This window comes from Amylibacter sp. IMCC11727, from assembly GCF_029854195.1.
Classification (GTDB): domain Bacteria; phylum Pseudomonadota; class Alphaproteobacteria; order Rhodobacterales; family Rhodobacteraceae; genus Amylibacter.
The window spans coordinates 3,153,606-3,210,681 of the sequence record NZ_CP122960.1; the positions used below are offsets into that span (position 1 = coordinate 3,153,606).

The 57,076-nt window shown below is 53.2% G+C and carries 60 protein-coding genes (2 of these 60 only partly in view); 29 read left to right on the forward strand and 31 right to left on the reverse strand.

The window, feature by feature from the left end:
* From ybeY to QBD29_RS15785, 6 genes are all read right to left on the reverse strand, one after another.
* Positions 1-135, reverse strand: the beginning of a protein-coding gene (ybeY, locus tag QBD29_RS15760; protein WP_280099036.1) for an rRNA maturation RNase YbeY. It extends 372 nt beyond the left edge of the window; the window shows 135 of its 507 coding nt (coding positions 1-135); its start codon is at positions 133-135; its stop codon lies beyond the left edge, outside the window.
* Positions 135-1,145 carry a PhoH family protein gene (locus QBD29_RS15765; protein ID WP_280099037.1) on the reverse strand — a complete coding sequence of 337 codons (1,011 nt, stop codon included), beginning with the start codon at positions 1,143-1,145 and terminating at the stop codon, positions 135-137. Before QBD29_RS15765 ends, ybeY begins: the two co-directional genes overlap by 1 nt.
* A 149-nt stretch (positions 1,146-1,294) precedes the next feature.
* Complete coding sequence (locus QBD29_RS15770) at positions 1,295-1,588, reverse strand: hypothetical protein (protein ID WP_280099038.1); 294 nt, start codon at positions 1,586-1,588, stop codon at positions 1,295-1,297.
* Positions 1,589-1,599: 11 nt separating this feature from the next.
* Complete coding sequence (locus QBD29_RS15775; protein WP_280100984.1) at positions 1,600-2,100, reverse strand: OmpA family protein; 501 nt, start codon at positions 2,098-2,100, stop codon at positions 1,600-1,602.
* 261 nt (positions 2,101-2,361) lie between these two features.
* Positions 2,362-3,696, reverse strand: a complete 1,335-nt coding sequence (gene miaB, locus QBD29_RS15780; RefSeq protein WP_280099039.1) for a tRNA (N6-isopentenyl adenosine(37)-C2)-methylthiotransferase MiaB — start codon at positions 3,694-3,696, stop codon at positions 2,362-2,364.
* 91 nt (positions 3,697-3,787) lie between these two features.
* Positions 3,788-4,192: a MucR family transcriptional regulator gene (locus QBD29_RS15785; RefSeq protein ID WP_280099040.1), complete on the reverse strand. Its 405-nt coding sequence runs from the start codon at positions 4,190-4,192 to the stop codon at positions 3,788-3,790.
* A 242-nt stretch (positions 4,193-4,434) separates the two neighbouring features.
* Here QBD29_RS15785 and QBD29_RS15790 point away from each other — a divergent pair, with 242 nt between their 5' ends.
* Positions 4,435-5,295: a hypothetical protein gene (locus QBD29_RS15790; RefSeq protein WP_280099041.1), complete on the forward strand. Its 861-nt coding sequence runs from the start codon at positions 4,435-4,437 to the stop codon at positions 5,293-5,295.
* A 48-nt stretch (positions 5,296-5,343) separates the two neighbouring features.
* Here the strand turns inward: QBD29_RS15790 and QBD29_RS15795 are convergent, their stop codons facing one another.
* Complete coding sequence (locus tag QBD29_RS15795) at positions 5,344-6,924, reverse strand: TadE/TadG family type IV pilus assembly protein (RefSeq protein ID WP_280099042.1); 1,581 nt, start codon at positions 6,922-6,924, stop codon at positions 5,344-5,346.
* Positions 6,925-7,311: 387 nt separating this feature from the next.
* A complete protein-coding gene (gene irr, locus QBD29_RS15800) occupies positions 7,312-7,752 on the reverse strand; it encodes a Fur family transcriptional regulator Irr (RefSeq protein ID WP_280099043.1) in 441 nt (146 codons plus the stop codon).
* A gap of 264 nt (positions 7,753-8,016) precedes the next feature.
* On the opposite strand from irr, the gene fabA reads away from it, so the two are divergent.
* Genes fabA through QBD29_RS15815 form a run of 3 tightly spaced genes read left to right on the forward strand, consistent with a single transcriptional unit; the run spans position 8,017 to position 10,595 of the window.
* Positions 8,017-8,523: a bifunctional 3-hydroxydecanoyl-ACP dehydratase/trans-2-decenoyl-ACP isomerase gene (gene fabA, locus QBD29_RS15805; RefSeq protein WP_280099044.1), complete on the forward strand. Its 507-nt coding sequence runs from the start codon at positions 8,017-8,019 to the stop codon at positions 8,521-8,523.
* Between the two features lie 34 nt (positions 8,524-8,557).
* Positions 8,558-9,787, forward strand: a complete 1,230-nt coding sequence (fabB, locus tag QBD29_RS15810) for a beta-ketoacyl-ACP synthase I (protein ID WP_280099045.1) — start codon at positions 8,558-8,560, stop codon at positions 9,785-9,787.
* 19 nt (positions 9,788-9,806) lie between these two features.
* Positions 9,807-10,595, forward strand: a complete 789-nt coding sequence (locus tag QBD29_RS15815) for an enoyl-ACP reductase (protein WP_280099046.1) — start codon at positions 9,807-9,809, stop codon at positions 10,593-10,595.
* A gap of 46 nt (positions 10,596-10,641) precedes the next feature.
* Here the strand turns inward: QBD29_RS15815 and QBD29_RS15820 are convergent, their stop codons facing one another.
* A complete protein-coding gene (locus QBD29_RS15820) occupies positions 10,642-11,100 on the reverse strand; it encodes a hypothetical protein (protein ID WP_280099047.1) in 459 nt (152 codons plus the stop codon).
* A gap of 185 nt (positions 11,101-11,285) precedes the next feature.
* Between QBD29_RS15820 and QBD29_RS15825 the strand changes: the two genes are divergently transcribed.
* From QBD29_RS15825 to QBD29_RS15835, 3 genes are all read left to right on the forward strand, one after another.
* A complete protein-coding gene (locus QBD29_RS15825; protein ID WP_280099048.1) occupies positions 11,286-11,975 on the forward strand; it encodes a haloacid dehalogenase type II in 690 nt (229 codons plus the stop codon).
* A 63-nt stretch (positions 11,976-12,038) separates the two neighbouring features.
* Complete coding sequence (locus tag QBD29_RS15830) at positions 12,039-13,022, forward strand: threonine/serine dehydratase (RefSeq protein ID WP_280099049.1); 984 nt, start codon at positions 12,039-12,041, stop codon at positions 13,020-13,022.
* The gene (locus QBD29_RS15835; RefSeq protein ID WP_280099050.1) at positions 13,022-14,227 is read left to right on the forward strand and encodes an endonuclease/exonuclease/phosphatase family protein; all 1,206 of its coding nucleotides are present in this window, start codon (positions 13,022-13,024) and stop codon (positions 14,225-14,227) included. The genes QBD29_RS15830 and QBD29_RS15835 overlap by 1 nt, the downstream gene beginning before the upstream one ends.
* 16 nt (positions 14,228-14,243) lie before the next feature.
* Here QBD29_RS15835 and QBD29_RS15840 read toward each other — a convergent pair whose 3' ends face one another.
* On the reverse strand, positions 14,244-14,525 hold the full coding sequence (locus tag QBD29_RS15840; RefSeq protein WP_280099051.1) for a hypothetical protein: 282 nt from the start codon (positions 14,523-14,525) through the stop codon (positions 14,244-14,246).
* Between the two features lie 169 nt (positions 14,526-14,694).
* Here QBD29_RS15840 and QBD29_RS15845 point away from each other — a divergent pair, with 169 nt between their 5' ends.
* On the forward strand, positions 14,695-15,471 hold the full coding sequence (locus QBD29_RS15845) for a hypothetical protein (protein WP_280099052.1): 777 nt from the start codon (positions 14,695-14,697) through the stop codon (positions 15,469-15,471).
* A gap of 9 nt (positions 15,472-15,480) precedes the next feature.
* Here QBD29_RS15845 and QBD29_RS15850 read toward each other — a convergent pair whose 3' ends face one another.
* Positions 15,481-15,831: a cupin domain-containing protein gene (locus QBD29_RS15850; protein ID WP_280099053.1), complete on the reverse strand. Its 351-nt coding sequence runs from the start codon at positions 15,829-15,831 to the stop codon at positions 15,481-15,483.
* A 186-nt stretch (positions 15,832-16,017) separates the two neighbouring features.
* Between QBD29_RS15850 and QBD29_RS15855 the strand changes: the two genes are divergently transcribed.
* The 4 genes from QBD29_RS15855 (at position 16,018) to QBD29_RS15870 (ending at position 19,001) form a co-directional block, all read left to right on the forward strand.
* Positions 16,018-16,632, forward strand: a complete 615-nt coding sequence (locus tag QBD29_RS15855) for a DUF937 domain-containing protein (RefSeq protein WP_280099054.1) — start codon at positions 16,018-16,020, stop codon at positions 16,630-16,632.
* 87 nt (positions 16,633-16,719) lie between these two features.
* Complete coding sequence (locus QBD29_RS15860; RefSeq protein WP_280099055.1) at positions 16,720-17,304, forward strand: NAD(P)H-dependent oxidoreductase; 585 nt, start codon at positions 16,720-16,722, stop codon at positions 17,302-17,304.
* A gap of 20 nt (positions 17,305-17,324) precedes the next feature.
* On the forward strand, positions 17,325-18,425 hold the full coding sequence (locus QBD29_RS15865; RefSeq protein WP_280099056.1) for an FAD-dependent oxidoreductase: 1,101 nt from the start codon (positions 17,325-17,327) through the stop codon (positions 18,423-18,425).
* Between the two features lie 99 nt (positions 18,426-18,524).
* Positions 18,525-19,001, forward strand: coding sequence for a hypothetical protein (locus QBD29_RS15870; RefSeq protein WP_280099057.1), 477 nt, complete (start codon positions 18,525-18,527; stop codon positions 18,999-19,001).
* Positions 19,002-19,024: 23 nt separating this feature from the next.
* Here QBD29_RS15870 and QBD29_RS15875 read toward each other — a convergent pair whose 3' ends face one another.
* Positions 19,025-20,053: a DUF2332 domain-containing protein gene (locus QBD29_RS15875; protein ID WP_280099058.1), complete on the reverse strand. Its 1,029-nt coding sequence runs from the start codon at positions 20,051-20,053 to the stop codon at positions 19,025-19,027.
* A 111-nt stretch (positions 20,054-20,164) separates the two neighbouring features.
* Between QBD29_RS15875 and QBD29_RS15880 the strand changes: the two genes are divergently transcribed.
* A complete protein-coding gene (locus QBD29_RS15880) occupies positions 20,165-22,666 on the forward strand; it encodes an FAD-dependent oxidoreductase (protein WP_280099059.1) in 2,502 nt (833 codons plus the stop codon).
* Between the two features lie 116 nt (positions 22,667-22,782).
* Positions 22,783-24,135 carry a DUF3179 domain-containing (seleno)protein gene (locus QBD29_RS15885; protein ID WP_280099060.1) on the forward strand — a complete coding sequence of 451 codons (1,353 nt, stop codon included), beginning with the start codon at positions 22,783-22,785 and terminating at the stop codon, positions 24,133-24,135.
* A 1-nt stretch (position 24,136) separates the two neighbouring features.
* Here QBD29_RS15885 and QBD29_RS15890 read toward each other — a convergent pair whose 3' ends face one another.
* Positions 24,137-24,658 carry a hypothetical protein gene (locus tag QBD29_RS15890; protein ID WP_280099061.1) on the reverse strand — a complete coding sequence of 174 codons (522 nt, stop codon included), beginning with the start codon at positions 24,656-24,658 and terminating at the stop codon, positions 24,137-24,139.
* A 62-nt stretch (positions 24,659-24,720) separates the two neighbouring features.
* The gene (locus QBD29_RS15895) at positions 24,721-25,821 is read right to left on the reverse strand and encodes a hypothetical protein (protein ID WP_280099062.1); all 1,101 of its coding nucleotides are present in this window, start codon (positions 25,819-25,821) and stop codon (positions 24,721-24,723) included.
* Positions 25,822-26,010: 189 nt separating this feature from the next.
* Between QBD29_RS15895 and QBD29_RS15900 the strand changes: the two genes are divergently transcribed.
* Positions 26,011-28,038 carry a M3 family metallopeptidase gene (locus tag QBD29_RS15900; protein ID WP_280099063.1) on the forward strand — a complete coding sequence of 676 codons (2,028 nt, stop codon included), beginning with the start codon at positions 26,011-26,013 and terminating at the stop codon, positions 28,036-28,038.
* A gap of 24 nt (positions 28,039-28,062) precedes the next feature.
* Here QBD29_RS15900 and QBD29_RS15905 read toward each other — a convergent pair whose 3' ends face one another.
* Positions 28,063-28,743, reverse strand: coding sequence for a hypothetical protein (locus QBD29_RS15905; protein ID WP_280099064.1), 681 nt, complete (start codon positions 28,741-28,743; stop codon positions 28,063-28,065).
* Positions 28,744-28,892: 149 nt separating this feature from the next.
* Here QBD29_RS15905 and QBD29_RS15910 point away from each other — a divergent pair, with 149 nt between their 5' ends.
* A complete protein-coding gene (locus QBD29_RS15910) occupies positions 28,893-29,867 on the forward strand; it encodes an NADPH:quinone reductase (protein WP_280099065.1) in 975 nt (324 codons plus the stop codon).
* Positions 29,868-29,909: 42 nt separating this feature from the next.
* Here QBD29_RS15910 and QBD29_RS15915 read toward each other — a convergent pair whose 3' ends face one another.
* Positions 29,910-30,533, reverse strand: coding sequence for a M23 family metallopeptidase (locus tag QBD29_RS15915; protein ID WP_280099066.1), 624 nt, complete (start codon positions 30,531-30,533; stop codon positions 29,910-29,912).
* Between the two features lie 132 nt (positions 30,534-30,665).
* Complete coding sequence (locus QBD29_RS15920; protein ID WP_280100985.1) at positions 30,666-31,127, reverse strand: SH3 domain-containing protein; 462 nt, start codon at positions 31,125-31,127, stop codon at positions 30,666-30,668.
* Between the two features lie 159 nt (positions 31,128-31,286).
* Here QBD29_RS15920 and QBD29_RS15925 point away from each other — a divergent pair, with 159 nt between their 5' ends.
* Positions 31,287-32,273, forward strand: coding sequence for a D-glycerate dehydrogenase (locus QBD29_RS15925; protein WP_280099067.1), 987 nt, complete (start codon positions 31,287-31,289; stop codon positions 32,271-32,273).
* Between the two features lie 3 nt (positions 32,274-32,276).
* Positions 32,277-32,939: a DUF2306 domain-containing protein gene (locus tag QBD29_RS15930; RefSeq protein ID WP_280099068.1), complete on the forward strand. Its 663-nt coding sequence runs from the start codon at positions 32,277-32,279 to the stop codon at positions 32,937-32,939.
* On the opposite strand, the gene QBD29_RS15935 is transcribed toward QBD29_RS15930, so the two are convergent.
* The 5 genes from QBD29_RS15935 to QBD29_RS15955 all read right to left on the reverse strand — a co-directional run bounded on the left by QBD29_RS15935 (position 32,930) and on the right by QBD29_RS15955 (position 37,921).
* Positions 32,930-34,204, reverse strand: a complete 1,275-nt coding sequence (locus QBD29_RS15935) for a hydroxymethylglutaryl-CoA reductase, degradative (RefSeq protein ID WP_280099069.1) — start codon at positions 34,202-34,204, stop codon at positions 32,930-32,932. The genes QBD29_RS15930 and QBD29_RS15935 overlap by 10 nt on opposite strands.
* Positions 34,201-35,241, reverse strand: coding sequence for a HesA/MoeB/ThiF family protein (locus QBD29_RS15940; RefSeq protein WP_280099070.1), 1,041 nt, complete (start codon positions 35,239-35,241; stop codon positions 34,201-34,203). The genes QBD29_RS15935 and QBD29_RS15940 overlap by 4 nt, the downstream gene beginning before the upstream one ends.
* Positions 35,241-35,678: a dUTP diphosphatase gene (gene dut, locus QBD29_RS15945; protein WP_280100986.1), complete on the reverse strand. Its 438-nt coding sequence runs from the start codon at positions 35,676-35,678 to the stop codon at positions 35,241-35,243. The genes QBD29_RS15940 and dut overlap by 1 nt, the downstream gene beginning before the upstream one ends.
* Positions 35,679-35,694: 16 nt before the next feature.
* Positions 35,695-36,894, reverse strand: a complete 1,200-nt coding sequence (gene coaBC / locus QBD29_RS15950) for a bifunctional phosphopantothenoylcysteine decarboxylase/phosphopantothenate--cysteine ligase CoaBC (protein WP_280099071.1) — start codon at positions 36,892-36,894, stop codon at positions 35,695-35,697.
* 139 nt (positions 36,895-37,033) lie between these two features.
* On the reverse strand, positions 37,034-37,921 hold the full coding sequence (locus tag QBD29_RS15955) for an RNA polymerase factor sigma-32 (protein ID WP_280099072.1): 888 nt from the start codon (positions 37,919-37,921) through the stop codon (positions 37,034-37,036).
* Positions 37,922-38,021: 100 nt separating this feature from the next.
* Between QBD29_RS15955 and cobU the strand changes: the two genes are divergently transcribed.
* From cobU to QBD29_RS15975, 4 genes are read left to right on the forward strand one after another with little or no spacing between them, the layout of a single operon-like run.
* Entirely contained in the window at positions 38,022-38,558 is a 537-nt protein-coding gene (gene cobU / locus QBD29_RS15960) for a bifunctional adenosylcobinamide kinase/adenosylcobinamide-phosphate guanylyltransferase (protein WP_280099073.1), read from the forward strand.
* Positions 38,555-39,133 carry a histidine phosphatase family protein gene (locus QBD29_RS15965; protein ID WP_280099074.1) on the forward strand — a complete coding sequence of 193 codons (579 nt, stop codon included), beginning with the start codon at positions 38,555-38,557 and terminating at the stop codon, positions 39,131-39,133. Before cobU ends, QBD29_RS15965 begins: the two co-directional genes overlap by 4 nt.
* A gap of 58 nt (positions 39,134-39,191) precedes the next feature.
* Entirely contained in the window at positions 39,192-40,070 is an 879-nt protein-coding gene (locus QBD29_RS15970; protein WP_280099075.1) for a glutathione S-transferase, read from the forward strand.
* A 54-nt stretch (positions 40,071-40,124) separates the two neighbouring features.
* On the forward strand, positions 40,125-40,490 hold the full coding sequence (locus tag QBD29_RS15975) for a hypothetical protein (RefSeq protein ID WP_280099076.1): 366 nt from the start codon (positions 40,125-40,127) through the stop codon (positions 40,488-40,490).
* On the opposite strand, the gene QBD29_RS15980 is transcribed toward QBD29_RS15975, so the two are convergent.
* Both QBD29_RS15980 and QBD29_RS15985 read right to left on the reverse strand, forming a co-directional pair.
* Entirely contained in the window at positions 40,487-41,146 is a 660-nt protein-coding gene (locus QBD29_RS15980; RefSeq protein WP_280099077.1) for an NYN domain-containing protein, read from the reverse strand. The two genes, QBD29_RS15975 and QBD29_RS15980, sit on opposite strands and share 4 nt — an antisense overlap.
* Before the next feature lie 93 nt (positions 41,147-41,239).
* Complete coding sequence (locus QBD29_RS15985) at positions 41,240-42,202, reverse strand: IS1595 family transposase (RefSeq protein ID WP_280099078.1); 963 nt, start codon at positions 42,200-42,202, stop codon at positions 41,240-41,242.
* 103 nt (positions 42,203-42,305) lie between these two features.
* Here QBD29_RS15985 and QBD29_RS15990 point away from each other — a divergent pair, with 103 nt between their 5' ends.
* A complete protein-coding gene (locus tag QBD29_RS15990; RefSeq protein WP_280099079.1) occupies positions 42,306-42,530 on the forward strand; it encodes a DUF6471 domain-containing protein in 225 nt (74 codons plus the stop codon).
* A gap of 5 nt (positions 42,531-42,535) precedes the next feature.
* Here the strand turns inward: QBD29_RS15990 and QBD29_RS15995 are convergent, their stop codons facing one another.
* Positions 42,536-43,426: a hypothetical protein gene (locus QBD29_RS15995; protein ID WP_280099080.1), complete on the reverse strand. Its 891-nt coding sequence runs from the start codon at positions 43,424-43,426 to the stop codon at positions 42,536-42,538.
* A gap of 107 nt (positions 43,427-43,533) precedes the next feature.
* Here QBD29_RS15995 and QBD29_RS16000 point away from each other — a divergent pair, with 107 nt between their 5' ends.
* Positions 43,534-45,045, forward strand: coding sequence for a YifB family Mg chelatase-like AAA ATPase (locus QBD29_RS16000; RefSeq protein WP_280099081.1), 1,512 nt, complete (start codon positions 43,534-43,536; stop codon positions 45,043-45,045).
* On the opposite strand, the gene QBD29_RS16005 is transcribed toward QBD29_RS16000, so the two are convergent.
* The 4 genes from QBD29_RS16005 to rsmI all read right to left on the reverse strand — a co-directional run bounded on the left by QBD29_RS16005 (position 45,014) and on the right by rsmI (position 48,253).
* Positions 45,014-45,928, reverse strand: a complete 915-nt coding sequence (locus QBD29_RS16005) for an alpha/beta hydrolase (protein ID WP_280099082.1) — start codon at positions 45,926-45,928, stop codon at positions 45,014-45,016. The genes QBD29_RS16000 and QBD29_RS16005 overlap by 32 nt on opposite strands.
* On the reverse strand, positions 45,928-46,863 hold the full coding sequence (gene gshB, locus QBD29_RS16010; protein WP_280100987.1) for a glutathione synthase: 936 nt from the start codon (positions 46,861-46,863) through the stop codon (positions 45,928-45,930). The genes QBD29_RS16005 and gshB overlap by 1 nt, the downstream gene beginning before the upstream one ends.
* 142 nt (positions 46,864-47,005) lie before the next feature.
* Positions 47,006-47,374 (reverse strand): YraN family protein, encoded by a 369-nt coding sequence (locus tag QBD29_RS16015; protein ID WP_280099083.1) that lies wholly within the window; start codon positions 47,372-47,374, stop codon positions 47,006-47,008.
* A 24-nt stretch (positions 47,375-47,398) separates the two neighbouring features.
* A complete protein-coding gene (gene rsmI / locus QBD29_RS16020; RefSeq protein ID WP_280099084.1) occupies positions 47,399-48,253 on the reverse strand; it encodes a 16S rRNA (cytidine(1402)-2'-O)-methyltransferase in 855 nt (284 codons plus the stop codon).
* A 110-nt stretch (positions 48,254-48,363) separates the two neighbouring features.
* Between rsmI and QBD29_RS16025 the strand changes: the two genes are divergently transcribed.
* Genes QBD29_RS16025 through murJ form a run of 3 tightly spaced genes read left to right on the forward strand, consistent with a single transcriptional unit; the run spans position 48,364 to position 53,883 of the window.
* Positions 48,364-49,542, forward strand: a complete 1,179-nt coding sequence (locus QBD29_RS16025) for a penicillin-binding protein activator (RefSeq protein WP_280099085.1) — start codon at positions 48,364-48,366, stop codon at positions 49,540-49,542.
* Positions 49,526-52,336, forward strand: coding sequence for a [protein-PII] uridylyltransferase (locus QBD29_RS16030; protein ID WP_280099086.1), 2,811 nt, complete (start codon positions 49,526-49,528; stop codon positions 52,334-52,336). The genes QBD29_RS16025 and QBD29_RS16030 overlap by 17 nt, the downstream gene beginning before the upstream one ends.
* Positions 52,333-53,883, forward strand: a complete 1,551-nt coding sequence (gene murJ, locus QBD29_RS16035) for a murein biosynthesis integral membrane protein MurJ (protein WP_280099087.1) — start codon at positions 52,333-52,335, stop codon at positions 53,881-53,883. The genes QBD29_RS16030 and murJ overlap by 4 nt, the downstream gene beginning before the upstream one ends.
* Positions 53,884-53,894: 11 nt before the next feature.
* Here the strand turns inward: murJ and QBD29_RS16040 are convergent, their stop codons facing one another.
* On the reverse strand, positions 53,895-54,590 hold the full coding sequence (locus QBD29_RS16040) for a rhomboid family intramembrane serine protease (protein WP_280099088.1): 696 nt from the start codon (positions 54,588-54,590) through the stop codon (positions 53,895-53,897).
* A gap of 75 nt (positions 54,591-54,665) precedes the next feature.
* On the opposite strand from QBD29_RS16040, the gene trpS reads away from it, so the two are divergent.
* Complete coding sequence (trpS, locus tag QBD29_RS16045) at positions 54,666-55,688, forward strand: tryptophan--tRNA ligase (RefSeq protein ID WP_280099089.1); 1,023 nt, start codon at positions 54,666-54,668, stop codon at positions 55,686-55,688.
* Positions 55,689-55,690: 2 nt separating this feature from the next.
* Here trpS and QBD29_RS16050 read toward each other — a convergent pair whose 3' ends face one another.
* The gene (locus QBD29_RS16050; protein ID WP_280099090.1) at positions 55,691-55,924 is read right to left on the reverse strand and encodes a hypothetical protein; all 234 of its coding nucleotides are present in this window, start codon (positions 55,922-55,924) and stop codon (positions 55,691-55,693) included.
* An 18-nt stretch (positions 55,925-55,942) separates the two neighbouring features.
* Here QBD29_RS16050 and QBD29_RS16055 point away from each other — a divergent pair, with 18 nt between their 5' ends.
* Positions 55,943-57,076: the 5' portion of a DUF2157 domain-containing protein gene (locus tag QBD29_RS16055; protein ID WP_280099091.1), read on the forward strand. 150 nt of this gene lie beyond the right edge of the window; only the first 1,134 of its 1,284 coding nucleotides appear in the window; the start codon lies at positions 55,943-55,945; its stop codon lies off the right edge, out of view.

Consider the following 57,076-nt stretch of genomic DNA (forward strand, 5'->3'; position numbering starts at 1 on the left):
AACGGACAATTCGTACCCCTGCCCGCTGATACCCTGTTCTGCGAACACCGCGCCGAACGCACGGTTGCAAATTGGGGTTAGTTTTACGTCACCCCAGCGGTCGTCTTCGATCAATACATCAATTGAAGTGGGCATCACCCAGACTTCTGCGCGTGTTTGTCATAGGCTTGAATGATCCGTGCCACCATCGGGTGGCGCACCACATCTTCGGCCTTAAAGGTGGTCATCCCGACCCCTTTCACCCCGCGTAGAACTTTCTCGGCCTCGACCAATCCGCTGGGCACACCGCGGGGCAGGTCGCACTGCGAACTGTCTCCTGTGATCGCCATATGGCTGCCTTCGCCCATACGCGTCAGAAACATTTTCATCTGCATTGTCGTGGCATTCTGCGCTTCGTCCAAAACGATGAACGCGTTGGACAGTGTTCGCCCGCGCATAAACGCCAATGGTGCAATTTCGATCCGTTTCTCTTCGATCAATTTGCCAACCTGTTTGGCAGGCAGAAAATCATTCAGCGCATCGTAAAGAGGCTGCATATATGGATCGACCTTGTCTTTCATGTCTCCCGGCAAGAACCCCAGTCGTTCCCCTGCCTCAACAGCTGGGCGGGATAGCAAAATACGGTCCACATGGCCTTCGATAAACATCGACACACCCGCCGCCACAGCCAGATAGGTTTTACCCGTCCCTGCGGGACCCAGCCCAAATACCAGCTCGTTCTTAAACAGGCTTTTGACATAGTCTTTTTGCGTGTTGGTGCGCGGTTCCACCGTTTTCTTACGGGTGCGAATTTCAACACCACCGCTTGGGAACATTTCACGCTGTTCGCTTGGATGGCGCGGTGTGCCTTGGGCGGGGCGTCCCATACGCAACGCTGCATCAACATCGCCAGGTTCCACCTCGCGACCTTGCTCTAGCCGTTGATACAATCCTTGCAATGCTTCGGACGCACGCCTGCATCCCTCTTCGTCTCCAAAGATGGCCAGCTCATTCCCACGGCGCACAATCTGCACACCCAGCGTGGATTCAATATGAGTTAAATTTTTGTCAAACGCGCCGCACAAATCAATCAGCAGACGGTTATCTGGGAAATTCAAACTTGTTTCGGGGGCCGAAGCCGTCTCCGTCGGGGCGGATGTCGCCAATGAACGCTCCTATAGGTTTTGATCTGCGCGTTAACTGAATGGTGCAAAAACCTTTACAAACCCGCAAGGGTAAAAGCCGCCGTTCACCAAGATTTCACAAAAAAGGCCAGCGAATCCGCTGGCCTTTAAGTCTTGATTTGCGCGTGCCCTTAGATCGGGTCGCGCTTTCCATCTTTAAAGTCGCCAACGGCTGTGTTTGGTGGCGCGATGCCAGAACAAACTGGTTTGCCGTATTTGTCCAAACGAGCGGACAGGTACCCTTCGACGCCATCGTCGATGATCCAGTGATCACAGCCAACTGGATCCACCCAGATACCTGCATTCAATTCGCTCACAGAGTGGCTGTCGATGCCACGGTCAATGGTTTTGTTTGACTTGTCGCCAGTGCAACCAGCAACAGCCACTGCCACACCCAAAATCGCCATGCTTACTTTGATTGTCATTTTTCTACTCCTCAACGTACGCAGGTGATTTCAACGCGACGGTTTTTCTTCATGCCATGCGCCGTACGGTTAGATGCTACAGGCACACGCTCGCCGTACCAACGCACTTGCGCGCGTTTACCAGCTTGTTGTGCAATCTGTGCAACTGCCTTCGCGCGGCGCTCTGACAAACGCATGTTGTATGCGTCAGATGCGCGGCTGTCTGTGTGACCATCAATGATAAATGCGGTGGCTTGCGCGGACTGGAAGAATTCCATCAAACGCTTACGCCCCCAAGAATTGATGTGCCATTTGTCTGTTTTAAACAACTGGTCGCTGTTCATTACCGCACATGGGTTCCCACGGCGACATACAGGGATACCGTCACGTGTTACATGTGGTGTCATGTAGCCTTCAACACCATCATCCATAACCCAATGCTCACACCCGTCTGGGTCAACCCAAACACCTGGCACATAACGCTCACCGGTGGCTTGCGTGGATTTGCGCACAACGAAATCATCCGCCGCCACTGAACCCGCTATCACAAGACACCCGACTGCTGCTGCAATCACTTTCACAGATCGGTCAAACACTGGAACTTCCCTTCACATCCAACTTTATAAGCCTAGGCAGCGCTCTGACGGCGCATTCCCCTTAATACTTTGTAAACTTATCAACATTCTACAATCTGTGAAGCTTAAAATGTGAACCACTACTGCTTGATTGAGAAACAATCTTAGGTGGTTTCAAGGCATTGGTTCCAAATTAATTTAAATTGGGGTGACTCAGCGTCACCCAACAATCTCAGCAGCCAAGGAATTGCGTTCCGAATGCAAGATTTTGGCCTGTACAATTGTTCCCACAAGGCTTGGATCGGCATCCATATGGACCGCGTGTAAAAACTCTGACTTACCAATCATTTGGCCATCCATACGGCCCGGCTTTTCCAACAGAACCGGCAGTGTTTTTCCAACCATCGATTTTTGGAAATCCATTTGATGTTCGCTTAACAAAGCCTGCAATCGGGCCAAGCGGTCAGACTTTTCCGCTTCGTCCACATCTGCGCGTTCAGCCGCGGGTGTTCCAGGACGCGGCGAGTATTTGAAAGAGAAGGCTTGGCCATACCGAACCTGACGGCAGAGTTCGAGCGTGTCTTGGAAATCTTCCTCAGATTCGCCAGGAAAGCCGACGATAAAATCACCTGACAAAGCGATATCAGGGCGCGCTTGGCGAATACGTTCAATCAAGTCGAGATATTCAGCTGCCGTGTGCTTGCGGTTCATCGCCTTTAGGATCTTATCGCTCCCTGCCTGTACCGGCAGGTGCAAATACGGCATCAGTTTTTCGCACTCCCCGTGGGCGGCGATCAGGTCTTCGGACATGTCGTTCGGGTGAGATGTCGTGAACCGAATGCGCTTCAGTTCATCAATTTTGGCCAATTCGTGGATGAGTTGCGCCAAACCCCATTCTTTGCCCCCATGCTCGCCGTGATACGCGTTCACGTTCTGGCCCAGCAAGTTGATCTCGACAACGCCACGGCTGACCAAATCTTCGGCTTCCGCGATAATTTGTGACACAGGTCGCGACACTTCGGCGCCGCGTGTGTAAGGAACCACACAGAAGTGACAGAACTTATCACAGCCCTCTTGGACTGTTAAAAAGGCGCTTGGCGCGCGGCGCGCCTTTGGGCCCCGCCCGCCTGTTTTGGGCAGGTGGTCAAATTTGTCTTCGATGGGAAATTCCGTATCGACCAGCAGTTCACCACTACCGACTTTGGCTTCCATCTCAGGCAAACGGTGATACGCCTGCGGCCCTACAACCAAATCCACCATCGGCTGGCGTTTGATGATTTCTTCGCCTTCGGCCTGTGCCACGCAACCCGCTACGCCAATTTTCAAATCGGGTTTCTTGTTCTTTAGCGGGCGGTACTGTCCCAACTGCGAATAAATTTTTTCAGCTGCTTTTTCGCGGATGTGACAGGTGTTCAACAGGATCATGTCCGCATCATCTGGCGTGTCCGTTTCCACATACCCCTGCCCGCCCAGCGCGGACACCATGCGTTCGCTGTCATAGACATTCATCTGACAGCCATAGGTTTTCACAAACAGTTTTTTGGGTTCAGTCATAGGTTCATACCGCCAAAACGCGCAAAGCCTGCGCTGGTTGCGCAGGCCTTACACAAATTCACCTAAAGGGGCAACGGCCCCCCGCCAGTTGTTATCGGCTGCGGCCCAACCCGCTCGCCTTGGCCAAGGCCTGACGCTTAATCGCGTAATTCGGTGCTACCATTGGATAATCCGCTGGTAGACCCCATTTCGCGCGATACTCTTCTGGCGTCATATCGTATTTTGTTTTCAAATGCTTTTTCAGCATTTTGAAAGATTTCCCATCTTCCAGACAAATGATGTGATCAGGCGTAACACTGTCTTCGATCGCAACAGCAGGCTTTGCAGTTGTGCCAAAGGCATCGCCACGGCACAATTCCACCACCTTGGAATGTACGGTGTCCATAATGCCCGAAATATCTTTAACGGCCACATCGTGCTTTTGAACATAAGCAGACACAATTTCCGCTGTATATTTCATCATGTCCGCATCGGCGCGGATGTCTTCCATTTTCATAAATGCCCCTACTCTGATACAGTTACAAAGACCCTACATCTCTGCTCGTGTACCCCAACTAATCAGCATAAATACCTTTTCAAGTGTTCAATATGCAGAAAATTAACTCTGGAAATATTATGGATTACTATAAAAAGAGGTTTCCCAAAGGCACCGCTTGCGATTTTTGCGTGCTTGCAGCATTTTAACGAAAAAATGACAGGCAACAGCGCCCGTTACAAAGACAAAAGACAGAGGCACCGATGACAGCTCCTTCTTTGGACGCTTTTCTAAAGACGAACGCAGCAAACCTGCCAAAGGGTCCTGTTGCGCTTATCTTTGCCGAAGACGATGTTGGTCTTGGCTCTACCATTCGTCACCATGCCCGAATTGGATTTGCCAATATCCTGCTTTTGGCGCGTGAAGGCACCGTCCTGCCAACGGATTGCCATGATCTGTGCCATTTGATCACCAATGACCCATTTAATGATATCCCATTGAATGTGGCGGTGACCAAAGCGAACGATGCCTTTGCTGGGCGTTGGATTTATTACTGTTATAATGCGGAATATCTGCACTTTCCATTTTGCGAAGACCGTAGCATTGGCGAATTGATCACCTTTATCACCGAAGAACGCCGCGGATCTGCTTTTACTTATGTGGTTGATCTTTATGCCGCCGATCTCGATTCCAATCCCAATGGCTATTCTTTGGAGAACGCACATTTGGATTCATCTGGCTATTATGCCCTGACACGGTGGAAAGACGGCAATGTGATGGATCGCCAATTGTCGATCTATGGCGGCCTGAAATGGCGGTTCGAAGAACATCTGCCGTGGACCAAACGGCGCATTGACCGCGTATCACTGTTCCAATCGCGCAAAGGTTTGGTTCTGGACGAAGATCAGCTGTTCAACGACGAAGAATACAACACCTATCAATGCCCGTGGCATCATTCTGCAACGATTTCTATCTGTTCGTTCCGAACTGCGAAGTACCTAAAATCCAATCCCGGCTCCACATTTGATGTGAATAGCTTTGCTTGGGCCAAATCCGAAAAGTTCCATTGGAATTCACAGCAACTGATGGATTTGGGCCTCATGGAACCTGGCCAGTGGTTTTAACGCACAACGGCCCCATAAGGAGCCGCTGAACTTCCGTTATTGAAACGATTACTGTGTCAGTTTCAGCTTCAGAATAGACGTTGCAATGGCTGCGAACACTTCTGAAATTTGCGTCCCGTTTGCATCGTAAAAATGGCTTGGGGTGCTGGCACAATCGCGCAAGGTGTCTACGGAACTTTCATTCATTTCAAACCCGATGGTGTACACTGTAACGCCTTCGGTTGCAGCGGCTTCACACGTGTTTAGCATCAATGGATCGGCTTCTGCTCCGTTGCGACCGGCGCCGTACCAGAAATCGTAGCTTGGCCCGCCATTTCCCGTCACTTGTTTATAGTACTGCGTGGACATGTGGCCCCAAGCATCAGCCCAATCTAACCGCTCGGAACTTTGGAAGCCTGGCAATGTTACAGGAAGGGCATCAAACACAGTCTGCGTAATCCAAGAGTTATTTTGCATGTCAAAGTACCAAAACCCACCCGAGTCCCGCAGGAAATGTGTTTTAGTTGGCAGTCCATCTGGGCCCAACACGCTAGACGTGACTTCCATCAGGTCGGATTGACCCGTGTTATAGGCAGAGCCCAGACGAAACTCTGTGGTGTTCGCACCGTCACTCATCATAACTATGATCTTGTTTGTGTCTTCGTCCTGATAAGATCGCGGCAGCGCAGTCAAACCATTTACAACATCACCGTCAGCGATCAGGGAATCCACAACGGGTTGGAATTTCGGGTCCAGCAACGCCAAGCCCCATTTAATCCCAACGTGGCCCGCAGTGTTACCCGCCGCCTGCAGGCTGTCGATTTTCGCGTGCAGTGTAGCGGCATCGCTCACGTATGGCATAATCTCGAAGTATTCTTCGTTGTTGCATGTCGAGGACGGTAAATGCGCGCTCTGATAACCACCGTAGTAGCTTGTGAAAACCGCTTGGCTTACGGATTGCGCAGGATCAATTGCTGCCGTGCTAAACGCACCATCTGTGAAATCCAGACACGTGGTATACGCATGTGTTTGCGCCACATTGATTGCGTCAAACAGACCTTGGCTTGGCGCCGTATTGCTGTTGAACGGAATGATGGAAATCGAAACGCTGTTTGGCTCTACATCCGCCAGCATTGTGTCGATAAATTCCTTGGCCGCCACTTTCAGGTTCACCAAGCGTTGGTTCGATGCCATGGAACCAGACACGTCCAACACCAAAGAAATCTCTAGGTTTGATTTCTTTTCTTGCGCCGAACTGACGACTTTGGCCGGCATCTTGTTGATCCCAGCCATGGATAAAAACCACATATCAACGTCAGCAGTGGCAGACGCGGTCACAGACCGAGAATATTCCGCTACACTTGAAGACACATGCAAATCAAAGTCTTCGGTTGTGGTGATGCGAGACATGTAATCTTGCACCACAACAGATGGTTCACGTTCTTGCTTTAGCGAGGCCGCCGCCAAAACAGCGCGATCAAGGTTGTATTGCAAAGTCGCACGCGAGTTTTCGTAGCGCGCCAAATCAACGGCGGCTCCGCCCACGAGCATCATGATAGAGAAGACCACCATTACAAAAATGAGGATGGAGCCGTTTTCGTCACGGCTCAGGCGGGAATTTTTGAATACACTCTTCATGGGAGCCAGCATCTGGCATCCTCCTTACTCGTTACTCTACAAAACACGGGCGAACACACTTTGCCCAAATACGCGACTTGTTTACGCCACATTGTGTCAAAAGATTAACGGTAAAATTCGAAACAATTGGTATCCAATACAGAATAAGTGTGGCTCAGAAGGGCCCACCAAGACGCCTAAAACCACCGTAACTACATGTTTTATTGATGTTATTTTTCTAAATTTGCATCATCTTAGCTGTGATGCCGGTATCGTTTTGCGAGCAGCTCTCGCCCATTCTCGCCACAATTGTTGGTTAATTATGCTGTCTAATTTGGGCAAAACGGCCCGTTTTAGACCGTTCGAGCACGCCGAAAAAGCGGCCTAAAGCCGCCAAATTCATCAGTCTTCAAGTGATCATTACCCGCGCGGCTCGTCCGTAACGCGGATCACCACATCAACACGGGACACGCGCGCGCCTTCAGGCGCTTCAGGTTCTTTGGCGAAAGCCACTGCCGATTTTGGCGCATCCGTCAGCGCGCCGGTGGCTTCCCAGTAATAATGTGGATGCTCATCAACCCGCGTGTCAAAATACGAGCGATGCCCATCTACTGTAACCTCGTTCATGAGGCCCGCATCACAGAAGGCGCGCAAGGTGTTGTACACCGTTGCCAACGAGACTTGCGCTCCCACATCCGTTGCAGATGCAAACAGACCCTCGGCCGTTACATGGCGATTTCGGCCATCCCCAACCAACAAATCAGCCAACGCCAAACGTTGCTTTGTCGGGCGCACATCGGCGCTCATCAACCACTGGCGACCAAGATCATCGCTGGTAGAGAGTGTTGGGTTGTCGGTCATATCCACCTCTGGATGTAAGATTTACGCTGGGAATATGGCCCGAATCCTTCCTTTTCGCAAACGCAAAAGCACGACAAATGCGCACATTCACAAGAAAACCCAACGATCAGGCTAAGTTACAGGCGATTCCTTTGATAGATTTAGCTAATCTGAGCAGGGTTGCGTGTGGGTCAATCAAGGCAGCGAACGTTGTCCACTTGCCAGCCAATGCGCCACAATGATAGTCACAGGGGAATAACAACACGCAGTAAGGATCAGGCCCCTATGTCCGATAGACCCACCAGCTTTGGTTACGATGACCTCATTAAATGTGCCCAAGGCGACATGTTTGGCCCCGGCAACGCGCAATTGCCAATGCCCCCAATGCTGATGATGGACCGCATCACAGAAATCTCTGACGATGGTGGTTCCGCTGGCAAAGGTCATGTGGTGGCAGAATTTGATATCAAACCGGACCTGTGGTTTTTCGACTGTCACTTCCCTGGCAACCCGATCATGCCGGGCTGTCTTGGCCTTGATGGATTGTGGCAGCTGACAGGGTTTAACCTTGGCTGGCGTGGAATGCTTGGTCGTGGCATGGCGCTCGGCGTGGGCGAGGTCAAGTTGACGGGAATGGTTAAGCCAGATCGCAAAATGCTGACCTATCACGTAGATTTCACCCGCGTTATCGACCGCAAGATCAAAGTCGGCGTTGCAAACGGACAGGTTTTCGCAGACGGCGAACCCATCTACACCGTTACAGATATGAAAGTTGGCTTGTCAGACGCCTGACCCAACACCCGTTTAAAAAAATAGGAGAGCCAAAATGCGTCGCGTAGTCGTTACAGGTCTCGGAATCGTTTCATCCATCGGCAACTCCGCTGATGAAGTCACCGCATCCCTTAAATCGGGTAAATCAGGCATCGTTGCCGCACCAGAATATGTGGAACACGGCTTTCGCAGCCAAATCCACGGCAAGGTGAACATTGATGTGGCCGAACATATCGACAAACGCACGTTGCGGTTTATGGGGCCAGGCTCTGCCTATGCGCACATCGCCATGCAACAGGCCATTGCCGATGCGGGATTGGGCGAGGATCAAATCTCTAACATCCGCACGGGTTTGATCGCCGGCTCTGGTGGTCCGTCCACCTCGGCCATGTTGACCGCGCACCAAACCGTGCTGGAAAAAGGCGCACCGAAACGCATCGGCCCGTTTGCTGTGCCAAAATGTATGGGATCCACCGTATCAGCGAACCTTGCCACCGCGTTTAAGATCAAAGGCATCAACTATTCTATCACCTCTGCCTGTTCCACTTCGTTGCATTGTATCGGGTCTGCCAGCGAACAGATCATGATGGGCAAACAAGACATCATGTTTGCAGGGGGCGGCGAAGAGCTCGATTGGACTTTGTCGTGTTTGTTCGATGCGATGGGTGCCATGTCTTCGAAATACAATGACACACCGGAACTTGCCTCTCGCGCCTTTGATGCGGATCGCGATGGCTTTGTGATCGGTGGCGGCGGCGGCATTGTGGTCCTCGAAGACCTTGAGCACGCCAAAGCACGCGGCGCAAAAATCTATGCCGAGGTTACAGGCTTTGGCGCAACATCCGACGGCCACGACATGGTCGCCCCAAGCGGTGAAGGCGGCGAACGCGCCATGCGTTTGGCGGCCAGCACTCTGCCAGAAGGACGCAAAATCAGCTATATCAACGCCCACGGCACATCCACCCCAGTTGGGGATGTTGGCGAAGTCGAAGCCGTTCGCCGCGTATTCGGTGAGGGCACAACACCGCCCATTTCCTCTACCAAATCCATGACAGGCCATGCTCAAGGGGCCACTGGCGCAATGGAAGCCATCTTTTGTTTGTTGATGCTGGAACATGATTTCATCACCCCATCCATCAATGTGCAAAACCTCGACCCTGCGATTAACGAAGGCGAAATTGCCACAGAATTGGTGGAAAACGCGGGGCTTGATTCCGTGATGACAAACTCTTTCGGGTTTGGCGGCACAAACGGTTCAATGATTATGAGCAAATTTAAAGACTAAACCATTTAGGAACATAAAAATGACAGGACAACTCGCAGGGAAACGCGGTCTGGTAATTGGCGTCGCCAACGAAAAATCTATCGCTTGGGGCATTGCCAAAGCGGCGGCCGATGCTGGGGCGGAATTGGCGTTCACTTATCAGGCTGAAAACCTCGGGCGGCGCGTGATTCCATTGGCGGAATCAGTTGGCTCTGACATGGTTCTTCAGGCAGATGTTCTGGACGAGGCGTCCCTTGATGGATTGTTCAAGACGCTCAAGGAAAAATGGGGCAGCTTTGATTTTCTGATCCATGCAGTGGCCTATTCGGACAAGGATGAATTGACCGGGCGGTTCATCAACACAACCCGCAAAAACTTCCTCAACTCGATGGATATTTCTTGTTACTCGCTGATTGATTTGGCCAAACGCGCGGCCCCCCTGATGACCAACGGTGGCACAATCCTGACGTTGACCTTCCAAGGCTCCACATCCGTCATGCCAAATTACAACGTGATGGGCGTGGCCAAAGCCGCACTTGAATCCGCGGTACGATACCTTGCCAATGACCTCGGCCCCGAAGGCATCCGCGTCAATGCGATCAGCCCAGGACCGATGCGTACTCTTGCAGGGGCTGCCATTGGCGGCGCGCGCAAAACTTACCGCGCGACCGAAGCAAACGCGCCTTTGCGCTCCAACGCAACACTTGAAGCGGTCGGCGGCACAGCCGTTTACCTTGCCTCGGATGCCGGCGCGTTCACCACAGGTGAGATCATCTTTGTGGATGGCGGATACCACGCGATCGGCATGGCCCAGCCAGAGAATTTGTGAGGCGGCACCCCATCAATTGATGGGTAAGTTTCGAAGCTAAATTAAACTACGGACAGATTTTATTCGTCCCACGTCCACAATTCTCGAAGATGAGTGGATTAACGCGCACTGCTTGTTCTTTTCTCGCTTGTGCGGCGGCGGCTGCACGAGCCTCTTCGGCCTTGCGCGCTTTTTCGGCAGCGGCTTCGGATTCTTTTCTTGCAGCTGCAATCTTCGAAATAGAAAGCGTTATCTCATCGATGTCTCTTTGAAGATTGCTCTCAAAGATAGCTTCGAACCCCTTATTTTTCGCTTCTTTCAACAGTTTGATACGGCTTAGTTTTTCTTCAAAACTAGTGTCCACCTCAAGCACTAAAGAATGTCTGAGTTGGTCTAATTCCATATAAAACTGATTTTCTGCAGTGGTGGCTTGCTGGTGCGAGATAAACATGCCTCCTGCACCGACAACCATGCCAGCCAAACCAACGATTCCAAATCGCCAAAACGAATTTTCATTCTGAGACATTTTCTAGCCTTATTAATTTATCAAGCACAATAAATTTGAGCTTAGGGTGTCATTTTCCAAACACAATCAAAACTTATCCCTAGCAGAAAACGGACACTCAAATTCAACCTAATTTTTTGCATCGCAATCAATCCCGTTTGACATACCGTCTAGCCATGCCACACTCCCACAAAAGGAGCCACTACATGCCCATCACAACCGCCGTTTTCGATGCCTACGGAACCCTCTTTGACGTCTCTGCCGCTGCCCGCACCGCTGCCGCTGAACCAAACCGCGATGCCCTCGCTGCCTGCTGGCAGAAACTTGCGAACGACTGGCGCTTGAAACAACTACAATACACGTGGCTTCGCGCGGTGGCCGATGCGCACGGGGATTTTTGGGATGTCACCCAAGAAGGGCTTGACTGGGCGCTGGAAAACAACGGCCTCGACGGCGACGCCGAACTGCGTGATCGTTTGTTGCACCTTTATTGGGAGCTTGCCGCTTACGGCGAGGTTCCTGCAATGCTGCTATCGCTCAAAGACGCAGGCTTAAACACCGCAATCCTGTCAAACGGCTCCCCAAAAATGCTCGACGGCGCGGTGCAATCCGCAGGCATCGGCGATCTGCTTGACGATGTGTTGTCTGTGGAAGATGTACAAGTTTTTAAGCCACACAAATCCGTCTACGACCTTGTCGTCAAACGCTTTGACTGTGCGCCAGAACAGGTTCTTTTTGTGTCTTCCAACGGCTGGGACGCGGCCGCCGCATCTGGATACGGGTTTTACACCACTTGGGTGAACCGCGCAGGCGAACCAATGGACCGCCTGCCATGGAAACCGCAACAAGTGCTTTCGGACCTGACCACAATCCCTGACATCGCCGCGCAAAACTAACCGTTTCGCCCATGGTCCAGACAGGGTAAAAGCACCCTAACTCGCGCAAAGGGAACACGCATCATGTCTACAATCGCAATGGTCAAAGCCGCCGAAAAACGCCTAAAAGGCAACGTGCGCCGCACCCCGATGCTGACCTCCCCGTTTCTTGACGAAATCGCTGGGCGCAAAGTGTTGGTGAAGGCGGAATGCTTGCAGCACACAGGCTCTTTCAAATTCCGCGGTGCGTGGTCCGCAATTTCCGCTCTCCCGAAGGAAGACCGCGCCCGTGGCGTGATTGCGTTTTCATCGGGCAACCATGCCCAAGGTGTGGCGCTGGCGGCTCAGATGCACAAAACCAAAGCCGTCATCATCATGCCCGCAGACGCCCCAAAGATTAAGATTGAAAACACCAAAGCGCTGGGCGCCAAGGTTGTGCTGTATGATCGCGCTGGGGGCGAAGATCGCGACGAAGTGGCCAACAAAATCAACGAAAAGGAAAATCTTTGCCTGATCAAACCTTTCGATGACGCGCAAGTTATTGCAGGGCAAGGCACCACAGGTATTGAAATCACATTCCAAGCCAAGGACCTTAAAGTTCGCGACGCAGATGTGCTCGTTTGCACAGGTGGTGGAGGTTTGGCCTCGGGCATTGCGCTTGCTCTGAAAGAATACTCTGACAATTTGCGCGTTCGCACAGTGGAGCCCGAAGGGTTTGATGATTACGCCCATTCCTTGCGTGCGGGTCGCCCCGTGGCAAACAAAAACGTCACAGGCTCAATCTGTGACGCGATCATCACGCCCACACCAGGATTGCTGACGTTCCCTATCCTCAACCGTCTTGCAGGCCCTGGCCTTGTGGTCACGGACGAAGAATGCCTACAGGCCATGGCGCTCGCGTTTAACCGTCTCAAAATTGTGATCGAACCGGGCGGCGCAGCAGCACTTGCAGCGGCGCTGTTCCACGGTGAATATATCGAAGGCGATGCGGTTATCGCCGTCGCCACAGGCGGCAATGTGGACAAAGAGATTTTCGAAAAAGCCTTGTCCAAATACGGAGACATCTAATGGCATTTCGCGAAACCCCCAAAGATTTCACCATTTCCAGCTTTAACGTCAAAAACCTGATCGGCCCTGAACAGGAATACTACACGTTCGAAGAATACACACAGGAAGAATACGCATGGAAAGAGGATTGGCTCGCCGATCAACTTTTGACCATGAACGCCGATATTGTGGGATTTCAGGAAATTTTTGAACGCCCCGCGCTGTATAATGTAATCCGAGAAACCAACGAACGGGGCGCAGCATCCAACGCCGATGTCATCCCGTCCAAAAACAAACGCTATCACCGCAAAGCCATCTTTAAAAAACTGGCTTACGAGGAATACGGTAACGACACCCTGTTCTTTGCCCCTAATATTTTTGACGGCACCCCCGGCAACCGCCGCCCTGGCCTTGCGATGTTATCGCGCTTTGGGTTCGACGGTACACCAGAGGTGATCCAAGAATTGCCCGAACCGCTTACCATCAAATTCCCAGAATTGGGCGGCGGCGAGGCAGGCACCTACACGCTCACCAAACTGTCACGCCCGATCATCAAGGCGCGCATTCCTGTGCATGGGCGTGTGATTACGGTGTTCAACTGTCACCTGAAATCGAAACTGGGTGAGTTTATCAAACCCGAGGGAGCCCAATTCGCACCCGAAGCCAACCCGCTCGAATATGATCCCGTAGGACGCGCCATTGGTGAATTGCGCTCTATGCTGCGCCGCACAGCAGAAGCAGCGGTTCTGCGCCAGTTGATTGTGGATGAACTGGCGCGCGACAACCCTGTTTTTGTACTCGGCGATATGAACGACGGCGATCATGCCGTGTCCTCTGCCGTCATCACTGGTGAACGTCCGTTCAAGAACTATGCCTGGATGCGCCGTCACGATGCCACCAAACGCAACCATCGTTATTCCGACGAACAGAACATCCAAATCCAAGAAGCGATCAATTCTGTGCGCCTGACATCTGCGGAAAAGCTGTTTGTTCAGAAATCCCTACGCGACATGGTTTACACATCCGCCTTTGGCGGCGTCTACGAAAGCATCGACCAAATCTTGATGTCGCGTCATTTCAACCCAGAAAACCCCAATGCCATTGGCTCGATGGAATACTTCTCGGTGCTGAACGATCACATCACAGACGGCTCCCACCCCGAAGCGCCCTATAACAAACTGGCGTCAGATCACGGGCAAATCATGGCTCATATGCGGCTGCGGTAAACGCTGACAGGCAATCTTAGCGCCGCAAATCCAGCCGCGTGTCACCGTTCACATGGATTTGCGTGTACTTGCGCCCATCAAGGTACACTGTGATGCTGGCCTTTGGATTGCTGCCAAGGCACAACTGATATTTGCCGTTTCGTGGGAACGCCTGCTTGCCGTTCCATGACGTACTGACCTTCGCTGATCCGTCAATTTTCGATCCATCCGAATTAACCGCAGACCCATACAAACATGCTGAATGCGCCGCTGTCGAAACCAGTGCCAACGCACATCCGAGTAGAATAGATTTCATCATTTATCCCTTTGTCATTTTGAAAATTTACTTTCCTAGAAAAACGAAAAAGCGCCCCAATTGTCTAGTCAGATTTTGTATCAGAAACCTTGTTTAAGCGTCGCCAAACTTGAACTTTTCGTATCAATCGCCACCTTAACCCATGACACAAATCAAAACTGAACTGTATTTCATGCGTAAATTTGCAATCTACACCTGTCTTATCCTGCTGGCCCTTTTGGCCGCCGCCTACGTGTTTGCTCCACCGTTCAAGGCCACGTTCACCCAAGCACAGATAGAGGCAGAGCTGGCCAAACAACTGCCAAAGCAGATCAATACAGCACTGACCAAAATCAACGTCACTAAGGGCACGGTCGATCTGCGCGACAACAATAAGGTTGCGATCAAGGCCGCATTCGACGTGCGCGGCTTTACTCTCGAAGGGGTAGGAAGCGCAGATGTTATCACTGGCATTCGCTATGACGCAGGGCGGTTTTTTCTGTCGGACCTGCGCAAAGAAAACATCTCATTTACCTTTTCAGACAACAGCAAAGACACGATCGGTGACGTGAAATCCGCCTTCAACAAAATCCTGAAACGTGAAACGGAAGAGGCAGAAAATTCCGATAACGAAGCGCGTAAAGCAACGGCGATCAAGGTCTCGGCTTATGTGCAAACCCAACTGCGTTCAGATGCCAATGCAGCGCTTGATACGTTTCTTGGTTCCGTTCCCGTTTATTCGTTAAACGGGCAAGGGGGTGCGATGCAGATTGCGGCACTTGCGTTGAAAGACGTGTCGATCACCGACGACACCATCACCGCAACACTATCATTTCAAACCTTCATTCAGCGGATTGCCGGGGGTGTGTTTGTCGTTCTGTTTTTCCTCGTAACTCAATTCTGGCAATTCTTCGGGATATTCCAAAGCGCACAAAAATTGAAAGACTCCGAAGGCCGTGAGGTAAATTAAACGGCGCCTTTATGCGCCGTTAGACTCAGGCACATACACCACCAAAGTGCAGCCATTTTTCGAATAGGAATTATGCGTCGTGCCAGACGACAGGCAGATAATATCGCCTGCTTTATATTCGTACCCATCATGATCCGTCAGATCACCGTCGATCAGGAAAAATTCTTCGTCACCGTCATGCGTATGGGCCACCGTCGTTTGACCAGCCGCCATGCGATAGATGTGAAATCCATGGCCGCGTTTGCCACCGTTTACCTGCAAAACCTCGCCATCTGGTGTGCCATCTGCGGCCAAAAATGGCTCGAATGTTCCATTCGCGATATTGGCGACTTTGCGACGGTCTGTTCCAATCGGTTCCATGTATCCCCCCTTTTTCAAACGGCGCAAAACAACGCCTGCTTTCACATTACCCCAGAATTCACTTTTGAATAGTAAGAAAAAGAACGCCATATTCACCCAATTCAACAGAATCAACTCTTGAACCAACGCGTTAAAACACCCACCTAATCCCCAACGGCACGAACGCCGACCAACAGGAGAAATTACATGTCCCTTATGAACCTTTTGCAACAGGCCCAAGGCGGCCAAGGTCTGTCACAGCTCGCCAGCCAGTTTGGCATCGACGAAGGCCAAGCCAACCAACTGACAGAAATGCTTGCGCCAACGATTGGTCAGGCTGCCAAGCAAAAAGCACAATCAGGCGGACTCGAAGGGTTGCTCGGCGCGCTTCACGGTGAAGGCCAAGGCGAGCTTTATGAAAATGCAGCCGCGGCCGCTGCCCCCGAAGGCCAAGCTCAAGGAATGGCATTCCTTGAACAACTAATGGGCGGTCAAGAAGCACCTCAAGAAATGGCCGCGCAAGCCGCCAATAAAACAGGCATCGACATGGCCACAATCATGCAATTTCTGCCGGCTCTTGCGGGCATGTTGCAGGGAGGCATGCAAAAGCAAGTTCCCGATGACAGCATCTCTGGAATGCTTGGCCAATTGACAGGCGGCGGCTCTGGTGGCGGTGGCCTGATGGGCATGGTCGGCGGTCTGATGGGCGGTGGCCAACAACAAGCAGGCGGCGGCATGGACCTTGGCGCTTTGACACAACTGCTCGATGCAGATGGCGACGGATCCCCGCTCAATGATGTGCTTGGCAAGTTCATGAAATAAGTCTTCATGACATAGTTTCATGGCCGTAGCGCTCCGAAATGGGTGCTACGGCCTTTTCAATTCTGCCAGCGAGCGTAAGGTATTGCGATGCATATCCTTGTCGTTCTGGACCACCCCGATCCCAATTCATTTTCTGCTGCAATCGCCGCCGAATTTATTCGTGGCGCATCCGAGGCAGGCCACACGACGGAACTGGCCGATCTGAATGCCGAAGAGTTTGATCCACGCTGGTCTATGGCCGATATCGAAGCAGATGAAACAGGCACACCACCCCCTGACGTTTTAATAGAACAAGCCAGGATCGACCGTGCCGATGCAGTGTGTTTCGTGTTCCCACTGTTTTGGTGGGGCATGCCCGCCACCTTAAAAGGCTGGGTTGATCGCGTCTGGTCGTGGGGCTGGGCCTACGATCAATTGGATGATCCAGACATATCGCTGCAACGCCCCCGCACGGGGATTTTCCTGATCCCCGCAGGGGCACGCTCGGACGAAATGGATAATCTTGGCTACGCCGATGCCATTGAAACAACTTGGATGAAAGGCACATTTGGCTATTTCGGTTTCACCAATCGCAAACTGCATTTTTTGAACGGATCAAAAGGGTCTGAAGACCGGCGCAAAGGACTGTTGGAGCGGGTTTATCAGGCAGGGTTTACCATCCAAACGCCCTAATTGCTTTTGCATTCTGGCACATGCACCGCTACCAATCCTCCATGACCTATGACTTTACAATCATCGGCGGTGGCATTGCAGGGATTTCCGCTGCCGCACGCCTTGCGCCACACGGAAAAACGCTGGTGTTAGAGGCGGAAAGCCATCTCGCTTATCATGCCTCTGGCCGATCTGCTGCGCTGTTTGAACCTTATTACGGTGCGCCTTCTGTGAATGACTTGTCCCTTGCTGGCGAAGAGTATTTCCGCACAGCCCACGGTGGTGTTCTGTCCAAACGCGGCATCATGATCGTGGCCCGCAGCGGCGAAGAAAAGCAGCTTCAGGCCGAGGCTGCGAGTTTTCACATGGGCGACATTACAGTCGCAGAGGCCGCAGAGATCATCCCCATTCTGGATACCAAAACCCTCACCCAAGCGGCGCTGAGCTACAACGCCGAAGACATCGACACCGATCTTTTGTTGCAAAATTTCGCCCGTGATGCCCGCAGTTTCGGCGCGGAGATCCGCACCAACGCTCCAGTGGCGCGCATTCAAAAAACACGTGCAGGCTGGGATATATCAATGGGTGATGATCAGATCAGCACGAAAAACATCATCAATGCAGCGGGCCCGTGGGCTGACGAAATCGCGGCCCTTGCGGGCATTTCCGCTGTCGGCCTAACCCCATATCGCCGCTCTATGGCCCGCATCCCTGCACCAAATGACTTGGATGTTTCCGATTGGCCCATGCTCTTTGGCGTTGGCGAAACATGGTACGCCAAACCCGATGCAGGCCAACTGCTCGTTTCCCCCGCAGACGAGGACGCAACCACGCCGCATGATGCCTATGCCGATGACATGACCTTGGCCGAAGGCATCGACCGCTATTCCCAAGTCGTCACCTCTACAGTCACCCGCATCACCGCTAACTGGGCGGGCCTGCGCACCTTTGCCCCAGATCGCACGTTGGTGATCGGCCCTGATGCACACGATCCCACCTTTTTCTGGTCCGCTGGCCAAGGCGGCTATGGCATGCAAACCGCGCCGGGTGCCAGCCAACTACTCGCGGATTTGGTTACAGGTAACGGATCGGAATTGCCGCAAAGCACGGTAGAAGCACTTAGCCCGAAACGGTTTAAGTGAATTGGAAGATCAAAACTCAAAATTGTTATCAAAGTGAATTTAGTATGCTAAAATCATAGCTGTATAGACATTTGCGGCCATTTATTTGAGAGATTTTTTATGAACGATCCATCGATCACTGATTGGATGTCAGCCATTGCAGCAGTTGTAGCTTCGATCACCACCGTCGTGACGGCCTATTTGGCCTACAAACAATATCTTAAACCACCTGAAGAAGATGGTGAACCGAATGAAGCGGTGGATGCAAGCGCCACTATAGATGCCTCTGAAATGTTGGTGTTCAAAACCAGCAAACAAGAAACTTGGCTTTATGTCGACGGTAAGGGTCTGCATTGCAAGATTGAAGATTCGCGCCCAAGTAAAGGGGGTTATCAGTGGACACTCACCAAAAACGAAGTGTCGCAAATCTTAAAAAATAAGGACCTCAGCATTGATCCAGGATATAAGGCTCGAACTGGCTTGTTCACTATTGGGCGTAAACGCAACTGGCTCTATTCGAAACATCTGTTTCCAGAACCTCACTTTTTACGCGCAGCGTTAATAAGCCTGTTGGAAAGAATACCAGCGCAGACATAACTCTGACATATCAATGTCACTGGTCACCCCAACCACTTCACCCACTGCACATGCGGGTTCGCCTCTGCCACTACCCGTTTCCCGCCATCTGGCCAAATGCGCACCGTCAGTTCCGCCTGCCCGTCCGCGTTCAACTCAAAGGCCACCCAAGCCACTTGATCGCCGCGTGCGCCAGCGCCTTCCATGCTCAGTTGAATACGCCGCTGCACAGCCTCTGGCATGTACTGCCATGCGATGGAGTGCATCAAAACGCGGCATTGATCTTTCTTAGGGGGAAATCTGTTCAACTGCCCAACCCAATCGGCCGCATCCATTGCGTCTAAATGCGGTGGATGCTTTTGCGCTATGCTGATGGCCGCCTTAACGCGATCCAACCGATCCGCCTGATCTGCCCAAACATAGGATTGCAATCGCAGCGCCTGATCCGCATCCGTCACATCTATTGGGTTCAAATCACACCCTGACCGCGCCACAATCTGTGGCATCATACGGGGCGCATCCCCTGTCCATTTGGGCGCCAATTGCACACCAGACGCTGCGTCACCCAGCGAAACATCCCCAAGCTGATATCCAAACTTATCAAGGTTCAGGTTCAACCCGCCCGACGCGCCGATTTCATGCACAGCCAGTGGTAAACCCGTTTCAGACGCCACCACAGACAGCCCAGCGATCAAAACCGCCGCCCGCGCCACTTCGTTCGTTTGTGGGGAAAATTGCAGGAAATCCATAATCTGCGCATCGCAATCCCCCACTGCTCCACGCACCAGCGGAACCAAATCCGCAACTGGCGCAATCGCGTTCGGTGGATACACGGCTGCCAGCCCATCCGCTTGACCAGACGCGACCATCGCATGCAAAGCCCCCGTCAGGCGCAGCGGAACCACATCCTTCATCGGGCCCGCCTCGCCTGGCCAATCACAGACCAACCGCCCCGTTGCCGTGCTGTCGTCCAACACCTGCACCAGCGCCTCCAGAACCCGCGCTGTCAGCTCTGATCCCAGCTTGCGGCACCACTCCGCTTGCTGTTCAAATGCGAGGCTATCTAAGGCCATTCGCGACCCTCCATGTCGTTTTCGCCACAACCACAGTCGATTGACAGTGGATTGGCTGCCATATTTTTGGCTATCTACCCCAAACTATCCTGTTCAAGAGAGTCGCGCATCATGAAAACCCATGTAAAAGCCTGTGTCGTCGGCGGCGGTGCCGTCGGAGCCTCCATCGTTTATCACCTTGCCAAGGCAGGATGGAAAGATGTGGTTCTGTTAGAGCGGGACGAGCTAACTTCAGGCTCCACATGGCACGCGGCGGGCCTGTTGCCGTTGTTCAACATGTCATATGCGACAACGCACATTCATGACTACTCCGTAAAATATTACAAAGAACTGGAAGCCGAAACAGGCCTCAATGCAGGCTTTTCCGTTGTGGGTAACTTGCGCATGGCGCAAACCAAAGACCGCATGGACGAATACATGGTGTACGGCACGACAGCCGAATCTGTGGGTGTCCCGTTCGAACAACTGACACCAAACCAGATCAAAGAACGCTGGCCGCTGATCCGCACAGAAGATTTGCAAGGGGCGATTTACCACCCCACAGACGGGTACATTAACCCAGCAGACGTGACCATGGCCATGGCCAAAGGCGCGCGGATGCACGGCGCAGAAATCATCCGCAAACGCCAAGTCGATTCTTACGAATGGACAGGGTCAGAATGGATCGTGCGCGGCACAGTGATGGTTGAACAGGGTGGCAATCTGATCCCGTCCGAAGAAAAATTCGAAATCCACGCTGAACATGTTGTCACGGCCACAGGCAACCACGCCCAGCGCACCGCAAAGCTCTTGAACATCAAGATGCCCGCGATCCCAGTAGAACACCAATTCATCGTCACAGATGTGGACCCAGAACTGCAAGCGTGGCGCGCGGCAGGTAACCCAGAACATCCCGTCATCCGCGATGCTGATGCACAATCCTATGTGCGCGAAGAACGTGGTGGCTGGATTTTGGGCGTCTATGAAAAGAACGCCCCTGCCCGTTTCGAACATGGCGTGCCAGACAGCTTCCGCGCTGATCTGTTCCAGCTGGATCTGGAACGCATCGAAGACCAGTACATGGCGATGATCCACCGCGTGCCGTCCTGTGAAAACTCTGGCCTAAAAGACGATTTCAACGGTCCGATTTGTTACACCCCAGATGGGAACCCGCTGGTGGGCCCTGCACCTGGCTTACGCAATATGTGGCTTGCCGAAGGGTTCTCTTTCGGGATCACCGCGGCTGGTGGTACGGGTTATTACCTCGCGCAGATGATGATCGAAGGCGAAGCCGAAATCGACATGGCTTCCCTTGATCCAAAACGCTACGGCGACTGGATGACAACCGAATTTGCGGCTCGTAAAAACGAAGAATGTTACGATCACGTTTACGTCCTGCACCACCCTGATGAGGAACGCCCCGCCTGTCGCCCTCTGCGCACGGCCCCTGCGTATGATCGTCAGAAAGCGCTCGGCGCACAGTTTGGCTTCGTAAACGGCTGGGAACGCCCCAACTACTACGGTCCGTTGGATGCCGCCGATAATTTCGACGAAGAAGGCCGCTCCTTCCGCCGCGGCACGTGGTGGCCCCACGCTGTGGAAGAAGCCAAAGCCATCCGCAATGGCGTTGGTCTTGTGGACGCAACCGCCTTTACCAAACACGTTGTCAAAGGCCCAGGTGCGACCCAATTCCTTGATTGGTTCACCTGTAACAAACTGCCAAAGATCGGCCGCATCAACCTGACTTATGCGCTCACCGATCACGGCACCACACGCACCGAATACACCATCGTGCGCAATGGCGAAGACAACTACTACCTTGTGTCTGCTGGCGCGTGGACAGACTACGACGCCGATTTCCTGCGCAAAGCGGCCGAAGACAAAATGGACGAATTTGGCTACATCGAAATCCAAAACGTCACCACACAATGGGGCGTCTTTGCACTCGCCGGGCCAAAATCCCGCGACCTGTTGAAAAAGGTCATCAACGACGCCGATCCAGAAACGGCCCTTTCGAACAAACGTTTCCCATGGCTGTCTGCAAAACAAATCGAGCTTGGCATGTGCCCTGTCAACGCCATCCGCGTGGCCTATACGGGTGAACTTGGCTGGGAATTGCACCACCCGATGGAAATGCAAAACTACCTCTGGGATTTGCTGTTAAAAGAAGGTGAAGAATTCGGGCTGAAACTCGTCGGAGCCCGCGCGCAAAACTGGCTGCGTCAGGAAAAATCCTACCGCGCATTCGGCAACGAACTTGGCCGTGACGCAACACCCGCCGAAGCCGACCTGCCTCGCTTTATCGACCTGTCCAAAGACTTCAACGGCAAGGAAGCGATGGAAAAAACGGGCATCCGCGCAAAATGTGTAACCGTGTTGATCGACGGACCAGAAGACGCCGATCCATGGGGCCGCGAAGCGGTGTTGGTCGATGGCAAAAAAGTCGGGCGCCTCACCTCTGGCGGCTATTCCGTCCACTTTGGCAAACAAATCGGCATGGGCTATGTCTCACCCGAATTGGCCGAGGTTGGCCAAAAGCTCAAAGTGCGCATGTTGGGCGAGCTGTGGGATGCAGAAGTCGTCGAAGACAGCCCATACGACCCAACCAACGCCAAAATCCGTGTAGATGGATAATTGATCAGAGCCACCTTCGGGTGGCTCTTTTCGTTTCACGTCCCCTAACCCAATCGTGATTGGCGCGATCCACTGTTTTCACACAAACTGTCTGCGAATCCAGTCAAAGGCCCGTCATGATCCGCACTCTTCTTACAGCTTGCACCGCACTTGCTCTGCTCACTGCGCCTGTTAGCGCACAAAATTCCTTGCCCAACTATGTCATCGAACAATACGGCCAACCGCCATCTGTTCCTACTGGTCCTTTATCGCAAGACCTGCAGAATGCGCTCAAAGCCGTCTTCGACGACACACTCGAATCCTCGCAATGGGGCCGCGATCAGATTATCGCGCTCGACCTGATCACCACATCAGATGACCCTCGCCTTGCATGGATTATCGCGGATATGATGCGTTTTACGTGGCGTGCGGAGTTTGACAATGCCTTGGCCGATTCCGCCGCAAACCTCCTTGGGATCACGTTTAACGGTCCAGACCGCTGGCACCAAATCACTGACCACCTGATCGCGTGGGATATCCCCGCTTACCCTGATTACCTCAAAACCAAGCGTGCGATTTTCACACGCTTTGTTCCGGGCTGGGACGGCATTTTTGAAGAAGGTGATATCGACTGGCGCATGGTGTCTTGGGGCGGTGTCCCGATTGATGATCGGCCCTATGACGAAACCCACAAACCCTTGAACGGCATCCCCGCAGCAGACAATCCCGAAGTGTCCAGCGCCGCCGACGCCACTTGGCTTAAAGACAGTGACATTGTCTTTGGCATTGAAATCAATGGTGAAACCCGCGCCTATCCCCGCCGCATTATGGAAGTGCGCGAAATGGTCAATGACACGCTCGGTGGTCGCGATCTTGGCATTCCTTACTGCACCCTCTGCGGTGCGGCGCAGGCCTATTTCACGGACCAAATGCCCGCAGGCGTAAAACGCCCTGTCTTGCGCACAACAGGCCTGTTGATCCGCTCAAACAAGGTCATGTTTGATGTGAACACCTATTCCGTCTTTGACACTTTCCTGGGCAAGGCCGTCACGGGCCCACTGCACAAAAAGGGGATCCAGTTGAAACAGGCCGCTGTTGTTACAACTGACTGGGGCACATGGAAGGCGCTGCACCCAGACACAACGGTGTTGGTTGAATCCCTCGCCCTTGGACGCGATTTTGATTTTCGCAATAACCGCGATGCCAATGGCCCGATCTTTCCTGTAGGCAATGTAGACCCGCGCTTGCCCGTTCACGAGGACATCATTGGCGTTGTTGCACCATCTGGCAAACCCATTGCCTTTCAGCGCAGCAAAGCATTTGCCGCACTCAGCGCGGGCCAAAACATCACCGTTGAAAACGTGAAACTGCAACTTGTCGCTGGGGGTGTGAAGGCCGTCGATCAAACTGGCGCGGACCTTGGCAGTCACGAAGCCTTTTGGTTCGCGTGGTCACAGTTTCACCCAGAGACGCTCCTTTGGTCACAGTGATCTAACGCATCAACCCGCGCCAAAGGCCACGCAGCAGAAGCCACGTTAGCAGCAAAACAGTCAGCGCAACCAACGCATGTTTGGTGAAGCTGAGGTAATTGCCAATCTGAACGATGTTGTAATCCACAGGCATCGGTTCAGAAAACATCCGATAAATCGCGGCGTTTTCGGCCCAGTCAAAAAGGGCCGCAAACAGCGGAACAATCGCCAGCCATTTGCGTTCTAACCGTCCGATCATGGACCAGATCACGCCACCAAAAAGGCTGGCATATACGGCGGGATGGATTAGATCGGCCATCATAATAATTTCGTACCGCGCCCGTTCTACAGGACCATAACCGCCCAGAATTTCGCTCACACGCGCTGCGGAATAGCCAACCTCCATATCCAGAATCGGCAGCCCTGTGGCCTGATCTATGTAAAAGACATTGGTATAGATGACATAGGCCAGACCAATTTCTAGCAAGATCAACAGCGAAAAAACGCGGCGCAGTAAGACAGTTTCAAAAAAGCTCTGTAACACGAAAAACTCGATCCAAGTGTGAACCGAGTTTTTACCAATTCTCAATTTTTCGCAAGCAACTGTTAGTTATCGACACGGCAGATTTTTGCGCCCCCGCCAGATTGGCAACGGGAGGTGAAGTTGCCAACTTTTTGGAATGAGCCACCAGATTTATTGCCGCTTTTCTTTTTGCGATTAATGCGAATGGCGACTTCATCATCGTCTCCACCCAACAGCGAAGACAACAGGTTCTTACGCTTCTTCTTGGGCTTAGCGGTTTCTTCCGCCATGTCCACGTCTTCTTCCTGAGCGTCAAGCCCGTCTAACATGTTACCCGTTGGGGATGCTTTGGGCCGTCTCACAACTTCTAAGTCGTCAGATTTTGCCAGTTCGGCATCGTCCGTACTGATCATGCTTACAGGTTTTAACCCACCCTTTGAGCCTTTCAAAAATGGCACCACGCTGCTGCCAGCATCGGGATTGCCTGTCTGGCTCGCAAAAGCATAAAGGTCCATACCGTCCAACAGGCTTTCAACCTCTGCCATTGAGGCATTCGTGAAAATACCGATACCTGTGTAATGGCCTGTTTCCGAAGCGATGTTGATCAATTCATGGCCTTCATAGTGGCGCGTTTCAAATGTCGCACCTGCTAGAACAATATCATCCCCTTTGGTAAAGCGGCCGTTAAACAACCAAGAATGCACATTGCTTAGGGGTTTTTTTATCGGCTTGTTCGCAAAGGCCAACCGCATGAAGATAACTTTGTCACCTTTGTGATACGCCAGATCAGTTGTCCGCGCCATGCTTTGACCACCCCAGCCGCTCAACCGGCGCATGGAGCTTTTGTCTGTGATATCGAGGTCCAGTTTGTAATCGACCGTAAAGTCCACAATCTCGTCGTGATGCGTCTTTTTCAGAACCCAGCCTTCGGGTGTCGGCGGAAAATGCTCGCCTTGATACACGTTGCGCGCCGTTTCCAACTTTACAGATGCTTTTTCCATCAGGGCCGCAAACAATCCAGGCCCTTTGTTTTCCTCCGGCTCGCTCAACCGCTCCACACGGGCCTTTTCTGTTTTGGCGCTTTTGTCCAAATCGTATTCACCCATACTGGATGTCATCAAATACCCGCCAAAACCCAACATCAGCGTGGCACCTGCCAAAATAAACGCGATTTGTCTGTCCATAAGTCTGCTCACTCAACAATTTTTTTTGATTTCTACGATCAGAAGTTGACGAAACTGTGACATGAGGTGTTGTAAATTGGTCAAACTTTATGGGTTTGCCTTGCCTACAGATCACCCCATCTTCACCCTCTAGTGTTTCGCGGAATCGCGCCCTACACTGCCTGAAATTTCAAATGCGGAGCATGCAAAATGACCACCCAAAACCCGTTTCTCACCGACTGGTCCACACCGTTTGAACTGCCCCCATTCGACCTTATCAAAGATGAACATTTTGCCCCCGCCTTTGACGCGGCGTTTGAACAATCCCGCGCTGCCATCAACGCGATTGCAGACAACGCAAGCGCCCCCACCTATGCCAACACAATCGACGCGCTCGAAACCGCAGATGCGCTGATGGACAAGGTCGCAGGCGTCTTTTTCAACATTTCAGGCAGCGACAGCAATGATGCCCGCCAAGCCCTGCAACGGGATCTCGCTCCGCGTTTCGCCGCATTTAATTCTGAAACCATGATGAACGAAGCCCTGTTCAAACGCATCAAACACCTGAACGAAAATCGTGACGGGAACACAGCTGAACAAAACCGTGTTCTTGACCTCTATCACCGCATGTTTGTGCGCGCGGGTGCAAACCTGACGGGTGACGCCAAAAAACGCCTTCCCGAAGTCACTGCACGCCTCGCCGAACTCGGAACTGCTTTCACGCAAAACCTGCTGAAAGACGAAGCAGACTGGTATATGGAACTTGGGCCGCAGGACCTCGACGGCCTGCCCGATTTCCTCCTCTCCGCCGCGGCCGAAACCGCCAAAGAACGCGGCATAGACGGTCACATCATCACCTTGTCCCGCTCCCTCATCGTGCCGTTTTTGCAATTTTCGACGCGCCGTGACCTACGCGAAAAAGCCTATATCGCATGGGACAAACGCGGTGAAAACGGCGGCGACACAGACAACACTGGCATTGCCAAAGAAACCCTCGATCTGCGCTATGAACGCGCAAACCTCTTGGGCTACAAATCCTTCTCCGATTTCAAACTCGAACCTGAAATGGCCAAAACCCCCGAAAACGTCCGCGACCTGCTCATGGCCGTCTGGGAACCCGCTAAAGCCGCCGCCAACGCCGACGCGGAACGCCTTACCGAAATGCTCAACGCCGATGGCATCAACGGCGATCTGGAACCGTGGGATTGGCGCTACTACGCCGAAAAACGCCGCGCGGCCGAATACGATCTGGATGAGGCTGAGCTGAAACCCTACTTCCAACTCGACCAAATGATCGAAGCCGCGTTTGATTGTGCCAACCGCCTGTTTGGCCTGACGTTCAAAGAACTCGACGTCCCCCTTTACCACCCCGACGCCCGCGCGTGGGAGGTGAAAAAAGGCGACCGCCACATGGCCGTGTTCATCGGCGACTACTTCGCCCGATCCTCAAAACGCTCTGGCGCGTGGTGCTCCCGTTTCCGCGGCCAACAGAACCTTGGCAAAGACATCCGCCCCATCACAGTGAACATCTGCAACTTCGCCAAAGCCCCCGCAGGCCAACCAAGCCTTTTGACCTTTGACGACGCCCGCACCCTGTTCCACGAATTTGGCCACGCCCTGCATTCCATGCTGTCAGACGTGCATTACGCCATGATCAGCGGCACGTCCGTTGCGCGCGATTTCGTCGAACTTCCCAGCCAGCTTTACGAACACTGGCTCTCCGTGCCAAGCGTGCTGGAAAAATATGCCCGCCACGCGGACACAGGGGAACCCATGCCCAAAGACCTGCTCGACAAACTGCTCGCTGCCGAAAACTACGACATGGGCTTTGCTACCGTCGAATACACCGCCAGCGCCCTCGTCGACCTCGCTTTCCACGAAGGCGAACCGCCCGCTGATCCAATGGCGAAACAGGCCGAAGTCCTCGCATCCCTCGACATGCCGCAGGCCATCCGAATGCGCCACGCCACCCCCCACTTTGCACACGTCTTTAGCGGCGACGGCTACTCTTCTGGCTACTACAGCTACATGTGGTCCGAAGTCATGGACGCCGACGCGTTTGAGGCGTTCGAGGAAACGGGGGATCCGTTTGACGCGGGAATGGCGGCAAAGCTGCACGACAACATCTATTCCGCAGGCGGGAGTGAGGAAGGCGAGGCGCTGTATCAAGCGTTTCGAGGTAGCTTGCCGAAGGTGGATGCGTTGTTGAAGGGGCGAGGTTTGGACTCTGCTGCCTAACCAATCACAGCACTGAACCTCGGTTCAGTACTGTATCCGACAACACCCATAAACAGGCGCGCGCCTTTCGCCCAACTCCAGCAAAAGCACCTCAAAGTCATATGTAAAATCAGACATCCCGTCGAAACACGCCTCGGTATAGCGCACAATCGCAGCCACATTCACCGTGCCATCCACACTGCCCAAATAATGCCCCCACAGGTCGGTGCGCCCAGCCCCTTGCGTAAACTTTTGATAGGCCAGTTGCATTGGATCTTCGATCTCTGGCGTGGAATACTGCCCTCCGCCTTCATTGATCGTTAAATCCCAAAACGGTTCTGTCCCACCGCAAATCAAAGCTTCGGGTGTTTCGAGATACAGGCTCGTTGGTTTCAAAAACCGCGCATTCACCCAGCCCTTTTTACCCTCATAGAGAACCTCGCGCCATTTTGCGCCGTTCACATCAATGGATATGCCTGTCACCGCAACATCATCCGCATCATGCGGAATGGTCCCTACCACCTTTGAATCAGAAACGCTCTGGCTGTAATCAATATCGGCCCGCATGTTCAAAACGTCATTCGCGGCCACACCGATCACCTTATGAGGTTGCGAAGAAATGGGCGCGGTCGACACGGTCAAAGCCGTCAAAACTCCAATCGCGCATTTGGCAGATTTCATACCATTAAAGCTGGCTACAAGACTTAAAATCTTGAAGATATTCATGGTTGTCCCTTTTCAATGCGCGTTGATGACTCCAGCCTGCCACAAGCACATGCTTGGGTTCAATGGATTTGGTATTGACCCATTTGGGCATACCCCGCCATACCATCCAATAAAAACAGCCGATCCTCCAACCGCAAGGACCCCATCCCATGAAAGCCGCCTTCTACACCAGCCAGGGCCCCGCCGCAGATACAATCCAAATCGGCGAGCAACCCACACCAACGCTGCAGGCAGGTGAGGTCCTCGTGCGGTTGAAATCCTCGGGCGCGAATCCGTCTGATGTAAAGTCTCGCGCAGGCGCCCGCCCGATGCCTTTTCCCACCATCATCCCCCATTCCGATGGCGCAGGCGTCATTGAAGCTGTCGGCGATGGCGTTGATCCGTCCCGTGTCGGTCAAAACGTCTGGCTCTGGAACGCCCAATGGCAACGCCCTTTTGGCACAGCCGCCGAATACATCGCGCTCCCCTCGGACCAAGCTGTCGACCTACCAGATACGACCAGTTTTAAAGAGGCCGCCTGCCTCGGCATCCCCGCCATGACAGCCTATCGCTGTGTCTTTGCCGATGGTCCAGTTGAGGGCCAAAAAATCCTCGTCTCTGGTGGCGCTGGCTCCGTCTCTCGCTACGCCATCCAAATGGCAAAGGCGGGGGGAGCCGAAGTTATCACAACAGTCTCTTCGGATGAAAAAGCCGCCTACGCCCGCGCCGCAGGGGCCGATCACACTGTCAACTACCGCGATGCAAATGCCGCCGAACACATCCTCGATCTAACGGGGGGTGGTACGCACCGCGCGATTGAATTGGAATTCGGTGTGAACGTAAATCTACTGACCGAAGTCATGCGCCAAAACGGCACTATCGCCGCCTATGGTTCGGCCCAAAGCTTTACGCCAGAAATCCCCTTCATCCAAATGATGTTCAAAGACCTAACACTGCGCACCATCCTTGTTTACATCCTAACAGCCCAAGCGCGTGCAGAAACACTTTCAGGTCTGAACAAAATGCTCGCAGACGGGGTCCTTAGCCATGCCATCGGCGCGACCTTCCCACTCGATCAAACCGCCAAGGCACACGAGCTGGTTGAATCTGCCGATAAATTCGGAACGGTCGTCATCGAAATCTAAACGCGTGTTTCTTCCGCGCTTACATATCCAACAGTCCAACAATCACTTACAGGGCACGGGATATGTGATTGTCCCTTTGGGATAGGTTTCACCTTCGCGAAAACAGGTCACTCGTCCTGGTCCATCGGCCCAATACACATGCGGGTTCACGCCGCGTTTCCCATCTTTCAGATACCGCACATGCCCCCAAAAATTTCCGCGATTCGTTAGGCGCGGCGTCCGTCCAATCTGCAAATGCAAATGCCGCACTTTTGAAATACACCTGAACTTAAAATGGTTGTTGCCAAGCCGGCCGACCAATTGTCCGCGCGACACGGTTTGCCCTTTGCGCACCAGCGCCTCGCCAAGATGGCCATAAAGTACAATCAATCGTTTTCCGTCGAAACCAACCCCATGATCCACCATCAGCGTCGGCCCCCAACAACTGCCCACCTCGAAATCCAGCACACGCCCATCCGCAACAGCAATGATTGCCTGTCGGTTTGGTCCGCGAATATCAATTCCTTGATGGCGGGATTTGCGACGAAATCCGTTCACGCCTTTCTTGCTCTGAAACTCCGAAGCAATTTTGGGCGCCGTTTTTGGCACAACCACGTCAATTTTTTGGGCAAACCCAGCCAAGGGTACACAAACAAACATAGCCAATTGCAGTATAAATCGCATCATGCGCACCTTTCGAACCTTTGCAGAAAAACCAAACTGTGTCTCTCATCGCGCAAAAAACGGTGCTAGGCAAATAGACAAAAGGTTTGCGCTATCGAATTTGGTGGGTATTCAGGCTGTGGGGCAGCACCGAAATCAATCACGCAATTCTTTGGGGGCCACACCCCAAAGCTCCGCTTTTTTGGCCCAGCCGTCCGCCCCTTGAGCGGACAATTCACAATACTCTTCGACACAAGAACCAAGCCGCAACAACGCGCCGCGCTCAGCATAGGCCTGTGTTGCCGCTGCATCATTTGGCGTCAGATAGAGGCGAATTTTCTCTTCACGAACAATCACATACCGCGCACCTGACAACAGCGAATAATGCATCCAACCACCCTGTCCCTCAGCGTCTTGTACTCGCCGCCAATGGCCATATTCGGCCACCACTTTCAGGGGCATGTTTTCGTGCTTGAACACCCAATCCACACGGTGCGTGAGGGATGGTCCACGGCGCACGTTTCCTTCCGCTGCTTTCATCGAAACAAATCGTGGCATTGGGAGATTGGTCACGGGCCCCCGTTTGGTTTCGGCCACAACCACACCACTGGCCCCCATGATCCATAGGGTTAAAACCACCATCACACTCGTGAAAATCGCCCGTGTCATCTTGACCCGCTCGCCTGAAATATTGCCTCTGATGGGGTCTTTGATCTTGCCCCTTTGGCGCAATTCTTGGCAGAATAGAACAAACAAATCCAGTATTGGTTGCCCCGAATGCCCGCAAGAAAACTAAGTGTTGTTGTTACGCGACGGTTGCCCGCAACGGTCGAATCCCGACTTGCCGAATTGTTCGATGTTACATTGAACGAAACAGACACGCCCATGACCCGCGAACAGCTGATCACAGCCATGCGCACGGCGGATGTTTTGGTGCCAACTTTGAACGACACAATCGACGCTGGGATGCTGTCTTTGGCAGGGGGAAACCTGCAGCTGATTGCGAACTATGGCTCGGGCGTAGATCACATTGATGTGGCCACGGCACGGCAACACGGGATCATTGTGTGCAACACACCTGGTGTGTTGGCCGATGACACGGCGGATATGACCATCGCACTGATCCTTGCTACCATGCGCCGCTTCAAAGAAGGCGCAACACATATGCAATCGGGCGATTGGCAGGGGTGGTCCCCTTCGGCGTTTCTTGGGGCCCGTTTGGGTGGCAAAAAGCTCGGCATCCTTGGCATGGGCCAAGTCGGTTCGGCCGTGGCACAACGGGCATCGGCCTTTGGGATGGATATCAATTATCACAACCGAAATCGTGTGCATCCCGATAAAGAAAAGTCTTTGAACGCAACCTATTGGCAAAGTTTGGATCAAATGCTGGCCAATATGGATGTGGTATCAATCAATTGCCCGCACACCCCCAGCACCTTTCATCTGTTGAACGCGCGGCGTCTGAAACTGATGAAACCCTCTGCCTTTATCATCAACACTTCGCGGGGCGAAGTTGTTGACGAAAACGCGCTCACGCGGATGCTACGCGCAGGTGAATTGGCAGGCGCAGGGCTTGATGTGTTCGAACACGGAAACGAGGTGAACCCCCGTCTACGCGATCTGGATAACGTGATGCTCTTGCCCCACATGGCCTCCGCCACCGAAGAGGCACGGGTGGAAATGGGCGAAAAGGTCATCATCAACATCAAAACGTTCGAAGACGATCACCGCCCACCAGATCGCATCGTCCCTGGCATGTTATAACGCGTGGCCCGCACTGCCATTTCCACCGCATTGTTGGCCTTGCTGATCTTTTGCACGCTGCCTTTTGTGTACCAAGCAACGCAATTGGGCATCCGTGGCATGAGTGGGACTGCTGAAACATCACGTATTTTCACCCCGAACGCGCCGATAACAAATGCCAGCATCTTTTTGCACATGCTGTTTGGCGCAATCATTACGATTCTTGCCCCACTGCAATTGTCTGAATGGCTGCGGCAGAACCGCCCAAAATTCCATCGGTTCATCGGCCGCATTTTGGTGGGATTAGCGGTTCCCACAACACTTGGTGGCTTGGGGTATATCGCATTGAAAGGCACCATCGGCGGTGTACAAATGGACGTGGCCTTTGCGCTTTATGGGGTCCTCTTATCGGTTGCCGCAATCCAAGCAGCACGATTTGCCCGCGCAGGGCACTTCACCCGTCACAACCGTTGGGCGTTGCGGTTCTTTTTCCTCATCATCGGATCGTGGATCTATCGTGTGCACTATGCTTTGTGGTTCACGATTGTTGGCGAGGCAGGGCATACATCCACATTCGACGGTGCATTTGATCAGGTGCAAAATTGGGCGTTCTTTCTGCCCTATTTGCTGATCCTAGAGGCCCGTTTCACCCACCGCGATGGCCCGTTTTGGGCGCGTCACGCCTGATCCAATATCCGCTTCGCAGCATCAACACTCACGTCACCTGTCGTAACAATCGCGGCGGCCACACGCTCGATATCCGCCCCTTCGGCCCCTGCGACGATTGCGATGTTTCGCGCGTGCAATGCCATGTGCCCCTTCTGAATGCCTTCGGTCGCAAGCGCACGCAACGCCGCCATATTCTGCGCCAATCCAACGCTGGCCACCAGCATCGCTAACTCGCGCGCGCTCCCTACATTCAGAACTTTTAGCCCCGCTTGTGCGGCAGGATGGGTTTTCGTCGCACCCCCAACCAACCCCAACGCCATGGGCAATTCAATTGAACCAACCAAATTATTTTCAACGTCAATTTCCCATTTCGTCAGCGACGTATATCGCCCCGATTGCGCGGCAAAAGCATGTGCGCCTGCTTCGATCGCGCGCCAGTCATTGCCCGTTGCGACCACCACAGGATCAATGCCATTCATAATCCCTTTGTTATGTGTTGCCGCGCGATACGGATCAATCAGCGCCAAGGCACAGGCCTCTACAATGCCTTGCGCCACGTCTGCCCCGTCGAGCGTATCAGTGCTCAATGTGTCTGCGGACACCGTCACCTTGGCCCGCACCAAACGACGATCCGCAAGGTTTGATAAAATCCGTAATCGGCTTTGCCCACCTGCCAAGGCCGCAACACGTGGGGCCAGCAATTCGGCCATGGTGTTTACCGTATTGGCCCCCATGGCATCACGAACATCCACCAACAAATGCGCCACCACCATCGGCCCAACGGGCGAGGTTTCAAAGGTATGAACCTCAATATCTTTGCATCCACCACCCAATGAAATCAGAACCGCATCTTTTGAATTGGCCAGTTCGATCAGCGATTTCTTGTCTGCCAAAATCGCATCTTTGGCGGCGTCAACATCCGTGACTCCCAACACCTGAATTTGCGCACGCATGATTGGATCATCCGCGTCCGCAACGAAACCGCCATCCACACGGGCCAGCTTGGCCATGTAACTGGCAGCGGCCACAACTGACGGTTCTTCCACAGCCATTGGAACCAAATAATCTTTGCCATTCACACGGAAATTCGTCGCCACACCAAGCGGGATTTCAAATTTGCCAATGACGTTTTCAATCATGCCATTCGCCAAATCCAACGGCAGGATATCACGTCCAGACAATATCGCGCTATCTTCTTGGGTCAGTTCTGTCTTCACCACCAAAGCAGCGCGACGATCATCGGGCGACAGATTGCGAAACTCTGGAATTTCAGAACCGCTCATCCCTGTTCTCCGCACACGTCACAATCTGACCGCCGCTCGATTTTGATTTTGCGGCTTTCCCCATAAAGCGCGTCAAACATCAGCATTTCCCCACGCAAAGACGTGCCAGCACCGACAATTTCCTTGATCGCTTCGGACGCCATCATGCTCCCAATGATCCCTGGCAATGCGCCCACGACCCCTGCTTCAGCACAGCTTGGGGCCAATCCATCGGCGGGTTCTGTGGGAAACAGACAGGCATAACAGGGTTCACCATGTGCAGGATCGAAAATCGTAACCTGCCCTTCCCACTGCCCAATCGCACCTGAAATCAACGGCTTACCCGCCGCCATGCAAGCCTTGTTCACCGTGGCGCGGGTGGCGAACGTGTCCGTCCCATCCAGAACCAAATCAAACTCTGCCACCAGATCGGTGCCAATCTCTTCGGTGAATTTTCGGTTGTAGGGCAGCACATCGACGAACGGGTTCAACGTAACCAAATGCGATTTCGCGGCGAACACTTTGGGATGTCCCACATCCGTTTCTGTGAACAAAACCTGCCTTTGCAGATTGCTGGCGGACACGTGATCATCATCAATCACACCAAGTGTGCCAACCCCAGCCGCCGCCAAATATTGCAAGACGGGTGATCCGAGTCCACCAGCCCCAACCACAAGAACACGGGCTTTGCGCAGTTTCTGTTGCCCCTGACCGCCCACTTCCCGCAGCACAATATGGCGAGCGTATCGGTCCAGTTCAGTATCCGACATTTGGTCACTTTTCACGGGGGCAGCGGTGGGGCCTTTCGCTCTGTCGCGCAGGATTTTCACAACCGCAAAGTACAACCAAACCAAACCGATAATTGCCAACAACGTGACCCAATTGGCAACGGACCCGCCTGTCATTTCACGCAGGCTGTTTCCAGCGGGCAAGGTCAATTGCACCAGCATCACAAACACCACACCCAGCAGAGCAATCGCTCCTTGGGCCACATTCGATCCGCCCATTTTGCGAACCGCGAAAACCGCGCCGCCAATGATGAAAAGCGTAAGAAACATCAGCCGCGCCCAGTGGAGCCGAAACCCCCATCTCCGCGCTCTGTGTCGGACAGCGGATGATCCAAATCCCAACCAACCTGCATCACAGGCGCAAACACAATCTGCGCAATCCGATCCCCGTGATGAACCGTGAAATCCGCATCCCCGTGATTGATCAGAATTACACCCAGCGGGCCCCGATAATCGCTGTCGATTGTGCCTGGTGAATTGACCAAAGTGATCCCATGTTTCAACGCCAACCCCGAACGAGGCCGCACCTGAGCCTCGAAACCTTTTGGGATTTCCAAGGCCAACCCCGTTGGGATCAAGGCCCGTTGCCCAACTGCAATGCCTACATGCGCCCGATCAGCAAAGTTCGCCCGCAGGTCCATTCCCGCAGCCCCCGCGGTTTCATAACTCGGCAGCGCAATGTCACGATCAGCGCCATCCAAATACATGACTTTTACTGCCAGATCAGCCACCGATCACCTCTGCGATTTTGGCGGCCAATCGATCTGCAACCGCCTGTTTTCCCATACGCGGCCAGTCCTCGGCCCCGTCTTTGTGGATCAACGTCACATCGTTTTCCGATCCGCCCATAATCCCCGTTTCAGGGGACACATCATTGGCCACGATCCAATCACAGCCCTTGCGCAACCGTTTCGCTGTGGCGTGATCAATCACATGGTCCGTTTCCGCCGCGAACCCAACAACCAGATTGGGTCGCCCCGTTTTCATCTTTGACACAGTGGCCAGAATGTCTGGGTTTTCGGCGAACTCCAACACAGGCAAATTGCCCGTACCGTCCTTTTTGATCTTGCTATCTGACGCCCCTTCAACGCGCCAATCAGCAACCGCAGCAGCAAACACAGCGGCATCGGCGGGCAACCCCTTTTTAACGGCCGCTAACATCTCAGCAGCCGTTTCTACGCGCACCAAATCTACCCCTTCGGGCATAGGCGCTGTGGCGGGCCCCGTCACAAATGTCACCCGCGCACCGAGTCCGACCAAGGCCTGCGCAATGGCGCTGCCCTGTGATCCGCTTGATCGGTTTGCGATATACCGAACAGGATCAATGGGTTCGTGGGTTGGGCCGCTTGTGACCAAAACATGTTTGCCTTTCAGCGGCCCGTTCAAAAGCGCATCTTCCACCGCGGCGACAATTTCAGGCACTTCGGCCATCCTGCCCGGTCCGTATTCTCCGCACGCCATATTGCCGCTGTCTGGCCCCACAACCAAAACGCCATCCCCTGTCAGGGTTTCCAAATTCCGCTGGGTCGCTGCATGATCCCACATACGCACATTCATCGCAGGCGCGATCAACACCCGTTTGTCTGTGGCCATTAACAACGTACTGGCCAAATCGCCCGCCACACCATGGGCCATTTTAGCCATCAAGTCCGCCGTTGCGGGGGCCACCACCACCAAATCGGCGGCACGGGACAGTTGGATGTGGCCCATTTCGGCCTCATCGGTCAGGTCAAACAATTCGCGGTACACTTTGGATCCGGACAACGCCGCAACTGACAATGGAGTCACAAATTCTTCGGCCGCACGGGTCATCACTGGCACGACCTGTGCGCCGCGATCCTGCAAGCGCCTGATCAAATCAAGGCACTTGTATGCGGCTATTCCACCGCCGATGACCAATAAAACTCTGCGTCCGTTCAACATGGGCAATCTCCAGTCTTCCAGCAGACTTAATCACCTTACTTCAGCAAAGCAAAGGGCAGCCTGCACATTTGCGGGCCGCCCCATGTTGCAAACGATCATTCCGCAATCGTTTTGCACCTTTTTCACTATTTGATGTCGATTACATCAGCGTGGCCATAACCTCTGCGGTTTTGCCAGTGTTCTGCTCCAAAAGCTTCTTCAACTTGCCGAGTGCAGCTGACTCCACTTGGCGGATACGTTCTTTGGACAGGCCCAGTTCTTCACCGATTGATCCAAGCGTGCGTGTATCTTCGATCAGCAAACGCTGGGACAGAATGTATTTTTCACGATCATTCAGACCATCCATTGCTTCGTTCAGCCAATTGCGCAGTTGACCCAAGTCGTGATTGCGCTCCACCACTTCAGCCGCTTGCGGGCTGTCATCGGCCAGCGCGTCTTGCCATTCGCGGCCCTCATCTTCGGCGGATTGCTGTGCGTTCAAAGAAAAATCAGACCCGGACAAACGCCCTTGCATCATCTCCACATCGCGCAGCGGCACGCCAATTTCTTGGGCAATCATTTCAGACAATTGATGCCCATCCAGCTCTTCACCCTGTGCCGTTGCTTCGCGTTCCAATGTCGCTTGAACCCGCTTGAGGTTAAAGAACAGCGCTTTTTGGCTGCTAGTGGACCCCGTGCGCACCATGGACCAGTTGCGCATCACGTAATCTTGGATGGCCGCTTTGATCCACCACTGCGCGTAGGTTGAAAAACGAACGCCGCGATCAGGATCGAATTTATCCGCCGCCTTCATCAGGCCAACGCCTGCTTCTTGGATCAGGTCGTTTGTGTTTGCGCCATACCGCTTAAACTTCGACGCCATGGAAATCGCCAAGCGCATGTAAGCGTTGATCAAACGGTGCAGCGCTTTTTCATCACGCTCATCACGCCACGCTTTGGCCAGCATGGTTTCTGTTTCCGCGTCCAGCAGTTCAGCAGACATCGCAGTGCGGCGAAAGTCTTGAGAAGGAATGTCGTCAAGTGGCATAGGTCAACTCCCAATCTAAATGTCAGAGCCTTCTTTAAGCTCTGGTTACAATATACTACGGATGGGATGACGAATTGGTTCACAATGGAGTGCAAAAATCGTGCAATTGCCAAAATTCACGCTCGTTCTGGGGGGCGCGGCCTCTGGAAAGTCGAGCTTTGCCGAAAAACTTGTGATCCAATCAGGCCTGAATCGAAGCTATCTTGCGACGGCACAGGCTTTCGATGATGAAATGCGCGAAAAAATCAAGGAACATCAAAGAGATCGCGGTGAAAACTGGGACACAACAGAAGTCCCGATAGAGCTGCCAAAGGCGGTTTTGGATCAACCGAACGACAATATTATCCTTGTGGATTGCCTCACACTTTGGCTCACAAACCTTATGTTATCCGATGCAGACTGCGACACGGCGGCACAGGCGTTTTTTGATGCGATCCGCACGCGCAACACCCCAATTGTGGCCGTTTCAAACGAGGTTGGTCACAGTGTGATCCCAGAAACGTCATTGGGTCGGCGTTTTCAGCGGGCCCAAGGCAGATTGAACGCGCAGGTCGCCGCAAAGGCGGATTTGGTTGTTATGGTCACGGCAGGATTGCCGCAAACGCTCAAAGGCACATTGCCGTCGGATCTGTCATGACTCGCATTTGGATGGTACGCCACGGCCCCACGCACCGTGATGGATTGATCGGCTGGACAGATGCCCCTGCGGATTTGTCTGACACGGCGGCCATTGCCCGCCTCGATGCCTATTTGCCGGCGGATGCCATGGTGATTTCCTCGCCTTTGATCCGCTGTGTAGCCACGGCCGATGCCATTCAAAACGCCCGCACCCGCCTGCCCCATGACCCAGACCTGCGCGAATTTCATTTCGGTACATGGGAAGACCGCACCTTTGCGCAAGTGTCTGAAACCGACCCAGACCTGTCACGAGAGTACTGGTCCAATCCTGGCGATGTGGCCCCACCCAATGGCGAAAGCTGGAACGATGGTCGCGCCCGTGTTAGCCGCGGCATTGATCGTCTTATCGCGAACCACCCAGACAAAGACATCATCGTTGTCGCCCATTTCGGCGCAATTTTGACCCAAGTTCAGCGGGCATCGAACATGACTGCAAAATCCGCACTGGCATTTAAAATCGACAACCTATCTGTGACCCAGATCGAACATATGGGCAGTGCATGGCGCGTTTTGGGCGTGAATCACACACCGTGAACCCGATGACCACAAATCTGAATTTGCCTTCCATTCGGCAAAGCGATTACCTGTGCTCATGACTTATTCTTACGAACTCGCCGTCGCCGATAAAATGTATTCCAGCTGGTCCCTTCGCGGCTGGTTGCTGTTCGAAGCATTCGGCATTCCCTACAAGCAACACACGGCATTCATGCGCTCCGACGCATTCCACGAAATGCTATCCCATTTCAAACCTGCGCGGCTCGTGCCCGCGATGAAGTTTGATAATCATGTGGTCACCGACAGCCTCGCCATGGCCGAAACCTTGGCCGAGCAAAATCCGTCCCTGAACATGTGGCCAACTGATCCGGGTGCGCGAGCGATGGCGCGGTCGGTGGTTGCGGAAATGCACTCTGGCTTTGGCCCGTTGCGCGGCGATTGCCCCATGAACTTGCGCCACAGTTATCCTGATTTCAAACCCTCTGGTGCAGTGCTGGCAGATGTGGATCGCCTGACCGAACTGTGGACCCTGTGCCGCGAAACCTATGGGGCGGATGGTCCGTGGTTGTTTGGCGCATACTCCATTGCAGACGCGTTTTATGCTCCTGCGGCCACACGGCTCGCAACCTATCATCTCCCTCAAAACGGCGTCGCAGCAGATTACATGGCGGCCCATCTGGCCGAACCCACCTTCCGCCGCTGGCGCGCCATGGCGTTTGCCCAAAATTATGTGCAGCCAGGATATGATCTGGACCTTGAAACTGCATCGTGGCCTGGCCCTAAACCTTTGGATGCGAAACCTGTCGAAACGGGTCCCTCAGAAAACGAAAACTGCCCATATTCGGGCAAGCCTGTTACCCATTTCCTAGAACTCAACAGCCGCACTTTCGGCTTCTGCAACGCCTTTTGCCGAGACAAAACTGTGGCAGACCCAGAAGCATGGCCCGCGTTTATGGAAATTTACGGCCTTATGTAGCAAACGCACCAAGAAAAGTGAATCCCTGACGGCCTGATTTTGGTACGTTGGGGCATGCAAACACGGTCCATCATATCAACGCTATGCCATATGCGGTTACAGGCCATACGTGGCACTGGTGAAGGGCTAGAACACATTGAAGCCCTTATGCGGCAATACGGGTACGATCCCGCCAGTCAGCCGATATCTGAACACAGACCGCGTAAGTTTGGCCGCAATGCGTTGCGTAGGGCGATCATAGCCGCGTTAAAGCAGGGCGAGGCCACATCCAAAGAGATTGCCGCCAGAATAGCAGACACGCACGATATGGACGCTGACGAGGTCTGGCGTAGTGTTACGGTGGCGTTGAACGGGCTAAAGAAGCGTGGGACCATTCAGAAGCGGGATGAATGGCCTAGGGCCGTGTGGTGGTTGGCTTAGGGGTTTTCTATATCGTATTCGCGAGGACACCTGATAAAGGATTGATCTTCGGGATTCCGAATAATACTCGGAAACCTGCATTTTTCGATATCATCTCTATTTAGCAGTCTTTTGCCGTTACAGTGGTTAACTGTCTTTTGCGATACTACCTGATTTGGCGGTACAACGGTTATAATTCCTTTTTCTGGGAACGCCCGCCTAATGAAAAAAGCTGTAGCGGCTTGGTCACTATCTGCGCTTAGCAGATAAACCCAATCAACCAAGTCATTGGCAACATCGGAATAGGCTGAGAGAGCCATATTAATGTCCGATTGCTTTTCGTTATCTTTGTTATCAACAGTTCCACAGGCAGAACACGGTTCGCTCGAACCAGTGACATAATGCCCCAGCTCGACTTTCACCCCCGTTGCCTCAAGCGCCTCAATATATTTCTCATGCCGTGATTTTGCTTCGATGTCATTTTTTCGAAATGCACTGCAATAGGTTGTATTAACCAAATTGTGTTGGCGATCCTGACAAATACGTTCTCCCAATTGCCGAAGATTTAACCATTTCAGACTATTATCTTCTAAACCACAAAGTTGATAATAAAGATTGAAGCCATCGACATACAAACCAACCCTGTTCCCCTCAACGACTTGACTTTTGTAATTCAAACTATTAAATCCACCTTATCACGTTGGTCTAGGCCAGCAGCCCTCAGGTCACGGTCTGGGGGTTTTCTTTTGCCCGAAAGCACTTTGTAGAGCTTATTTGGCCCGCTGCCAATACCCCTTCAACTCACGCGACACTGGCGAGAACAGCGCATTGCGCAGCGCCCGTTGTGTCAGAGTCTTGGCGCATTCCAAACGGTGATCCTCGCACCATGCAGCGTGTGTGGCGTACTGGTGCAGGTACTTAGGGGATACAAAGTGGTGCTGGCCTGACACCATGCGGCGAAGACGGGAAAAGTAGCTTTCAACCCAGTTTGTGTGCTTGCCGTTCATTTCAGAATACCGCTCGGAGTGGTTGATACGGCCACAATCAAACGTAGTGTCCAACAAATCCCAGTGTGTCGCTTCGTCTGCAAACATCATGGAACCATGCTCAACAACGGCATTGGCGATTGCTACGCCTTCCATTTCTGCCTTACCCACGAATGGCAGAGTACGGCCACCGCGCTCACGCAGGGCGATCACAACGCGGCGTAGGCCTGTCTGGTGCTTTGCCAAGCGGCGGTCCTTACGGTCTGCCTTTTCGTTCTCTGGGCGAATGTGACCACCAAAGTATGCGCCGTCGATTTCAACCTCACCGTCCAACTCAGCACCGTCGATTTCAGCGCCAAACGCCTCACGCAGTTTGTGTGCCAGAACCCATGCTGTTTTGTACTGAACGGAAAGTGTGCGGGAAAACTGAACTGAGGACATGCCCTTGGAGTTGGACACGAACAAACAAATCGCTGCCAGTAGGTCCACAAAGTCCAACTTGCGGGATGCAAAGATTGTACCACTGGTTACGCTGAACTGGTGGTGACACGCCTTACACTTGAACTTGCGGCGTGTGGTGATGGAATAGGCCTCACAGACGCCACAGCGAGGGCATACAGCCTCACCATCGGTAGAAGCCCAACGGATATCACAGAACACTTTATACGCCGCATCTTCACCCGCCTTGTAGATTTCCTTGAGGGAAAGGCTGCGAGCTGCGCTTGAGAGGAGAAAGTGTTGTGCCATTTTGTATCGTATCCATTACCTATGTAACGAATATAATACGTAGACGTATCGAATGCAATGCTTTATGTAATGATTATGATACTTTTATTTACATAGGTGATACATGCCAGATCAAAACGAATGGGAAACCAAAGCCGCGAACCTACTCAAGGCTGAATTGAAGCGACAAGGGGTTACTTATGCGGGTCTGGTGGATAAGCTAGAAACCATTGGAATCAGTGAGAAAGAGGTAAACGTTCGCAACAAACTATCCCGTGGAAAGTTCACAGCGGCGTTTTTATTGCAATGTTTAGAAGCTATTGGGTCATCACAGTTGCGCTTGGATTAGTAATTTTAGCCACTGAAAGTCGGAGTCAGACCGCTGCCGAAGATCAGCCACGGCAGGAAGAAAGCACTTCCGACACCCAGAGCGACAGCAAACAACAGAACCCCAAACCCGTAGACCTTACGCCCGTGCTCGAAAATATCGAAGCCGCGATCCGCGATCTTATAGCTGAAGAAGACAAAATAGCCGCTGAGGCCCAACAGAACCGCGAAAGCCGTGATCTTGAGGCCCAAGAGGGCATGGCTAAATGGGCTGAGTGGATGTTTTATGCTACGACCGCCACAGTCGTCCTCACCCTTGCGGCCCTCATGGCAATCATACGAACGCTTCACCACACTAGACGTGCCGCTGATAGTGCGGAAATAGTCGCTAGAGATACAAAAGCTATCGGAGAGGCTCAGGTTCGCGCCTATTTGCATTGTGGGAGTGCAAGTTACGAGTTTGGAGAAGATTATCTGACTGCGACTCTGCAAATACTGAATGCAGGTCAATCCCCCGCAACTAAAGTAACTCTCACGGGGACGGCGCATGTAGGCCTTATTGGAGGCCTTGAGCATATGCCAAGGGTTCTGGACAACCTGTACGCCGTCGAAACTGATAGCGACGTTGAGCCAGTTTCTGCACAAGGGGAAACTGAAGGCAGAATTACATTTTTTTTGGACCACCACTTTGCCGACGAAACAGAACTTCAAATTGGGCAAACGGCACAAGAATTTTTCAACACGCGGAACCAAGTCTCTTTCGACTTGAGATTGGCTTGGCGCGATGTTTTCGGTCAGAACCACCTCATAGACCTGCAACTCCATGCAGACGTAAACGGGCCAATTGAAGTTTCTGGAGACCTCTCCTTGTACGTTGATGGTTAAAAACGACACAATTGCAGCAAGCACCTTAGTCACGGAGCATCCCCCGCTTTGGTGCGTTTGCTACATAAGGCCGGAAATTTACCAAAAATAAACCTTCCATCGCCTAGCGTTAACCATTCTTAACGCAAGGCGGGGTGAACATGGTTGCACGGGCGTATACGGTGGCGTTCCACGGGGTAGAAGCCCGCTTGGTCGAGGTGCAGTGTTCCCTTTCACCTGGGATGCCTGCATTCAACATTGTCGGCCTTCCCGACAAAGCCGTATCCGAGGCAAAGGAACGTGTGCGCTCTGCCATGACCGCTATGGCCTTGGCGCTGCCCTCCAAGCGCATCACCATTAATCTGTCACCTGCGGATATTATAAAAGAAGGTTCGCACTTCGATCTGCCAATCGCACTGGCGTTGATGGCCGCGATGGATGTGATCCCCCAAGACGAAGTAGCACGGCAGGTGGCTTTGGGCGAACTCTCCCTTGATGGAAAACTGATCCCTGTGATTGGCACACTGCCCGCTGCACTGGCCGCGGCCGAAGCGGAGTGCAATCTTGTGTGTCCCGCTGATTGCGGGGCTGAGGCCGCTTGGGTCGGTGCTGTGCAAGTGATCGCACCTGCGTCTTTACTGGAATGTATGAACCATTTTCGCGGCCGCCAGACGCTGCCCCCTGCCCAACCGGGCGAAGTTGTGCCTGATACCAACACCAAATGCCTGCGTGATGTCAAAGGCCAAGAACGGGCCAAACGCGCCTTGGAAATTGCCGCCGCTGGCAGGCATCATCTGTTTTTTGTCGGCTCACCTGGATCGGGGAAATCCATGATGGCGGCCCGCATCCCAAGCCTGTTGCCCGCGCTTGAGGCGGAAGAGGCGCTTGAAACCTCTATGATCCATTCGCTGGCTGGGTTGTTATCATCGGGCGGCATTTCCAAATCACGCCCCTTTCGTGATCCCCACCATACCGCATCCATGGCCGCCATTATTGGCGGCGGACGCGGCGCGAAACCAGGCGAAGTATCCTTGGCCCATAACGGCGTTTTGTTCCTTGATGAATTGCCCGAATTCACGCGCCAAGTGCTCGAAACGCTACGACAACCATTGGAAACGGGTTCGGTTATGGTGGCCCGCGCCAACAACCACGTCACCTATCCTTGTCGGTTTATGCTGGTCTCTGCCGCCAACCCCTGTCGATGCGGATACCTCGCTGACGCAGAACGGGCCTGCGCCCGCGTGCCCATCTGTGGGGAGGATTATTTGGGTAAAATCTCTGGTCCTCTGATGGATCGATTTGATTTACGGGTCGAAGTCCCGCCTGTTTCCATGACGGATTTGACCCTGCCTGATGATGGCGAAACCTCGGCCACCATTGCGGCGCGAGTGGCAACGGCACGGCAGGTGCAACGGGCCCGTTACGCGGATCATCCTGACTTGCGGCAAAACGCAGACATCGAAGGGGAACATCTGAACGAAGTGGCCACACCTGATTCCGAAGGGGCAGAGATGCTGAACAAAGCGGCGGATAAATTCAAATTATCCGCTCGCGGATACCATCGCATTTTACGAGTATCGCGCACCATCGCCGATCTTGCAGGGTCCGAAACCGTGCAAAAACCCCATGTGGCCGAAGCGATTAGTTATCGTTTGGTGTCCGCTGCCCCTTGATAAACGCAACAACATCATCGAGCCCCGCCCGCGCCTCTGGAAAATGGCCGCGCATGATGTGAAACACATGAAACGCATTTGGAAAACTGCGCACGAGAACATCATGGCCCAGCGCCACCAGTTTTTGCTGCATTGCCAAGGTATCATCGCGCAACACTTCGCCCTCGCAGTGATGCAGCAGCAAGGGCGGGCACCGTTTGAAATCCGCATGTAAAGGCGAGGCATGAGGATGGGACAGGTTGTCGGCATCTACATACATCGCACCGATTTCATCAAACCGTTCGGCGATCAACAACACTTCGCTCTTGGCGTTTTGCGTCATGCTGTCAAAGCGTGCGGACATATCCACAACAGGGCTGAGCGCGAACGCACTTTGCGGTAGGTCCTCTCCTGTTTCGGACAAATGCCCAAGCAAGGCGAGGGTTAATGCCCCACCCGCACTGTCCCCACCCAGCACGATTTGATCCGCGCGAAGGCCGCGATCCAACAGGCCGCGATAGACTGCAAAACAATCCTCAAACGCTGCGGGAAATGGGTTTTCAGGGGCCAAGCGATAGCGGGGCATCACAGCCTCTATGCCAAGCCGCCCCGCCAAATCCGCAATCATATGTTTGTGCGTATCTGGGCTGCCCGCCACGAAGGCGCCGCCGTGGAAATACAACAGCACATCATCGCGTTTCACCGCATTGCGCGACACCCATAAAACTGGAACATCGCCGATGGTCCCGTTGCGATAAATGGCAAACGGGGGATGTAAATGCATCCGCTTTGCATGGGCTTCAAATGCGGCACGCACATGGGCAGGGTCTGCTTGACGACGCAACCATGGTTTAATCACCGCCCGCGTAAAGGCGCTATAAGCCCAAAGGCGCAGCGAATTCATCAACCCACCCGTTTTTCAATGGCCTGCCAAATCTTCTCAGCCACATTGATGCCGTCAAACCGCTCCAGTTCTTGGATGCCCGTGGGCGAGGTAACGTTGATTTCCGTCAGATTGCCCCCGATCACATCAATTCCCACGAAAATCTGGCCCTTCTCACGCAACAACGGCCCAATGGCCGCACAGATTTCGCGGTCCCGATCCGACAGCGCCACCTTTTCAGGCCGCCCGCCTACGTGCATGTTGGATCGTGTTTCCCCCTTGGCAGGGACGCGGTTGATGGCCCCAACAGGCTCCCCATCCACAAGAATCACACGTTTATCCCCCGCAGCCACATCCGGCAGAAACTTTTGCGCGATCAATGGCTCGCGGTTGATACCAGTGAAAAGCTCGTGCAGGGAATTGAGGTTGCGATCACCAGGTTCAAGGCGGAACACCCCTGCCCCCCCATTTCCATAAAGCGGTTTGAGGATGATATCCTGATGCTTTTCTTTAAACGCTTTCAGGGTTTCAATATCCCGCGCGATGGTTGTAGGCGGCGTCAGGTCAGGAAATTGCAGCACCAACAGTTTTTCAGGATAATTGCGCACCCACATCGGATCGTTCACGACCAATGTGTCTGGATGGATCATGTCAAGGATATGTGTGGTGGTGATATACCCCATATCAAAAGGTGGGTCTTGGCGCAGCCACACCACATCCCAATCCGCAAGGTTGATCTTTTCCTCTGGCTGGAGCGTGACATGATCCCCTTCTACGCGGCGCAATTCCATCCGATGTCCCCGTGCGGTGACTTGCCCTTCTTCAAAGGCCAGTTTGTCTGGGGTGTAAAAAAACAATTCATGCCCACGGGACTGGGCCTCTTCTGCGATGCGAAAACTGCTATCGGCGTTGATATCGACGGCCCCAATCGGGTCCATTTGAAAGGCAACTTTCAAGGTCATATTTGGCTACTCTTTTCACGGGGGCGCTCGGAGCGCGCCCAAATTTCAAGTTACCAAATACATGACGGATGCGGGAACATGTTTCAATGACCCTGCAACAATTAAGCGATATCCCCATGCTCTGCAAAAATGGAAATCAAGCGGACAACAAAGCCCCAGGCATCACTTTGATTTTGCCAGTTGCATCCACAAGCGCAGCATCAAACCGACATTCAGTGTCAAGCGACCCCGCCTTTTGAGCAAGGTATTGCAACGCGGCATCATGGATACGTTGCTGTTGGCGTGGTGTGATTTGTTCGACAGCCGTTTCAAAGGTCGAACTGGATTTCACCTCAACAAAATAGATTTTTGATCCGTGTTTTGCCACCAGATCAATTTCGCCTTCTTTGGTTTTCCAACGGCGTTCCACAATATCAAAACCAGATCGCACATAGGCCGCCGCGATTTGGTCTTCAGCGGCTTGCCCTTTTAGGTATGAAATTTTCCCACGCGATGCTTTGTCCATCCCAAGAGACTATCACACAACAAATTAAGATTTTCCTAACACCAAAGCCCGCGCGTAAACCTCTTTGCGGGGCAAGCCAAACCGCGTTGCCACATCACTGGCCGCATCTTTGGTGCGCATGGATTTCAGCGCATCCTCCAAAGCCGCATCAATATCTGCTTCGCTGGCTTCAACCACAATGGGAGGGCCGAGCACGATAACAATTTCGCCCTTAATGCTTTCGCGGGCGGCTAATTGCGCAAGGACTTCTTGCAACGTGCCGCGAACAACTTCTTCAAATTTTTTGGTAAGCTCGCGGCACACAGACACAGGCCGTTCTGCACCATAGATTTCAATCATGTCTTTCAAGCTCGCCACAATGCGTTTGGGCGATTCGTAGAACACCATCGTGGATGGGATCAGTGCAAATTCCTGTAAAAAACGTTGCCGTGCGGATGATTTATTGGGGGCGAACCCTGCGAAAAAGAACCGATCCGAAGGTTGGCCAGATACGCACAGCGCCGCCAGAACCGCACTTGCCCCAGGGGCAGCAAAAACAGGCAATCCTTCCGCAATAACCGCACGTGACAGATCAAACCCGGGATCCGCCACCATTGGCGTTCCCGCGTCTGAAACATAAGCCACAGATGCGCCGTTTTTTAGGGCGTCAATAATCTGCGGGCGCACTTTTGCCCCATTATGATCATGATAGGCCAACAGCCGCCGCTCCCCGAGCTTTATCCCATGTATTTCAAGCAATCGTCGCGTATTGCGCGTGTCTTCGGCTGCCAGAACATCCGCACCTGCCAAGATATCCAAACTGCGCAGCGTTATATCGCGTGCCGCCCCGATAGGAGTGGCCACAATATGCAACCCAGCGGTTATTTTTCCAGCGCCCATGTGCCTAATTCCATTTCTTTGTTCCTACACCGTTGATTTCCCTGTAGGCAGTCCCTAACTTTTTGCATGAAACGGCCATCACAGGCCAGCCAATTCAGGGGGATGGGAACATGGCTGCTTTGCACCACTTTAAAAAACTCGGACGACACGCGCTTGGGGCGCTTGGTGTTGGCCTTTTGCTGTCAGGGTGTATTGAAACCAATACCGCGTCACAGGGCCCCAAAGTGAACACCAGCCAACCTGTCGTGGTTGGCCTTATGGTGCCCTCTGGTTCAGGCAATGCTCAAACGGAATTGCTGGCAAACAGCCTGATTTCTGCGGCAAAACTGGCCGTTGCGGAAATGCCAGACGCCAAGATCGACATGCGGGTGTATTCCACGGGTGGCGACGCGAACCAAGCTGCCGCTGCGGCACAGCGTGCGGCAAATGACGGTGCAAAAATCCTTGTTGGCCCTCTGTTCGCGCAGGCTTCAAACGCGGCGGGCACAGCGGTGGCTGGCAACAGCATCAACGTGCTGAGCTTTTCCAACAACCCCGATATCGCGGGCGGGAACGTGTTTATTTTGGGCGACACTTTCGCCAATACCGCAAACCGTGTGGTTGGCTATGCCGCGTCTCAAGGTAAAAAATCCATCGCAGCACTGGTTCGTGCGGATGCGGCAGGCACAGTCGCCGCCAATGCGGTCGAATCTGCGGCAAAATCAAATGGTGCCGCATATGTAGGTGTCGCAAAATACGAACTAACCAACGAAAGCGCCGTTGCCGCGATTTCAGCAACCAAAGGGTTGATCCAGCAAACAGGCGCAACCGCTCTGGTCATGGATGCGGATGCCGCGGGGGCATTGCCCGTCTTTGCACAGTTACTGCCAGAAGCAGGCATCAGTTCAGCCAACACACAATTCATTGGCCTGACCCGGTGGGACAAAACATCCGAACAAGTGCGCGCCAGCACAGGGGTGCAAGGCGCGTTGTTTGCGATGACAGACACCAGTGCAACATCTTCGTTTTCACAGCGATATTCCGCTACTTACGGCAGCAGCCCGCATTTGCTGGCTGGCAAAGCCTATGACGGGATGCGCGCTGTTGGGACACTGTTGCAAACAGGCTCACGCGACGCGCTCACACGCAGCGCATTGACACGCAACGCTGGCTTTAGCGGGGCCAACGGTGTATTCCGCTTCAGGCCTGACGGCACAAACCAACGCGCACTGGCCGTGGCCACGTTCCGCGAAGGCCAAGTCGTCGTTGTTGATCCAGCACCGAGGAGCTTTGGTGGCGCCGGTTTCTAAAACAAAGTCTACGTCACAGACCAAATCCGATCCCGGTGCATTGATTTGTGCGCCGGGATTGCTTTTTGATGCGGCGGGAGTGCAGCGATCCATTGCAGAGGCCGTTGCCCAAGCAAAAGACAATTTTGGCAAACGCTCGGCCATTTCAACGGCTTTGCATGCGGCAAATGTAAACGCCCGCGAACTCATCAAAACCGCCTACCAAGCAGCCCCGTTTGAAACCCGCAAAACGACCCGTGCCTACACCTATGTCACGGATCAATTGGTCAGTGCCACGTTGGCCAATGTCATCGAATATCTGCATCCAAACCCCAATCCTACAAGCACCGAGAAAATCGCAGTAATGGCCGTTGGTGGCTATGGGCGCGGGGAAATGGCACCTTTTTCTGATGTGGATTTGCTGTTTCTTTCCCCCTACAAAATGACCGCTTGGGCAGAAAGCGTGGTGGAATCCACGCTTTATGTTCTCTGGGATCTCAAGCTGAAAATCGGCCACGCCACGCGAACCGTTGATGAATGCTTGCGCCTTGGCAAAGAAGATTTGACCATTCGCACCGCCCTGTTGGAAGCGCGGTTTTTAACAGGGGATGCAGAGCTGGCGAAATCCTTTGAAGCCACGCTTTGGAAAAACCTGTTCAAATCCACAGGGCCAGAATTTGTGGCGCTCAAACTCGAAGAACGCGAACAACGCCATCGCAAGCAAGGGGCGACACGGTTTTTGCTGGAACCCAATGTGAAAGAAGGCAAAGGCGGCTTGCGCGATTTGCAAACCCTGTTCTGGATCACAAAATATCTGTCAGGCGCAAAGCTCAAGTCAGAGATGATTTACCAAGGGTATTTCACTACACAAGAAATCGAAAATTTCGCCAAAGCCGAAGATTTCTTGTGGACCGTGCGCTGCCATTTGCACCTGTGTGTGGGCCGCGCGGCAGAACAGCTTACCTTTGACAACCAAGTCGCCATCGCAGACGCCTTGGGCTATTCGGAAAGCAAAGGATTGCTGGCAGTCGAAGCCTTTATGCAAGATTACTTTCGCCAAGCCACGCACGTAGGAGACCTGACACGGATTTTCCTCACCGCACTTGAAGGGCAGCATGTGAAACAGCAGCCTTCGATCGGCAAGCGATTGTTGAATGCCATGCCGTGGAACCGCGATGACTCGGTTCCTGCGGGGTATCGGATTGAACACGGGCGTTTGGCCATTGCGGATGAAACAGCGTTTTTGGGCGACCCAATCAACTTCCTGCGTATTTTTGAACAGGGGTTGGCATCGGATATTCTGATCCATCCTGATGCGATGCGCTTGATCGTGGCGAACCTGCATCTGATCGACGATGATTTGCGCCAGAACCCAGATGCGCAAAAGATGTTTTTGTCTACGCTGCTGGACTATGGCAATCCCGAACGGGCGTTACGCCGCATGAACGAACTGGGTGTTCTGGGCGCGTTTATCCCCGAATTTCAACGGATCGTCGCGTTGATGCAGTTCAATATGTACCACCACTACACAGTGGACGAACACACGATCCAATGTATTTCCAATCTGGCACGCATCGAAAAAGGGCAGCTCAAAGAAAGCCTGCCCGTAGCCTCTGGCATTTTGGAAGACGGAGTTGATCGCAAGGTACTGTACGTCGCGATGCTTCTGCATGACATTGGCAAAGGCCTGCCCGAAGACCATTCCATCGCGGGTGCTCGACTGGCCCGTGAAATTGCACCGCAACTTGGGTTGTCCCCTGCGGAAACCGACACTGTGGTTTGGCTGGTCGAACATCATTTACTTCTGTCTGACGTGGCACAAAAACGCGATCTGTCTGATCCACGCACCGTGCGCGAATTTGCCAAAATTGTGAAAACAACGTCCCGATTAAACCTGCTAACAGTTCTTACGGTTTGCGACATTCGTGGCGTCGGACCTGGCACATGGAACAACTGGAAGGCGCAGCTGATCCGCGACCTTTATCGGTTCACCCGCATGACCCTGCAAGAAGGGTTCGATACGGTTGACGAAGCACTGGCCCCTGATGAAGCCAAAGAGGCCTTCCGCGCGGCAATGCCGAAATGGTCCAACGACCAAATCACGGCGGAATGGGATCGCCATTATCCCGCCTATTGGCAGGGGCTGAACACGGAAACACACACAGTGTTTGCCAAACTGATGTCAAAGGCCTCCACCAGTGAAATCGCTATGGATATCAAACCTGATGTGGCACGGGATGCAACGCGCGCCTGTTTTGTGATGCAGGATCATCCAGGTATCTTTTCACGCCTTGCAGGGGCTTTGGCGCTGGTCGGGGCAAACGTTGTGGACGCACGTACCTACACCACCAATGACGGGTTCGCCACATCGGTGTTTTGGGTGCAGGATGCCGACGGAGCCCCCTATGAAAAATCCCGCCTTACGCGGTTGCGCAGCATGATTAACAAAACGCTCAAAGGCGAGGTCCTAGCCCAAGATGCACTAAAATCCCGCGACAAAATCAAAAAGCGCGAGCGCGACTTTAACGTGCCAACTGAAATCACTTTCGATAACACAGGATCGGACATTTATACCATTATCGAGGTGGACACACGCGACCGCGCAGGGCTGTTGTTTGATCTGACCAAAACCCTATCGAACAACAATATCTATATCGCCAGTGCGGTGATTGCGACCTATGGCGAACAAGCTGTGGATGTGTTTTATGTCAAAGACATGTTCGGTTTGAAACTGCATTCCCCAGCCAAACAGGCCAAGATCAAACAGGCGCTTACGGCGGCCATTGATCGCGGGGCCGAAGTGGCCATGTCATGAGCCCAAAATCCAATCCGATCCGCCTGATCGCCAGCTTTTTCACGGTCAGCGTGTGGACGCTCGCAAGTCGTGTCATGGGATTTGTGCGCGAGATTATGTTCGCCAGCTTTTTTGGCTCTTCGGCCACAGCAGAAGCGTTTCAAATTGCCTTTGCTTTGCCCAATATGTTCCGCCGCTTTTTTGCGGAAGGGGCCTTCAACATGGCCTTTGTGCCTATGTTTGCCAAAAAGCTGGAAAATGGCGAAGACGCCAAAGAGTTCGCGCAAAATGCGATGGCGAATTTGGCCACAATTCTGATCATCCTAACCACCATCGCTCTGATAGCTATGCCGTGGTTTGTCTGGGCCACCGCATCTGGATTTGTTGGGGACGAGCGGTTCGATTTGGCCACGGATTTTGGCCGCATCGCCTTTCCCTACATCTTGTTTATTTCGCTGGCCGCGCTGTTATCAGGGGTTCTGAACGCGCTTGGCCGATTTGCCGCCGCCGCTGCTGCACCTGTGTTTTTGAACATCATCCTCGTGGCGGCCATGACATTGGCCTATTACCAAGGCTACGACGTGGGTCGCGCTTTGACTTGGGGCGTACCCGTGGCGGGTGTTGTGCAGCTCGGCATCGTTTGGGTCGCTGCAAAACGCGCGGGCATTCGCTTGATGCCTCAAATGCCCCGTCTGACGCCCGATATCAAAAAGCTCGCACTGATCGCCTTGCCTGCCATGCTGGCGGGCGGCGTGGTGCAGGTTAACCTGTTGGTTGGGCGCAACGTAGCCAGCGATTTTGAAGGGGCAATTCAATGGTTAGCTGTTGCGGATCGCCTATACCAACTGCCCTTGGGTGTGGTTGGCATTGCCATTGGCGTTGTGTTGCTGCCCGATTTATCGCGCAAACTGTCCGCAGGGGATGCGGATGGTGGGCAATATGCGTTTAATCGTGCCACCGAATTTGCCCTTGCCCTAACACTGCCTGCCACTGTTGGGCTGATGCTGGTGCCTGAACATGTGGTGTCTGTGCTGTTTGAACGGGGCGCGTTTAACGCCAATGACAGTGCAATGACCGCCAGCGCCTTGGCCATTTATGCCGTTGGACTGCCCGCATTTGTGCTGCAAAAAGTGTTTCAGCCGCTGTATTTCGCCCGTGAAGACACCAAAACCCCGTTCCGTTTTGCATTGGTGTCGATGGTGCTGAATGCCGTGTTGGCGATTGGGTTGCGCGAATACTATGGCTTCTTGGCAGCCGCCATTGGCACGACACTGTCTTCCATTGCATTGGTGGTTTTATTGTACTTTGGAACACGCAGACTTGGCATGGAAGCCCAATTCGATGCTGGGCTAAAACGCACCGTTCCACGGTTGTTTGCGGCCAGTCTGGTCATGGGGTTGGCCACCTATGGTCTTGGTCAACTGCTGGCCCCGTATTTTGGCCAAGCGGGCATACGCTATGCTGCCCTTGTTGTTCTCATCATCGGCGCCATCGCCGTTTATGCCGCTGCGTGCGTCCTGTTCGGCGCCTTCACGAAACAAAGCCTACGCGGTTTTGTAAAACGCTAGTGCCCCCCTATTCAACGGCTGCGCATCCGTTCAAACCAATGGGTGACGCCCACACCCTCCGCAGGGCGCAAAATCGCAGCAAGCGGAAAGCCAACACAAAACCCTGCAACGCAATCGACCCAACCTTTACCGCCGAACAAATACGCCATCACGCCCAGAAAAATCGCAAGTTGCAGGATCAGACGAAACGCCTTTAGCCCTGTGTCCCCACTGGCCCGTTGTTGGGAAAACAATATCCAACTGAGCGCGCCAATCATCCCAAATGACGCGGCAGACCCTCCAATCATCGCCTGCGTGGGTCCATTAAACAACGCCTGCAACAACGCGCCTAAAATTCCACTGCCAAGATAAATCCCCAAGACCGAAGCAGAAGACATCCGCTCCCCCACAAACTTGCCAAGCGCCAAGACAAACACAAGGCTGAACAGGGCAGCAACAAAATTTGCGTGAATAAACATGTACGTCACAAAGCGGATCAGTACGCTGAACGGGTACTGTCCTGTGTCCCACATCCAAAATACTGCCGCATTTGAAAAGGCGTATTTTTCGGCAATGACGATGCGCCATGTGGCGCCATCAGGCCCGCCAATCAATCCCTGCTCACCCAGTTGAAAGATCACTTCTGGAACAGCGATTAAAACGGCGAGCAAGATCACGACCTGCGGTAACGGGTTAATGGGGGCCGCATCTGCGTTCGGATCGAACATGGGAAAACTCTCTCAACTTGACGAGGCACAGCCATATCGCGATAACGCGCTGGCAACAACCAATCGGAGCCTCCTATGGGCGAGACATCTTTCACACCGCGCGTTTTTTCTGGCATCCAGCCGTCAGGCAATTTGACCCTTGGCAACTATCTGGGTGCGGTAAAGCGTTTTGTTGAAATGCAAAACTCTGGCATTGAAACGATCTATTGCATGGTCGATCTGCACGCCATTACCGTTTGGCAGGACCCTGACACGCTGCGCCATAACACGCGCGAATTGGCCGCCGCCTATATCGCCTGTGGCTTGGACCCGAAAAAATCCATTCTGTTCAACCAATCCCAAGTGCCGGCCCATGCCGAACTGGGCTGGTTGTTCAACTGTGTCGCGCGCCTTGGCTGGATGAACCGCATGACGCAGTTCAAAGACAAGGCAGGCAAAAACGCCGAAAAAATGTCTCTGGGCCTCTATGCCTATCCGTCTTTGATGGCTGCAGACATTTTGATCTATCACGCCACGCACGTCCCTGTGGGCGAAGATCAGAAACAGCATGTGGAATTGACCCGCGATATCGCAGCGAAGTTTAACCACGACTTCAAAACGGATTTCTTTCCTGAGCCAGAACCGATCATCGACGGGGCCGCCACGCGCGTTATGTCTTTGCGCGATGGATCGAAAAAAATGTCAAAATCCGATCCATCTGACATGTCGCGCATCAATATGACCGATGATGCGGACACGATTGCCAAGAAAATCCGTAAGGCGAAAACGGACCCGGAGGCGCTGCCAGATAATCTCGATGATCTGAAGGATCGTCCAGAGGCACGCAATTTGGTGAACATTCGCGCCGCCCTAACAGGACAAACTCCAGAACAGGTGATTGCTGAAGTCGCCGGACAGCAATTTGGTACGTTCAAGCCAGACCTCGTGGAAATCGCGGTGTCCCACCTTGCGCCCATCACGGATGAAATGAACCGCCTGATGGCCGATGTGGGCGAGATTGATCGCGTTCTTGGCGATGGCGCGAACCGTGCGGCGGAAATCGCCGAACCAATCTTGGCCAAAACGTATGACATCGCAGGCATGATCCGAAGCCGCTAACGTCACCCAAATTCTAAGACCAAAAATGGCCCCACGACGCGGGGCCATTTTTTATGTTCATCTTTGATTAAACTGCGCGCCCAAAGACCGTTTCTTACCAGTTCCTTAACGCCGACACGTCCATTTGGACGTGTCGGCGTTAAGGATTTATTCATCTTTTCAAATCCAGCGACAAAACCGCTTCCATCAAACTTCTTTACATGAACATTGTTCATGTTATTGTGATCTCGAATCATAAAGGATGCTTTGCGATCATGTGGAATCGAAAAACCATACTGTCTAATGCGATCAACGATTGGCACGCGCGCGGCCTTGTGGATGAAACAACCGCGAATTCGCTTTTGATTGACGCAGCGCAAAACAAAAGCTCTTTTTCGTTTCAAAACATCCTTATTCTGCTGGCCGTCATTTGCCTTGGCTTTGCCGCGATGAGTTTTGTCGCCGCCAATTGGGAAGACATGGCCCGCCTATCCCGTGTGGGTGTGGTGTTTGGCGCCATGTGGACGTTTTGGGGTGCATCCGCCCTGTTTCAATGGCGTGAACAGACCTGGTTTGCACAGGTGTTCACCCTTGGAGGCTGCGCAATGTTTGGTGCGGGCATCATGCTCATCAGCCAAATTTACCACATCCAAGGCTCCGCCAAAGATGCCACTTGGCTGTGGGCCATGGGCACGCTGGCCGCCGCCGCACTGACCCGCTCTATCCCTGCATTGGGGCTGTCCATTGCACTGTTAACCATTTGGACATGGCTGGAACCAAGCATGTTTTCATGGCGCACGGCACAAATTCAATACAGTTTTCCCGCATATATGATCGTTTGCGCCGCCCTAGCCTATTGGATGCAAAGCCGCTTTTGTGCGCATTTGATTGTACTGGCAACGGCCATTTGGGCGGTCCCAAGCGCGGCAGCTCTGCTTGACGAAGATGTTGCACTTTTCCCGTCTTTGGTTTTGGCACTCGGGTTTGCCCTTTTGTCTGCCATGCTGTTTTCCGATCACGCGAAAAACTGGCTGCGGGGCTTTGAACGCGCAACATCATTTTACGTGCTTGGCACGCTTGGGGCTGTTTTGTTTTTTTGGGCGGTTATCCCCAGCAAATCCGCGGCGATCCTTTCGTCTGACGGGTTCACAGTATTTGTGGTGATCGGTATTGTCACCGTTCTCGTGACCACTGCCTTTGCGATCATCGCTCGCCGCATGAACCACACCAATACCTATGATCTGATTGTTACGGCGATCATGTCGGCTTTGTCCTTCCTGTGTATTTTGATCAGCGACCCCTCACCGCTGTTCTTTATGGCCCTTCTGCTTGCAGGCTCTATTTGGATCATCCGCATGGGCTGGCGTATTGAGTACCGCCCAATCACCGTACTTGGCTTCATCGCATTT

Coding starts and splice junctions, on each gene's coding strand:
- QBD29_RS15770 (WP_280099038.1), bottom strand. CDS start 1,588: ATGACAATCAAAGTAAGCATGGCGATTTTGGGTGTGGCAGTGGCTGTT.
- miaB (WP_280099039.1), bottom strand. CDS start 3,696: ATGACTGAACCCAAAAAACTGTTTGTGAAAACCTATGGCTGTCAGATG.
- QBD29_RS15785 (WP_280099040.1), bottom strand. CDS start 4,192: ATGAAAATGGAAGACATCCGCGCCGATGCGGACATGATGAAATATACA.
- QBD29_RS15790 (WP_280099041.1), top strand. CDS start 4,435: ATGACAGCTCCTTCTTTGGACGCTTTTCTAAAGACGAACGCAGCAAAC.
- QBD29_RS15795 (WP_280099042.1), bottom strand. CDS start 6,924: ATGCTGGCTCCCATGAAGAGTGTATTCAAAAATTCCCGCCTGAGCCGT.
- irr (WP_280099043.1), bottom strand. CDS start 7,752: ATGACCGACAACCCAACACTCTCTACCAGCGATGATCTTGGTCGCCAG.
- fabA (WP_280099044.1), top strand. CDS start 8,017: ATGTCCGATAGACCCACCAGCTTTGGTTACGATGACCTCATTAAATGT.
- fabB (WP_280099045.1), top strand. CDS start 8,558: ATGCGTCGCGTAGTCGTTACAGGTCTCGGAATCGTTTCATCCATCGGC.
- QBD29_RS15815 (WP_280099046.1), top strand. CDS start 9,807: ATGACAGGACAACTCGCAGGGAAACGCGGTCTGGTAATTGGCGTCGCC.
- QBD29_RS15820 (WP_280099047.1), bottom strand. CDS start 11,100: ATGTCTCAGAATGAAAATTCGTTTTGGCGATTTGGAATCGTTGGTTTG.
- QBD29_RS15825 (WP_280099048.1), top strand. CDS start 11,286: ATGCCCATCACAACCGCCGTTTTCGATGCCTACGGAACCCTCTTTGAC.
- QBD29_RS15830 (WP_280099049.1), top strand. CDS start 12,039: ATGTCTACAATCGCAATGGTCAAAGCCGCCGAAAAACGCCTAAAAGGC.
- QBD29_RS15835 (WP_280099050.1), top strand. CDS start 13,022: ATGGCATTTCGCGAAACCCCCAAAGATTTCACCATTTCCAGCTTTAAC.
- QBD29_RS15840 (WP_280099051.1), bottom strand. CDS start 14,525: ATGATGAAATCTATTCTACTCGGATGTGCGTTGGCACTGGTTTCGACA.
- QBD29_RS15845 (WP_280099052.1), top strand. CDS start 14,695: ATGCGTAAATTTGCAATCTACACCTGTCTTATCCTGCTGGCCCTTTTG.
- QBD29_RS15850 (WP_280099053.1), bottom strand. CDS start 15,831: ATGGAACCGATTGGAACAGACCGTCGCAAAGTCGCCAATATCGCGAAT.
- QBD29_RS15855 (WP_280099054.1), top strand. CDS start 16,018: ATGTCCCTTATGAACCTTTTGCAACAGGCCCAAGGCGGCCAAGGTCTG.
- QBD29_RS15860 (WP_280099055.1), top strand. CDS start 16,720: ATGCATATCCTTGTCGTTCTGGACCACCCCGATCCCAATTCATTTTCT.
- QBD29_RS15865 (WP_280099056.1), top strand. CDS start 17,325: ATGCACCGCTACCAATCCTCCATGACCTATGACTTTACAATCATCGGC.
- QBD29_RS15870 (WP_280099057.1), top strand. CDS start 18,525: ATGAACGATCCATCGATCACTGATTGGATGTCAGCCATTGCAGCAGTT.
- QBD29_RS15875 (WP_280099058.1), bottom strand. CDS start 20,053: ATGGCCTTAGATAGCCTCGCATTTGAACAGCAAGCGGAGTGGTGCCGC.
- QBD29_RS15880 (WP_280099059.1), top strand. CDS start 20,165: ATGAAAACCCATGTAAAAGCCTGTGTCGTCGGCGGCGGTGCCGTCGGA.
- QBD29_RS15885 (WP_280099060.1), top strand. CDS start 22,783: ATGATCCGCACTCTTCTTACAGCTTGCACCGCACTTGCTCTGCTCACT.
- QBD29_RS15895 (WP_280099062.1), bottom strand. CDS start 25,821: ATGGACAGACAAATCGCGTTTATTTTGGCAGGTGCCACGCTGATGTTG.
- QBD29_RS15900 (WP_280099063.1), top strand. CDS start 26,011: ATGACCACCCAAAACCCGTTTCTCACCGACTGGTCCACACCGTTTGAA.
- QBD29_RS15905 (WP_280099064.1), bottom strand. CDS start 28,743: ATGAATATCTTCAAGATTTTAAGTCTTGTAGCCAGCTTTAATGGTATG.
- QBD29_RS15910 (WP_280099065.1), top strand. CDS start 28,893: ATGAAAGCCGCCTTCTACACCAGCCAGGGCCCCGCCGCAGATACAATC.
- QBD29_RS15915 (WP_280099066.1), bottom strand. CDS start 30,533: ATGATGCGATTTATACTGCAATTGGCTATGTTTGTTTGTGTACCCTTG.
- QBD29_RS15920 (WP_280100985.1), bottom strand. CDS start 31,127: ATGGGGGCCAGTGGTGTGGTTGTGGCCGAAACCAAACGGGGGCCCGTG.
- QBD29_RS15925 (WP_280099067.1), top strand. CDS start 31,287: ATGCCCGCAAGAAAACTAAGTGTTGTTGTTACGCGACGGTTGCCCGCA.
- QBD29_RS15935 (WP_280099069.1), bottom strand. CDS start 34,204: ATGAGCGGTTCTGAAATTCCAGAGTTTCGCAATCTGTCGCCCGATGAT.
- QBD29_RS15940 (WP_280099070.1), bottom strand. CDS start 35,241: ATGTTTCTTACGCTTTTCATCATTGGCGGCGCGGTTTTCGCGGTTCGC.
- dut (WP_280100986.1), bottom strand. CDS start 35,678: ATGTATTTGGATGGCGCTGATCGTGACATTGCGCTGCCGAGTTATGAA.
- coaBC (WP_280099071.1), bottom strand. CDS start 36,894: ATGTTGAACGGACGCAGAGTTTTATTGGTCATCGGCGGTGGAATAGCC.
- QBD29_RS15955 (WP_280099072.1), bottom strand. CDS start 37,921: ATGCCACTTGACGACATTCCTTCTCAAGACTTTCGCCGCACTGCGATG.
- QBD29_RS15965 (WP_280099074.1), top strand. CDS start 38,555: ATGACTCGCATTTGGATGGTACGCCACGGCCCCACGCACCGTGATGGA.
- QBD29_RS15970 (WP_280099075.1), top strand. CDS start 39,192: ATGACTTATTCTTACGAACTCGCCGTCGCCGATAAAATGTATTCCAGC.
- QBD29_RS15975 (WP_280099076.1), top strand. CDS start 40,125: ATGCAAACACGGTCCATCATATCAACGCTATGCCATATGCGGTTACAG.
- QBD29_RS15985 (WP_280099078.1), bottom strand. CDS start 42,202: ATGGCACAACACTTTCTCCTCTCAAGCGCAGCTCGCAGCCTTTCCCTC.
- QBD29_RS15990 (WP_280099079.1), top strand. CDS start 42,306: ATGCCAGATCAAAACGAATGGGAAACCAAAGCCGCGAACCTACTCAAG.
- QBD29_RS16000 (WP_280099081.1), top strand. CDS start 43,534: ATGGTTGCACGGGCGTATACGGTGGCGTTCCACGGGGTAGAAGCCCGC.
- QBD29_RS16005 (WP_280099082.1), bottom strand. CDS start 45,928: ATGAATTCGCTGCGCCTTTGGGCTTATAGCGCCTTTACGCGGGCGGTG.
- QBD29_RS16015 (WP_280099083.1), bottom strand. CDS start 47,374: ATGGACAAAGCATCGCGTGGGAAAATTTCATACCTAAAAGGGCAAGCC.
- rsmI (WP_280099084.1), bottom strand. CDS start 48,253: ATGGGCGCTGGAAAAATAACCGCTGGGTTGCATATTGTGGCCACTCCT.
- QBD29_RS16025 (WP_280099085.1), top strand. CDS start 48,364: ATGGCTGCTTTGCACCACTTTAAAAAACTCGGACGACACGCGCTTGGG.
- murJ (WP_280099087.1), top strand. CDS start 52,333: ATGAGCCCAAAATCCAATCCGATCCGCCTGATCGCCAGCTTTTTCACG.
- QBD29_RS16040 (WP_280099088.1), bottom strand. CDS start 54,590: ATGTTCGATCCGAACGCAGATGCGGCCCCCATTAACCCGTTACCGCAG.
- trpS (WP_280099089.1), top strand. CDS start 54,666: ATGGGCGAGACATCTTTCACACCGCGCGTTTTTTCTGGCATCCAGCCG.
- QBD29_RS16050 (WP_280099090.1), bottom strand. CDS start 55,924: ATGATTCGAGATCACAATAACATGAACAATGTTCATGTAAAGAAGTTT.